This window comes from Haloactinospora alba (assembly GCF_006717075.1).
GTDB lineage: Bacteria > Actinomycetota > Actinomycetes > Streptosporangiales > Streptosporangiaceae > Haloactinospora > Haloactinospora alba.
On the sequence record NZ_VFQC01000001.1, the window covers coordinates 3,749,682 to 3,807,069 of the forward strand.

50 protein-coding genes, 1 tRNA gene, 1 pseudogene, 1 CRISPR repeat array and 1 riboswitch (2 of these 54 only partly in view) are annotated in these 57,388 nt (G+C 68.4%); of the genes and pseudogenes, 31 read left to right on the top strand and 21 right to left on the bottom strand.

Annotated features, from left to right (window positions below; translation table 11 throughout):
• On the top strand, positions 1–1,052 hold the 3' portion of the coding sequence (locus tag FHX37_RS17020; RefSeq protein WP_211351861.1) for an alcohol dehydrogenase catalytic domain-containing protein. It extends 19 nt beyond the left edge of the window; the window shows 1,052 of its 1,071 coding nt (coding positions 20–1,071); its start codon lies off the left edge, out of view; the stop codon is at positions 1,050–1,052.
• 105 nt (positions 1,053–1,157) lie between these two features.
• The gene (locus FHX37_RS17025) at positions 1,158–2,162 is read left to right on the top strand and encodes a 3-oxoacyl-ACP synthase III family protein (protein WP_141924820.1); all 1,005 of its coding nucleotides are present in this window, start codon (positions 1,158–1,160) and stop codon (positions 2,160–2,162) included.
• A 229-nt stretch (positions 2,163–2,391) separates the two neighbouring features.
• Here FHX37_RS17025 and FHX37_RS24000 read toward each other — a convergent pair whose 3' ends face one another.
• Positions 2,392–4,488 (bottom strand): SufS family cysteine desulfurase, encoded by a 2,097-nt coding sequence (locus FHX37_RS24000; RefSeq protein WP_141924821.1) that lies wholly within the window; start codon positions 4,486–4,488, stop codon positions 2,392–2,394.
• A 223-nt stretch (positions 4,489–4,711) separates the two neighbouring features.
• Between FHX37_RS24000 and FHX37_RS23710 the strand changes: the two genes are divergently transcribed.
• Positions 4,712–5,857 carry a helix-turn-helix domain-containing protein gene (locus FHX37_RS23710; RefSeq protein WP_246062331.1) on the top strand — a complete coding sequence of 382 codons (1,146 nt, stop codon included), beginning with the start codon at positions 4,712–4,714 and terminating at the stop codon, positions 5,855–5,857.
• 324 nt (positions 5,858–6,181) lie between these two features.
• Here FHX37_RS23710 and fabG read toward each other — a convergent pair.
• The 5 genes and pseudogenes from fabG to FHX37_RS17060 all read right to left on the bottom strand — a co-directional run bounded on the left by fabG (position 6,182) and on the right by FHX37_RS17060 (position 10,298).
• Positions 6,182–6,902: pseudogene (fabG, locus tag FHX37_RS23715) on the bottom strand (3-oxoacyl-ACP reductase FabG).
• Positions 6,903–6,911: 9 nt separating this feature from the next.
• Entirely contained in the window at positions 6,912–7,943 is a 1,032-nt protein-coding gene (locus tag FHX37_RS17045) for a beta-ketoacyl-ACP synthase 3 (protein ID WP_170181611.1), read from the bottom strand.
• On the bottom strand, positions 7,940–8,194 hold the full coding sequence (locus FHX37_RS17050; RefSeq protein ID WP_141924825.1) for an acyl carrier protein: 255 nt from the start codon (positions 8,192–8,194) through the stop codon (positions 7,940–7,942). The genes FHX37_RS17045 and FHX37_RS17050 overlap by 4 nt, the downstream gene beginning before the upstream one ends.
• 20 nt (positions 8,195–8,214) lie before the next feature.
• Positions 8,215–9,129: an ACP S-malonyltransferase gene (locus tag FHX37_RS17055; RefSeq protein ID WP_141924826.1), complete on the bottom strand. Its 915-nt coding sequence runs from the start codon at positions 9,127–9,129 to the stop codon at positions 8,215–8,217.
• Positions 9,129–10,298, bottom strand: a complete 1,170-nt coding sequence (locus FHX37_RS17060; RefSeq protein WP_170181612.1) for a thioester reductase domain-containing protein — start codon at positions 10,296–10,298, stop codon at positions 9,129–9,131. Before FHX37_RS17060 ends, FHX37_RS17055 begins: the two co-directional genes overlap by 1 nt.
• A gap of 528 nt (positions 10,299–10,826) precedes the next feature.
• On the opposite strand from FHX37_RS17060, the gene FHX37_RS24150 reads away from it, so the two are divergent.
• Positions 10,827–11,321, top strand: coding sequence for a DUF4440 domain-containing protein (locus FHX37_RS24150; RefSeq protein ID WP_394344507.1), 495 nt, complete (start codon positions 10,827–10,829; stop codon positions 11,319–11,321).
• Here the strand turns inward: FHX37_RS24150 and FHX37_RS17070 are convergent.
• Positions 11,221–11,616 (bottom strand): MerR family transcriptional regulator, encoded by a 396-nt coding sequence (locus tag FHX37_RS17070; protein WP_141924828.1) that lies wholly within the window; start codon positions 11,614–11,616, stop codon positions 11,221–11,223. The two genes, FHX37_RS24150 and FHX37_RS17070, sit on opposite strands and share 101 nt — an antisense overlap.
• Positions 11,617–11,680: 64 nt before the next feature.
• Between FHX37_RS17070 and FHX37_RS17075 the strand changes: the two genes are divergently transcribed.
• Positions 11,681–12,886 (top strand): MFS transporter, encoded by a 1,206-nt coding sequence (locus tag FHX37_RS17075; RefSeq protein WP_141924829.1) that lies wholly within the window; start codon positions 11,681–11,683, stop codon positions 12,884–12,886.
• Positions 12,887–12,996: 110 nt separating this feature from the next.
• On the opposite strand, the gene FHX37_RS17080 is transcribed toward FHX37_RS17075, so the two are convergent.
• Together FHX37_RS17080 and FHX37_RS17085 are read right to left on the bottom strand one after the other, a co-directional pair.
• A complete protein-coding gene (locus tag FHX37_RS17080; protein ID WP_141924830.1) occupies positions 12,997–14,367 on the bottom strand; it encodes an MFS transporter in 1,371 nt (456 codons plus the stop codon).
• Positions 14,368–14,582: 215 nt separating this feature from the next.
• Positions 14,583–15,374 (bottom strand): DeoR/GlpR family DNA-binding transcription regulator, encoded by a 792-nt coding sequence (locus tag FHX37_RS17085; protein WP_141924831.1) that lies wholly within the window; start codon positions 15,372–15,374, stop codon positions 14,583–14,585.
• Between the two features lie 189 nt (positions 15,375–15,563).
• Here FHX37_RS17085 and FHX37_RS17090 point away from each other — a divergent pair, with 189 nt between their 5' ends.
• The 15 genes from FHX37_RS17090 to FHX37_RS17160 all read left to right on the top strand — a co-directional run bounded on the left by FHX37_RS17090 (position 15,564) and on the right by FHX37_RS17160 (position 30,357).
• Entirely contained in the window at positions 15,564–16,259 is a 696-nt protein-coding gene (locus tag FHX37_RS17090; protein ID WP_141924832.1) for an HAD family hydrolase, read from the top strand.
• A complete protein-coding gene (locus tag FHX37_RS17095; protein WP_141924833.1) occupies positions 16,259–18,037 on the top strand; it encodes a dihydroxyacetone kinase family protein in 1,779 nt (592 codons plus the stop codon). Before FHX37_RS17090 ends, FHX37_RS17095 begins: the two co-directional genes overlap by 1 nt.
• A gap of 4 nt (positions 18,038–18,041) precedes the next feature.
• A complete protein-coding gene (locus tag FHX37_RS17100; RefSeq protein ID WP_141924834.1) occupies positions 18,042–18,494 on the top strand; it encodes a ribose-5-phosphate isomerase in 453 nt (150 codons plus the stop codon).
• A gap of 83 nt (positions 18,495–18,577) precedes the next feature.
• Positions 18,578–19,630, top strand: coding sequence for a 2-hydroxyacid dehydrogenase (locus FHX37_RS17105; protein ID WP_141924835.1), 1,053 nt, complete (start codon positions 18,578–18,580; stop codon positions 19,628–19,630).
• Complete coding sequence (locus tag FHX37_RS17110) at positions 19,627–21,087, top strand: FGGY-family carbohydrate kinase (RefSeq protein WP_141924836.1); 1,461 nt, start codon at positions 19,627–19,629, stop codon at positions 21,085–21,087. Before FHX37_RS17105 ends, FHX37_RS17110 begins: the two co-directional genes overlap by 4 nt.
• Positions 21,088–21,831: 744 nt before the next feature.
• Complete coding sequence (locus tag FHX37_RS17115; RefSeq protein WP_141924837.1) at positions 21,832–22,623, top strand: Scr1 family TA system antitoxin-like transcriptional regulator; 792 nt, start codon at positions 21,832–21,834, stop codon at positions 22,621–22,623.
• 79 nt (positions 22,624–22,702) lie between these two features.
• Positions 22,703–23,098 carry an ATP-binding protein gene (locus tag FHX37_RS17120; RefSeq protein ID WP_141925330.1) on the top strand — a complete coding sequence of 132 codons (396 nt, stop codon included), beginning with the start codon at positions 22,703–22,705 and terminating at the stop codon, positions 23,096–23,098.
• Positions 23,099–23,232: 134 nt separating this feature from the next.
• Positions 23,233–24,081 (top strand): RNA polymerase sigma factor sigma-70 region 4 domain-containing protein, encoded by an 849-nt coding sequence (locus FHX37_RS17125; protein ID WP_141924838.1) that lies wholly within the window; start codon positions 23,233–23,235, stop codon positions 24,079–24,081.
• Positions 24,078–24,899 carry a protein phosphatase 2C domain-containing protein gene (locus FHX37_RS17130; RefSeq protein ID WP_141924839.1) on the top strand — a complete coding sequence of 274 codons (822 nt, stop codon included), beginning with the start codon at positions 24,078–24,080 and terminating at the stop codon, positions 24,897–24,899. Before FHX37_RS17125 ends, FHX37_RS17130 begins: the two co-directional genes overlap by 4 nt.
• A 124-nt stretch (positions 24,900–25,023) precedes the next feature.
• Positions 25,024–25,443, top strand: coding sequence for a plasmid replication, integration and excision activator (locus FHX37_RS17135; RefSeq protein WP_141924103.1), 420 nt, complete (start codon positions 25,024–25,026; stop codon positions 25,441–25,443).
• 178 nt (positions 25,444–25,621) lie between these two features.
• Positions 25,622–25,825, top strand: a complete 204-nt coding sequence (locus tag FHX37_RS17140) for a hypothetical protein (protein WP_246062332.1) — start codon at positions 25,622–25,624, stop codon at positions 25,823–25,825.
• Positions 25,825–27,264 carry an FtsK/SpoIIIE domain-containing protein gene (locus FHX37_RS17145; RefSeq protein WP_141924841.1) on the top strand — a complete coding sequence of 480 codons (1,440 nt, stop codon included), beginning with the start codon at positions 25,825–25,827 and terminating at the stop codon, positions 27,262–27,264. The genes FHX37_RS17140 and FHX37_RS17145 overlap by 1 nt, the downstream gene beginning before the upstream one ends.
• Positions 27,264–28,970: a replication initiator gene (locus FHX37_RS17150; RefSeq protein WP_141924842.1), complete on the top strand. Its 1,707-nt coding sequence runs from the start codon at positions 27,264–27,266 to the stop codon at positions 28,968–28,970. The genes FHX37_RS17145 and FHX37_RS17150 overlap by 1 nt, the downstream gene beginning before the upstream one ends.
• Positions 28,970–29,194: a helix-turn-helix domain-containing protein gene (locus FHX37_RS17155; RefSeq protein WP_141924843.1), complete on the top strand. Its 225-nt coding sequence runs from the start codon at positions 28,970–28,972 to the stop codon at positions 29,192–29,194. Before FHX37_RS17150 ends, FHX37_RS17155 begins: the two co-directional genes overlap by 1 nt.
• Entirely contained in the window at positions 29,194–30,357 is a 1,164-nt protein-coding gene (locus tag FHX37_RS17160) for a tyrosine-type recombinase/integrase (RefSeq protein ID WP_141924844.1), read from the top strand. The genes FHX37_RS17155 and FHX37_RS17160 overlap by 1 nt, the downstream gene beginning before the upstream one ends.
• A gap of 96 nt (positions 30,358–30,453) precedes the next feature.
• On the opposite strand, the gene FHX37_RS17165 is transcribed toward FHX37_RS17160, so the two are convergent.
• A tRNA-Gly gene (locus tag FHX37_RS17165) sits at positions 30,454–30,527 on the bottom strand.
• A 115-nt stretch (positions 30,528–30,642) separates the two neighbouring features.
• Between FHX37_RS17165 and dcd the strand changes: the two genes are divergently transcribed.
• On the top strand, positions 30,643–31,218 hold the full coding sequence (dcd, locus tag FHX37_RS17170) for a dCTP deaminase (RefSeq protein WP_141924845.1): 576 nt from the start codon (positions 30,643–30,645) through the stop codon (positions 31,216–31,218).
• A gap of 31 nt (positions 31,219–31,249) precedes the next feature.
• On the opposite strand, the gene FHX37_RS17175 is transcribed toward dcd, so the two are convergent.
• The 3 genes from FHX37_RS17175 to FHX37_RS17185 form a co-directional block, all read right to left on the bottom strand.
• The gene (locus FHX37_RS17175) at positions 31,250–31,846 is read right to left on the bottom strand and encodes a rhomboid family intramembrane serine protease (RefSeq protein ID WP_141924846.1); all 597 of its coding nucleotides are present in this window, start codon (positions 31,844–31,846) and stop codon (positions 31,250–31,252) included.
• A gap of 182 nt (positions 31,847–32,028) precedes the next feature.
• A complete protein-coding gene (locus FHX37_RS17180) occupies positions 32,029–32,517 on the bottom strand; it encodes a hypothetical protein (protein ID WP_246062333.1) in 489 nt (162 codons plus the stop codon).
• Positions 32,518–32,843: 326 nt separating this feature from the next.
• Complete coding sequence (locus FHX37_RS17185) at positions 32,844–34,082, bottom strand: RNA-guided endonuclease InsQ/TnpB family protein (protein ID WP_141924847.1); 1,239 nt, start codon at positions 34,080–34,082, stop codon at positions 32,844–32,846.
• A 43-nt stretch (positions 34,083–34,125) separates the two neighbouring features.
• On the opposite strand from FHX37_RS17185, the gene tnpA reads away from it, so the two are divergent.
• Positions 34,126–34,554, top strand: a complete 429-nt coding sequence (tnpA, locus tag FHX37_RS17190) for an IS200/IS605 family transposase (protein WP_141924848.1) — start codon at positions 34,126–34,128, stop codon at positions 34,552–34,554.
• 51 nt (positions 34,555–34,605) lie between these two features.
• Here tnpA and FHX37_RS17195 read toward each other — a convergent pair whose 3' ends face one another.
• The 4 genes from FHX37_RS17195 to FHX37_RS17210 form a co-directional block, all read right to left on the bottom strand.
• Positions 34,606–37,365, bottom strand: a complete 2,760-nt coding sequence (locus FHX37_RS17195) for an AAA family ATPase (RefSeq protein ID WP_141924849.1) — start codon at positions 37,363–37,365, stop codon at positions 34,606–34,608.
• Between the two features lie 162 nt (positions 37,366–37,527).
• Positions 37,528–38,427, bottom strand: a complete 900-nt coding sequence (locus tag FHX37_RS17200; protein WP_141924850.1) for an alpha/beta hydrolase family protein — start codon at positions 38,425–38,427, stop codon at positions 37,528–37,530.
• Between the two features lie 301 nt (positions 38,428–38,728).
• On the bottom strand, positions 38,729–39,574 hold the full coding sequence (gene nadE, locus FHX37_RS17205; RefSeq protein ID WP_141924851.1) for an ammonia-dependent NAD(+) synthetase: 846 nt from the start codon (positions 39,572–39,574) through the stop codon (positions 38,729–38,731).
• A 233-nt stretch (positions 39,575–39,807) separates the two neighbouring features.
• Positions 39,808–40,197, bottom strand: coding sequence for a VOC family protein (locus FHX37_RS17210; protein WP_141924852.1), 390 nt, complete (start codon positions 40,195–40,197; stop codon positions 39,808–39,810).
• Positions 40,198–40,326: 129 nt separating this feature from the next.
• On the opposite strand from FHX37_RS17210, the gene FHX37_RS17215 reads away from it, so the two are divergent.
• Entirely contained in the window at positions 40,327–40,953 is a 627-nt protein-coding gene (locus FHX37_RS17215) for a Uma2 family endonuclease (protein WP_141924853.1), read from the top strand.
• Positions 40,954–41,062: 109 nt separating this feature from the next.
• Here FHX37_RS17215 and FHX37_RS17220 read toward each other — a convergent pair whose 3' ends face one another.
• Both FHX37_RS17220 and putP read right to left on the bottom strand, forming a co-directional pair.
• Positions 41,063–41,635 carry a putative glycolipid-binding domain-containing protein gene (locus FHX37_RS17220; RefSeq protein ID WP_141924854.1) on the bottom strand — a complete coding sequence of 191 codons (573 nt, stop codon included), beginning with the start codon at positions 41,633–41,635 and terminating at the stop codon, positions 41,063–41,065.
• A 92-nt stretch (positions 41,636–41,727) separates the two neighbouring features.
• Positions 41,728–43,284, bottom strand: coding sequence for a sodium/proline symporter PutP (putP, locus tag FHX37_RS17225; RefSeq protein WP_141924855.1), 1,557 nt, complete (start codon positions 43,282–43,284; stop codon positions 41,728–41,730).
• Positions 43,285–43,618: 334 nt separating this feature from the next.
• On the opposite strand from putP, the gene FHX37_RS17230 reads away from it, so the two are divergent.
• Entirely contained in the window at positions 43,619–44,323 is a 705-nt protein-coding gene (locus FHX37_RS17230) for a hypothetical protein (RefSeq protein ID WP_141924856.1), read from the top strand.
• Positions 44,324–44,384: 61 nt separating this feature from the next.
• On the opposite strand, the gene FHX37_RS17235 is transcribed toward FHX37_RS17230, so the two are convergent.
• The gene (locus FHX37_RS17235) at positions 44,385–45,458 is read right to left on the bottom strand and encodes a ribonucleotide-diphosphate reductase subunit beta (RefSeq protein ID WP_141924857.1); all 1,074 of its coding nucleotides are present in this window, start codon (positions 45,456–45,458) and stop codon (positions 44,385–44,387) included.
• Between the two features lie 61 nt (positions 45,459–45,519).
• Positions 45,520–47,964 (bottom strand): ribonucleoside-diphosphate reductase subunit alpha, encoded by a 2,445-nt coding sequence (locus FHX37_RS17240; protein WP_141924858.1) that lies wholly within the window; start codon positions 47,962–47,964, stop codon positions 45,520–45,522.
• Positions 47,965–48,105: 141 nt separating this feature from the next.
• Positions 48,106–48,319, bottom strand: a riboswitch (cobalamin riboswitch).
• Positions 48,320–48,407: 88 nt separating this feature from the next.
• Positions 48,408–48,801: direct repeats of the CRISPR family, unit length 37 nt; unit sequence CCTTCAACGGTGACGGCCTCCAAGAGGCCGTGGATAC.
• 676 nt (positions 48,802–49,477) lie between these two features.
• Here FHX37_RS17240 and FHX37_RS17245 point away from each other — a divergent pair.
• The 7 genes from FHX37_RS17245 to FHX37_RS17275 all read left to right on the top strand — a co-directional run.
• On the top strand, positions 49,478–49,999 hold the full coding sequence (locus tag FHX37_RS17245) for a flavoprotein (RefSeq protein WP_141924859.1): 522 nt from the start codon (positions 49,478–49,480) through the stop codon (positions 49,997–49,999).
• 103 nt (positions 50,000–50,102) lie between these two features.
• Positions 50,103–51,293 carry a helix-turn-helix domain-containing protein gene (locus FHX37_RS17250; protein ID WP_281288318.1) on the top strand — a complete coding sequence of 397 codons (1,191 nt, stop codon included), beginning with the start codon at positions 50,103–50,105 and terminating at the stop codon, positions 51,291–51,293.
• Positions 51,294–51,687: 394 nt separating this feature from the next.
• Entirely contained in the window at positions 51,688–51,888 is a 201-nt protein-coding gene (locus FHX37_RS17255) for a TauD/TfdA family dioxygenase (protein WP_141924861.1), read from the top strand.
• Positions 51,889–51,917: 29 nt separating this feature from the next.
• Positions 51,918–53,162 (top strand): methyltransferase, FxLD system, encoded by a 1,245-nt coding sequence (gene fxlM / locus FHX37_RS17260; protein WP_211351863.1) that lies wholly within the window; start codon positions 51,918–51,920, stop codon positions 53,160–53,162.
• A gap of 56 nt (positions 53,163–53,218) precedes the next feature.
• Complete coding sequence (locus FHX37_RS17265; RefSeq protein ID WP_141924862.1) at positions 53,219–53,362, top strand: FxLD family lanthipeptide; 144 nt, start codon at positions 53,219–53,221, stop codon at positions 53,360–53,362.
• A gap of 76 nt (positions 53,363–53,438) precedes the next feature.
• Entirely contained in the window at positions 53,439–56,510 is a 3,072-nt protein-coding gene (locus FHX37_RS17270) for a lantibiotic dehydratase (RefSeq protein ID WP_141924863.1), read from the top strand.
• On the top strand, positions 56,507–57,388 hold the 5' portion of the coding sequence (locus FHX37_RS17275; RefSeq protein ID WP_211351864.1) for a lanthionine synthetase C family protein. The gene runs 285 nt beyond the window's last position; the window shows 882 of its 1,167 coding nt (coding positions 1–882); its start codon is at positions 56,507–56,509; its stop codon lies off the right edge, out of view. The genes FHX37_RS17270 and FHX37_RS17275 overlap by 4 nt, the downstream gene beginning before the upstream one ends.

Here is a 57,388-nt window from a genome sequence, read left to right on the forward strand (position 1 = left end):
TGACGGCTCTCGTACTCGGCCACAACGACGTGTCTCTGGAACGCCGACCCGTGCCGGTACCCGGGCCGAACGACGCGGTGATCCGCACTAGCGCCTCCATGATGTGCATGTCCGACGTGCACACTCTCAGCGGCGCCATGGCCCTACCCCTGGGGCGGATTCTCGGCCACGAGAGTGTGGGCCGCGTCCATCGTCTGGGCGAGGCCGTCACCGGGTTCCGCGAGGGCGAACGCGTCGGTGCCAGCGCCATCACCCCCTGCGGCCAGTGCGCCTACTGCCAGTCCGACGCCCCGCAACAGTGCGGGGGCGGGGTGGGCGGGTGGAAGTTCACCGCCCAGCAGGACGGCTCCCTCGCCGAGTACTTCCTCGTGCCGGACGCCCGCTACAACCTCGCTCGGATACCCGACACGATCACCGACGAGCAGGCTCTCTACGCTACGGACTCCCTCAACACCGGTATCGCCGCCGCCGAACAGGCCGCCATCCGGCCCGGTGGAACCGTCGCCGTCTTCGCCCAGGGAGCCGTTGGCCTGTCCGCGACCATCGGCGCGCGCCTGCTGGGAGCCGGCCTCGTCCTTACCACGGCGACCCGGAACGAACGGGCGCGGCTCTCCCGCCTCTTCGGGGCCGATCACGTCATCAACCCCTACGAGGAGGACGCCGTCAACAGCATCCGGGACGTCGTCGGCGAGGACGGGGTGGACAGCGCCGTAGAAGCCCTGGGAACCCACGAGACGTTCGAGCAGTGCGTACGCGTCACCAAAGCGTCAGGGACCGTCGTGAACGCCGGGTACCAGGGGTGGAAGAGTACCGCCCCTCTCCCCGTCCCCATCGTCGCCTTCGGTTTCGGCCTCGGTGGGAAGAGTATCCGGTCCGTACTGTGCCCCGGGGGCGGCGAGCGTCTGACCCGGCTTTTCCGCCTGATCGGTAACGGGCGTATCGACCCCACCCCCATGACCAGTCACCGCTTCCGCTTCTCCGAAGCCGACAGAGCCTTCCGGACACTCGCCAACCGCGAGGACGGCATCCTCAAACCACTCATCACCTACTGAACCGGTCGCACACGGCGAGGCCCGATCCGTTCTCTGGTCCCGTCATGGCCAGCGTCCCGCAAGCGAACACCACACGAGCACCACGACACGTGAGGTTTACCGGATATGAGCATCACAGCGGGTGTCCTGGGAACCGGTTACTCCCTTCCGCCACAGGTCCGCCGCAATGACGACCCCGTGTACCAGGCCCTCAACACCCAGAGGAACGCGCAGGGTGTCATCGAGTCCGCGGTGTTCCGGGGGCTCGACCGTCGCCGGTTCCTCGCGCCCGGCGAGCGCATAGAGACCCATGTGGTCACCGCCGCCCAACGGGCTCTCGACCAGGCGAACACCGCCACGACGGACGTCGACCGGCTCTACGGGTACGTCACCGTCCCGGAGTACGCCACTCCCAACACCCTGTACCACGTGCACCACCTACTCAGCCTTCCCAGTGACGCCATGGTCGTGCCGGTCAACAGTGAGTACAGCAACTTCCTTCTCGGGCTCGCCCACGCCGCCGAAGCCGTCGAGTCCGGCCGCGCCGACAACAGCCTGGTCGCGTGCGGCACCGACTGGAGCCGCCACATGGACTACACCAAGGGCCACGCGGTGAGTATCGGCGACGGCGCCGGAGCCGCGCTCGTCGGTCCCGCCGACCGCTTCGTCATGATCGACCACGCCACTCGTACGCTGAGCAGCCAGTACCACGGGCTTAACCTCAGACACAGGCCTCTGCAGCTCAACGGCCTGTCCTTCCTCCCCCTCGATCCCGAGACGAACCTGCCGTCGATGACGTACGAGATGACGCAGACGGGGGTGGAGGACCTCGCCGGCGTGATCAAGGACGGTGTGCCGACCCTGGTGAACGAACTCCTCACCCGCAACAACATCCCCGCCGGGAGCATCACCCTCATGACCCACCAGGGCTCCCGCATCCTGATGGACCACTGGGAGGAACGCATCGCACCCGGCTGCTACCTCGACACACTCGCCGAGTACGGCAACATGACCGCCGCCACCTACCCGGTCAACCTGGCGCACCACTTCCGGTCCATCACCACCGACCACGTGGTCATCGTCGCCGTGGGATGCGGCCTGCACCTCACGGCGGTGGTGCTGCGAACGTGAGACCCACCGTCTCGGGACACGGCACCGGCCCCGTCCGGACCGGCACGGGCTGGTGCGGGGCCGGCCCGCCGCACAGCCCAGCGCTACGGGCGGGGGCGGAGAGGGATGCCGACTGGTACCGCCGGGACGCCGGACGGCCCCTCCCCCGCCGCCCCGGCCGAATACGGTCCCGTTCCCGTGTTCACCCCTGGGCGCCTCCGTTCACGGGCCGCTGTCCGGGAGCGTGTGCTCAGGCCCGGGCGAGGACGACACTGGCCGCGGTGTGGGAATGGATCCCCCCGGTGTCGTCCGTCGAGCTGGCGAGGTGAGCGCCCACCAGTGCCCGGAGCGCGCGCTGGAGCGCGGGTTCCAGGGCCGCGACCTCCGAGCGCACGGCGGAGAAGTCATAGACGCGACACACGTCCTCCGCCCCTCCCGGGAATGCCGTCGGCAGGCTCACCTCCTCAACGCTGACGCTCCCGAAACCGGCCTGCGTCACCAACCGCACGACCTCGTCCGATCCGACCGACCAGGGTTCACCGAACCTCTCTGCGGCGTCCTCCCCCAGGATCTCGGCGACAGCGCTGTGGAGAGCGTTGAACAGCGGGTTGCGCTCCAGGCCGAGCCAGGTGACGACCCCGATGCGCCCTCCCCTCCGCAGTACCCGCCGCATCTCGGACAGGGCGGCGCCACGGTCCGGGACGAACTGCAGGACCTGCTGCACCGTGGCCACGTCGAAAACGCCGTCCGGCAGCTCGAGTGGGGCCGCACCGCACTCGACGTACCGGACGGGCGCACCGTCCGGTCGCGGTTTCTCGGCGGCGAGCGTGAGCATCGCCTTGCTGATGTCGGTGCCCACCACCGACCCCGTGGGCCCCACGGCGGAGGCCATGATCCGGGCGACGCTTCCCGGCCCGGTACCGACGTCGAGAACGTCCTCTCCCTCCTCCGGAGCGAGACGGCCGGCGAGCAGGCATCCCCAGGGATGGAACACCGAGGGCACCAGAACGTCCTGGTAGGGACGCACCTCACTCGTGTCGACGTCCGCGAACGCGGCGCCCCACTCCGAGTCCATGGTCGCCTCCGTGCGCGTGTCCCCGCTCCCCGCCGGTGGCGACGGGCGGGGAACCAGCTCCCGCAGTTCGTTTACCAGCGCGTCGATGTCGGAGGTGCTGTTGTAGAAGTAGAGGGACGCCCGGACGGTGGAGGACTCTCCGAACCGGGAGCACGCCAGCTGCGCGCAGTGGTGCCCTGCCCGGAGAGCGATCCCGGCGTCGTCCAGTCTCGTCCGCAGCGTCCGGGAGTCCACCCCGTCGAGCACGAAGGACACCACGGGTGTGCGGTCGGTTCTCGACTCCGAGCCGATGAAGCGCAGGCCGGGTATCCCGGACAGACTGTCGAGCGTGTGGTCCAGCAGTTCCCGGTCCCGGGCGGCGATGCTGTCGATGCCGACGCGCTGGAGGTACTCGACGGCGGCACCGAGCCCCACCACCTGGGCGATCGGCGGCGTTCCGGCCTCGAACTTGGACGGCGGGGGCGAGAGGCGCATGTCCTCCTTGCTGACCCACTCGACCATCTCGCCACCGCTCAGGAACGTCGGAAGCGCCTCGAGCAGGTGCCCGCGGCCCCAGAGCACGCCGATCCCGGTCGGGCCGCACATCTTGTGCCCGGAGAAAGCGACGAAGTCCGCGCCGAGCGACCGCACATCCAATCCCACATGGGGCGCGGACTGGGCGGCGTCGACGACGAGGAGCGCCCCGACCTCGGCGGCCCGGGCGGCGACCGGTTCGATCGGGTTGATCGTGCCGAGGACGTTCGACGCTTGAGTCACCGCCACGACCTTCGTCTCCGGCGGGATGGCCTCCCGCAGGTCCGACAGGTCGAGCCGTGCGTCGTCGGTGATTCCGAGGTAACCGATGTCAGCCCCCGTGCGCTGGGCCAGTACGCGCCACGGGATGAGGTTGGAGTGGTGCTCCATCTCAGTGACGACGATCCTGTCGCCCCGTCCCACTCCGTGGGGGGCGTCGGCCCAGGCCAGGGTATGGGCGAGGAGGTTCAACGCCTCGGTGGTGTTCTTGGTGAACACCACCTCGTCCCGGCTGTGGGCCCCGATGAACGCGGCGACCGTGTCCCGGGCTCCCTCATAGCGGTCCGTCGCCTCCCGGGCCAGCGTGTACGGCCCCCGATGCACGTTGGCGTTCCCGGAGGCGTAGAAGTTCGTCATGGCGTCGATCACCGACCGCGGTTTCTGCGTGGTCGAGGCATTGTCCAGGTAGGCGATCGTTCCGCTCCCCCGATCCGATCTGAGCAGGGGGAAATCCTCACGCACGGCTTCCGGATCCAGCATTTCTCCTCCAGAGAGACTGCCCCTTCCACCTCCATTGTCCAGCTGGAATATCAGGAGCAACCAAAATTTATTGGTGCTGCGGATACACACTCCGATGGTGCGAAAAATCTTGTACGCATTGTGTGAGGATTTCTCCTGACCGGTCGCGGGGATGGGGCATCGGGGATCGGATCATTGGATGAGCACCACGCCACCGGAGAGAGCCAAGCGACAGGAGTTGACGATGGTACAGCTGCCATCAGGGAAAAGGATCGAGCATCTCCGGCGAAGCCAGGGACTGCCCAGGAGAGTTCTCGCGGAGCGCGTCGGACGCAGCGAAGAATGGCTGCGTCAGATCGAGCGGGGGAAACGGGAGCTCGACAGTATCTCGGTACTGACGAGGCTCGCCGAGATACTTCCCTTCGACAACATTTCCCAGGTCGTTGGCCCCGTTTCCGAAGCGGCACCACAGCGGGGGTCCGGCTCCTGGGCCACGGAGATCATCTTTCCGCCCTCCGACCAGCCCGGTGAGAACCCCATGACGGACAACGCTCTGCACACTGCCTGGGACGCCTGGCAGTTCTCTCCGAACCGGTACACGAACACGCGTAAGGCGCTGTCCGGCCTGCTCGGCTCGGCCGGAAGCGGCACAGCCGAGAACATGGCGGAGTCCTATCGCCTCATGTCCTCCGTGCTCCGGCACGAAGGGGCTGGGGATCTCGCTCTCCTGACGGCCGAGATGGCGTGCGAACAGGCACGAACGACGCGCCAGCCGCTTCTGGTCGCCGCGGCGCGGGGAAGCCTGGCGGAGGCTCTCGGCTCGGCCGGGCGGTCGCGAGAGGCGCGGACCGTCGCCCGCTCGACGGTCGACCTACTGAACGACGTGGACGAGAAGGATGCGGTGCGGCTCTCGGTGGTGGGAACGGCGCACCTGACGGCGGCGCTGGCCGCGGCTGCCGAGGGGGACCACAACGGTGCCGAGGCCCTCGCGGACCAGGCCTCCGCCGTCGCGGACCTCATCGGCGAGGAACGGAACGACCTGAGGACGTCGTTCGGGCCGCTGGATGTCAGCGCCCACGCGGTACGTATCGACGTGCGCCTCGGCAGGTACCGGCGAGCTCTGAGGACAGCGGACCGGACCGACATCCACAGGATGTTCTCGCGGGAGCGCCGAGCGCGGCACTTCATCGCCGTCGCCGCCGCCTACTCGTTCGAACGGGACGCGCCGGGCGGGGTGTTCGCGCTGTGCAGAGCAGAGGAGGCGTGCCCCGAGGAGCTCCGGTTCCACCCGCACGTCCCCGCCATCCTCGAACGGTTGATGGAACTCGAGTGCGCCACGGTCCGACCCGAGCTTCTGCGGATCGCCCGGCGGAGCCGGGCGGACACGTGAACCGCTCCCCTCTGTGGGCGGTACGATCACCGCGGCCATCGGGACACGCTCGTACGACCGGACGGGTAGCGGCTCGTTTCTCGGGTGCACACCCGGACCGGCCGTCTGGCCCGCGCGTAGGAGAGCACGGAACGCCTCCGGTCCCGGCGCTGCGGTCGCACCGAGCGCCGCACCGGGCAACCGGCCCGGTGTTTCCCGGCCGGTTGCCCGGCTCACCGGACGGACACGCCTCCCGCCGGGACACACGCCTTCGGCCGGAACCTCGGGCAGCGCCCACGTGCACACCGGCAGGGTACGGAACGCCCCGTAGGGCCAGGGGTGGTGTCAATGGCCCATACCGAACCCCCCCGTCCACGGGGAGGACGGCTCCGGTGACGGCTCGGGCCGATTCTGTGGTGAGAAAAGCGACCACCTGCGCAACCTCGTCGGCCTCCACGAACCTCCGCTGTGGCACGCGGTCCAGTAACCGCTCGCGCTGCCGGTCGGAGAGGTCCTCCGTCATCGCTGTCCGCACGGGCCCGGGAGCGACCACGTTGACCGTGATGTTCCGGGCACCGATCTCACGGGTGAGGGAACGTGCCATACCGAGCAGGCCCGACTTGGCCGCGGCGTAGTTGACCTGGCCGGCGCTCCCCGCGAGGGCAACGGCCGAGGAGACGAGAACGATCCTGCCGTACCCGGAGCGCAGCATCCCGGGGAGCGCGCGGCGTACCGTGTGGAACACCCCGGTCAGGTCGGTCTCGACGACGTCAGTGAAATCCTCTGGTGTCATCCGTGTGAGGAGCTGGTCACGCCGTATCCCCGCGTTGGCGACCAGTACCTCCACCGGCCCGTGCCGCTCCTCGGCGCGCTGGAACGCCGTGTCGACACAACCGGGATCGCCCACCTCGCAGGAGAGCGTCAGCATCCCCATGCGCGGTGGTGGGTCGCTGCGACAGGTCACCGCCACGCCGTGTCCGGTCTCCTCCAGCGTACGGGCCACGGCCAGGCCGATTCCCCGCGTGCCTCCGGTCACGAGAGCGGACCTGCTGCGTACGGGCTCCATGCCGTTCTCCTAAGGCAGACGCGCGACCTGAGCGGCCCAGGTGATACCGACCCCGAACCCCAGGAGCAGCGCCAGCTCGCCCGATCCGGCCCGTCCCGAGGACACGAGATCCTCCAGGGCCAACGGGATGGAGGCGGCCGAGGTGTTGCCGTCCGCCGCGATGGAGCGGGCCACGGTGACGTGGTCGGGGAGGTCCAACTCGCCGACGAACCGGTTGGTGAGCCGACCGTTCGCCTGGTGGGGAACGAAAGCGCTGATGTCGCTCCACGTCAGGTCCGCCAGTGAGAGGGCCTGCCGGGCGATCGGCACCATTCTCGACCCGAACCAGCGGGCGAGTGCGGGGCCGTCCATGCGCACGTGTGAGGGGGTGTGCCCGTCAAAACGTCGCGTGGGGTCCGGGGACAGGACGAAGAGTTCCTCCGCTGTTCCGTCGGACCCCCAGGCCACAGGGCCGAATCCGGGTTCGGCGGCCGCGCTCACCACCGCCGCTCCGGCTCCGTCCGCGAAGATGCTCGCCGTGTTGCGGTCGGTGGGGTCGATGACGTCCACCATCCGTTCCACCGCGACGACCAGGACGTTGGTCGCGCTTCCCGAGGCGATGTGCCCCACGGCGCTGGTGAGCCCCATGCCGAAACCCGCGCACGCCGCGTTGATGTCGTAGGCGCCGGCCCGGTCCGCTCCCAGCTCCCGCGCGATCGCCGGGGCGAGGGCCGGGATCTGGCGCGTGTTGGTCATGGTGGCCAGAATCAGGCAGTCGATCTCCGCGGCGCCGATGCCACGGTTGCCGAGAGCCTCGCGTGCGGCCGAGGTGCCCATACCCACGAGGGATTCGGAGGTATCGGCCTGGTGGCGGGAGGCGATGCCGGTCCGCTGCTCGATCCAGTCGGGGGCCACGCCGAGACGGGGAGCCAGCTCGGCGTTGTGTACGACCCGGGAGGGCCGGTAGGAGCCGAGAGCGGTGATGGCGCAGGGGTGCCCAGCCGCGGGCCGCCGGATGGTGGGGGCGCGCCCCGGTCCAGTGTCGGGCGTCCTTTCCCTCACTCTTCCCCTCCTCCCGCATGCCGGCGGACGTACTCGAGCGCGAGCCGAGGGGTGCGGAAGTCCTCGAACACCTCGGCCGGAACCGGAACGCCGCAGGACTCAGCGGCGCGTTCGGCCAGTTCGACCAGAGCCAGGGAGTCCACGTCGAGTTCCAGGAACGACGTGTCCAGGTCCTGTTCGGTTATTTCTATCTCCACTCCGTCGCAACTGTTGGCGATACGGTTCAATCCGGTCAGGGTGAGCTTATCCATGGAACTGCAACCTCTCTGCGCTACTCTCGCTCAGTGCTCGCACGGTCGCGTTTTATGTGCTCGACCATTCTCGTGAGCGTTTTCTCCGCTCCGATCTCGTCGAAATGTATTCCTTCCTCGAACGAGTGGGGGTCCCCCAGGTTGTCCAGCACCCACTCGACTGACTGTCGCCATAGGACCGGGTTCGTCAGATGCCCGGAGAGATGCTGCCGAAGAAGGGAGGGAATGTGCGGCCGGGCCGTCAGGTTCGCCACTACCGGAGTGTTCCCGGTGAGGAATGCGGTTTCGGAGAGGGACCTGGCGAAAGGGGAAGTGGCATCGGACATGTGGTGGGTGTGAAAGGCGCCGGTGATGGGCAGCCGGGTGGCCAGTTTCGCCCCGGCGTCGAGGAGAACGGTACGGGCCTGTTCGATCTCGGGAGCGGGGCCCGCGAGAACCGACTGGTAACGACTGTTCAGGTTGGCCGGTTCGACCCTGTTCAGCCCCGCACGGTGGAGAACCGACATGGCGCGCTCCAGGTCGACCCCGACAACGGCGAGCATCGAACCGGGCTGCCCCGCGGTCGCTTCCGCCCGCGCACGGACCAGTTCCAGCCCCGTGTCGAAGCTCAGGAAACCGGCGGCCTCGAGAGCGTTGAACTCGCCCAGGCTGTGTCCGAGGAACAGCCGCACGTCGCCGGCGCGCGGATTCTCCAGGCGGTACGTGAGGGCGTTGACGACGTAAACGGCGGGTTGGGCGAAACGCGAGTCCGCCAGTTTTCCCTCCGGGTCGGACTCGCACAACTCGGCGACGGAGTAACCGAGTATCCGGTCCGCCCGCGCCAGGAGGTCCGGGAACTCGCGGAACGCCCTTTTTCCCATTCCCCGGCGCTGCGCGCCCTGTCCGGGGAACATCAGCACCCTGGTGTTATTACGACGGTCAGCTGAGGTGTCCATCACTCCCGGGACTCCAGGTTCGCCAGCATGCCGTGGAAGTAGTCGACGTCCAAGGCGGGTACGGAATTCCTGTCCGTGTGGAACTTCCTGGCCGAATCGGAGGCGGCATGGGTGGTCACACCGTTGCGCGGGCTCGGCAGGAATCCGGGAACGGCCTCGGCGAGCCGGGTCATGGGGTCGTTCCCGCCGTAGTGGGACCGGATCCCGTCCAGCCACCGCGCGAAGGGAACGCTCCGGAGATGAGGTCGACAGGAACGTATCTTCTCGAAGTACGTGTCGAGCGGCATCGGTTCGGGATGGGTCGTGTGGAAGGTCCCGCCTCTGGACCCGTCGGTCCGCGATATGTCGGTGATACACCGCGCCGTGAAGTCAGCGCAGCTCACCGGAAGCATGAATTCGTGCTCGGGCGTCGCTCCCACTCGTAAACTGGCCAGCGTGATCTGCATGAGCCAGTCGGAGGGGCTCAACAACCGGTTGGCGCTGTCACCGAGTATGGCTCCGGGACGGTAGACGGTGGCGGGAAGTCCACGCGCTTGCGCCTGGGAAACGAGCCGCTCCGAGACCCATTTGCTCTCGTAGTAGCCTATGTTCAGCGGGAGCGGAGGGGTCGGGTCCTCCGTGACTACCCCGGTTCCCTCCCCGTAATTCCTCATCATCACACCGAGCGTGGATATGTGGTGCAGAGGGATACTCCGCCGGTGTGTGGCGAACTTCAGCACCTCGAACGTACCGTCCACATTGCTGCCCTTGAGGAAGGGATATCCGACGATGAGGTTCACCCACGCGCCGCAGTGGTAGATGGCGTCGACCGACTCGGCGAGGGAATCGTACTCGCTTTCCGAGAGGCCGAAATTCGGCTTGGCCATGTTCCCCGGAACCACCCTCAGGCGCTCGTGGGGCACCGGGGCGACTCCCCGGTTCTCCAGGGATGCGGCCAGCCGGTCGCGCGCCTCACCCTCGGACCTGCCACGCACGAGGCAGTACAGCACCGCGTCCGTGTCCTGGAGGAGTTCGGCCATGATGTACCCGCCCAGATAGCCCGTACTCCCTGTCAGCAGGATGTTTCCGGGCGGGAAGGCGGGATGGTCCCCCTTGGGAGCGACACTCTCGGGGAGAACGGCGTCCTTCCAGTAGTGGTTGGGACGGCCCTCTTCATGGGACTGTCCCACGTGATCCGTTTCTTGCATAACACCGACCTGTCCAGCAAAGGAGAGGTTGTCGTAGATTGCATGCGGAACAACTGGCACACCGGACCGATCCCCGCCGGCGCATTTGGTTCACAAACCCTGGAGCAGGGTCGCATTCCGATCATACTTACCGAAGCACCCCCTGGAACAAAAACACAAAAAACTTCCTAAAACCCGCACCGCGAAGCAAGACCAAGCAAACGGAAAAGCAACCGTGTGTGCGACATTTCCAATCCCTGAATACACACGGGAAACATGAATTCCCTCGAAGAACGACAGAAACTCCCGCAAGAATTTATGCTTCTTCAACCCAAAACTCGCGGAACGCGTCGCACCCATGCGGTTCTGGATCGAGAGCGGAACCGGTTCCGCAGCCGTACTGCTCTCCCGGCGCGGATCACCACACGAGTGGGTGGGCCGCTGTCGCGACCGTTCCGGCAGGCCCCTTCCGGATCCGGATCCCGAAAAACCGGATGACGCCGGTTCGGGAAGGTATCTACGTTCGTCCGTATGGACGAGGATCTCGACACCGTCGTCGCGGCTGAGCTGGGACTGCTCGACCCCGACGTGCGAGGCGGCGCCGAGGCGGTACGGGCGCTGCTGCACGAGGGCTTCCGGGAGTTCGGAGCGCTGGGCGCGGTGTGGGACCGCCAGTCGGTCACACTGGCGACGGCCACCGACACCGCAGAGCGCATCACCGCCCGCGACCTCCGCCCGGCCCGCCTCGGTCCGGACGCGGTCCTGCTGACCTACACGACCCGGTCGGCACACGCCGCCTCGGTGCTGGACCTCCGTGTGGCTGCGCGACAACGGCACCCGGCAACTGCTCCACCACCGGGGAACACTCCTGCCGGGACCGGGGTGAGCCAGCGTTGGCAGCGGGAGGGCTCCCCGGGCGGGCGCGTCACAGAGCGGCAGCCTCCTCGGCTTCCTCCGTGTGGTCCTCGTTGCGCACGGCCTCGAGGTACTCGGACACGGCGTCCCGGTTGCGGGTCAGGTGCTTGATGCGCTCGGTCATCCGGTCGCGTTCGTGCTCCAGGGTGGCGAGCATCTCCGGTGTCGCGTCGGAGAAGTGGATGACGCGGGGTTTGTCGAGACACGGGAGGATCTGCCGGATGATCCGGGTCGGCAGCCCCGCGTCGAGCAGCCCTCTGATCTGCATGACCCGGTCCACGAACCGCTCGTCGTAGTCCCGGTAGCCGTTCGGGGAGCGCTTGGCGGCGATCAGCCCCTGTTCCTCGTAGTAACGCAGCAGCCGCCGCGATGTCCCGGTGCGCTCCGCCAACTCTCCAATACGCATGTGACCCACCCCACGCGCTCCGTGATTGACCCTCACATCAATGTGAAGGTTCCAATCTATCGCCATGTCGATCAACAGCACACAACAACCACCCGAGAGCCGGGCCGCGAGCCACAGGCTTCCCGTAGCCGCGCTTCTGGCGCTGGCCACCGCCGTGTTCATCACCATCCTGACCGAGACTCTCCCCGCGGGTCTACTGCCCGGAATGAGCGCCGACCTCGACGTCAGTGAGTCCGCCATGGGGCAGGTCGTGACGATCTACGCCCTCGGAACCGCCCTCACCGCGATCCCCCTCGCGTCGGCCACAGCGGGCTGGCCGCGCAAAAGGCTGCTGTTGACCGCGATGGGAGGGTTCGCCGTCGCCAACACGGTCACGGCGCTGTCCACCGACTACCTCCTGATCATGGCGGCGCGCTTCGTCGCCGGGGTCGCCGCGGGGCTCGCCTGGGCGATGCTCGTCGGCTACGCGCGCCGCATGGCACCCGAGCACCTCCAGGGCAGGGCGATCGCGCTCGTCATGGCCGGAATCCCGGTCGCCCTGTCGTTGGGGGTACCGGCGGGGACCTTCATCGGCACGCTCCTCGGCTGGCGGGTGACGTTCGGGCTCATGACCCTGCTCGCCGTCCTCGTGGTCGGGTGGGTCGTCGCGCTGGCCCCGGACTATCCGGGGCAGCGCCCGGAGGGCCGGACCTCGGTCCTGCGCGCTCTGACCATTCCGGGAGTGGTGCCGATCCTGTTCGTCACCCTGGTGTTCGTCCTGGCCCACACCATCCTCTACACCTACATCGCCGCGTTCCTCGGCGGGGCCGGTATGGGAGACGCTGTCGACCTCGTGCTGCTGCTCTTCGGCGCGGCCTCCATCGTGAGCATCTGGGCCGTCGGCGCTCTCATCGACCGCAGGCTGCGGGCCCTCACTATCGCGGGTGTCCTCCTGGTCGCCGTGGCCGCCACGCTCCTGGCGGTCCTGGCCGACTCCCCCGTCCTGGTCTACGTGGCGGTGACGCTGTGGGGCCTGGGCTGGGGAGGTGTTCCCACCCTCCTGCAGACCGCCGCGACCAACACGGGTGGCGACTCCGCCCAAGCCATGCTCGTCACACTGTGGAACGGTGCCATGGCCAGCGGCGGAGTCGCCGGCGGCCTCCTTCTCGACGCGTTCGGGAGCACCGCCCTCCCCTGGAGTGTTCCCGTCCTGCTGGCACCGGTACTGCTCACCGTGCTGGCCGCCCGCGCGCACGGGTTCCCCCGGCCACGCGTCAGCGCAGCCGAATGAGCTCCCATCCCGACGCCCGCGCTGCCGCCGCTCAGGAGATCGCGGCAGCGCGGGCGTCGGGTCGGTGTCCTTCGGCGACCACCGTGGCCGGTGTCCTGGCCCGGAAGGGCTCAGGCGGCCGCCTCGGCGACGGCGGGCTCGCGTTTGCGCCCCGGGTCGCTGGGGTCGTTCAGCACCGTCGACAGCGCCGCGACCGCCAGGTACAGGCAGCTGAAGACCACGGCGACACCACCGCCGCCGACCAGGGGGTAGAACACGGTGACCACCACGGGGCCGACGAAGGCGGCGCCGCCCGCGCCGAGGTTGAGGATCGCCAGCGACGCGCCCTTGTCCTTGTGCTGGACCATCGATGGCATCAGCGCCGACAGCGGGACGAAACCGGCCAGCAGCACCCCGTAGACGCAGCCCAGCGCGAGTGCCACCGCGAAACTCTCGGAGGTGACGGCCGTGAAGTACCACAGCGGTGTGGCGACGGCGCAGCCCACGCACCCGAAGACCATGACCGTGCGGCGCCAGCCGAAGTAGTCGCCGAAGACGCCGAAGAACAGGTTGGCGGCGATGTTGGCCCCGTAGGTGGTCGCGGTCAGCGTGGCGATCTGGGCGACGGTGAGGAAGCCGTCGTTGCCTCCGGCGCTGCCGAAGGTGAACGGGAACATCGCGAAGAAGCCGTATTGCGGCGCGGTGTTGACGACGCGCACCAGCCCGCCGGCCAGGGTGCGGCGGTCGCGCCAGAGGATGTCGATGCCCTCCAGCAGCCGTCGGTAGCTGGTGGGGTTGGCCACCGACGCGTCGGCGATGGGTTTGAGGCCGTTGGGCTCGCGCACCGCGAAGGACCCCAGCGCGCCGCCCACGGCGACCAGCACCAGCGAGAGGATGAGGGTGTCGTACAGGGACATGCCCAGCGGCCCGATGACCAGTGCCGCGACGCCCGCGCCCAGGGTGGGCAGGCCGCCGGTGAAGGCGAACCAGAACCAGCCGGCCACCGAGCCGCGCATGCGCTCGGGGCTGGTGGTCTGGGCCCAGACCAGGAAGGCGAAGGCGAACAACGGGTAGGCGAAGCCGCGGATACCGTAGACGGTGACGATGAACGCGAAGTTCTGGGTGGGGATGGCGGCGAACAGGAAGACCGCCTCGAAGACGACCCACCAGGCCGCGCCCAGCCACATCACCCGGCGCGGCCCCCAGATGGCCGAGAGGGTGCCCGACAGCCAGGAGCCGACCATGACGGCGACCCCGTAGATGGTCACGGTGGCGAAGCTCGCCTGCTCGCCGTCGAGCCCGCCCCCGTCGGGCCGCTCCAGGTAGTCGGTGAGGTAGCTGATCTCCACGCCGTCGCCGATCATGTAGATCAGCACGGCGACGAATCCCCAGAACAGCGGCTTGGGGATGCCGATCCGTTCGATTCCGCGCAGCGGCGGGTCGGGCTCGGCCGGGCTGGAGGGTGGTCGCTGCGGCTGGTGGGAGGTCGCCGTCTCGTCCATGGTCTCTCCTCGCTGGGGTGGGGTTCCGGCCGCGGCGTCCCGCCCCCGCGACCGGGTCCGGCAGCGGGTCGGGGCGCGGGGCACGGGGTCGGGACCTGGACGCAGCGCGCGAGCCGCGGGGCCGCACCGGCCGTGAGGCACCGCACGTGATCCAGGCCTCACCTACATCACAGGAGAGAACATAGTTAGTGTTAAATTAACGCGCAATACGTTATTCAGTTTTCCGTCGGCGCGACGTCCACCGCCGTGCGGTCACGCAGCTCGGCGAGCAGCTCGGGGTCGACGCCGTCGTCGACGATGACGCGGTCGTAGGACTCGACGGACGCGAGGTGGTGCAGCGCGGTGCGCGGCATCTTGCTGGAGTCCATGAGCAGCACCTTGGTCGCGGCGGCGGCGAGCATCGCCCGCTTGACCACGACGATCTCCTGCTCCTGGTGGTAGGTCATCGCCGCGGTCATGGCGGAGGTGCTGATGAAGGCGGTGTCGACGCTGATCGAGGAGATGGCCTCGGTGCAGGGCAGGCCGTTGAAGGAATCGTGGGTGCGCGAGTAGTCGCCGCCCAGCGCTATCAGCCGGACGTCCTTCATGGTGCGCAGCTCGTCGATGGTGCGGCGGTAGTTGGTGACCGCGGTCAGCGGCGACAACGGCTCCAGCAGCGCGGCGAGCTGCAGCGCGGTGGTGGAGTCGTCGAGCATGATCGAGCCGCCCGGTTCCACGTGCTCCACGGCGCGGGAGGCGATCGCGCGCTTCTGCTCGACGCGCGCGTTCAGGCGGTACTCGGCGTCGCTCTCGAAGACCGTGGAGGGCTGGGCGGACACCCCGCCGCGGAACTTGCGCAGCAGGCCGCGCCGCGCGAGCTCGTCGAGGTCGCGGTGCACGGTCATCACACTGACGCCGGTGAGCTCGGCCAGCTCCACGGCCGTGGCCGACCCCTGGCTGGCGACGAACTCGGCGATGGCCTGCTGGCGGGCTTCCTGGGGACGGGCATCACCGCGTCGGGTACTCATGAGACCACTGTCCTCGAACTCCGGATCGCTGGTTGACGGGCGGGCCGCCTCACGCGGCGGCTGGCACTGCCCGTCAGACGGTATCGGAGCCGCCCCGCGCCGTTGGGGATAACACTGGGGCATGGATAAATCACGCGTCCAATGTTAATTTAACGCCATTGATGTCATGAAGGTGGATGAGAGGACGCGATGAGCAACACACTCCACGCGGTGGTGTTCGACCTCGACGGCGTGCTGGTCGAGAGCGACCACCTGTGGGAAGAGATGTGGTCCGACTACGCCGCGCGCCACGGCGCGCGGTGGAGCTCCGAGGACACCGCGACCGTCCAGGGCATGAGCTCCCGCGAGTGGGCGCGCTACCTCAACCGGCTCTCGGGCGCCGCGGAGTCCGACACCGGCACCGAACACGCGGTCGTCGACGGCATGGTCGCGGCCTTCGACCAGGGACGCGTCGAACTGCTCGACGGCGCGCGGGAGAGCGTGGCGGCCGTCAGCGCCCGGGTGCCGGTCGCCCTCGCCTCCTCCGCACCGCGCCGGCTCATCGACGCCGTGCTGCGCGGGCACGGCCTCGCCGACCACTTCACCGCGACCGTCTCCAGCGCCGAGGTCGCCCGCGGCAAACCCCACCCCGACGTCTACCTGGAGGCGGTCGCGCGGCTCGGCTTCCACGGCGGCGACTGCGCCGCCGTGGAGGACTCCTCCAACGGCATGCGGGCCGCCCACGCCGCCGGTATGACGGTGGTCGCGCTGCCGAATCCCGCCCCCGGCTACCGTCCGGCCCCCGACGCGCTGGCGCTGGCCGCGGAGGAGGCCCGCGACCTCGCCGATGTCCGCGAACGGCTGCTGCGGCTCCTCGGCCGCCCCGCCACCCAGGGGAGCAACTGATGTCCGAGGCCACCGACGCCACCACCTTCACGTCCTCCTGGGTGGAGGGCCTGGTCAGCTCCTACTCCCGTCTGGTCGCGCCCGTGCCCGACGCGTACGGCGTGATGAGCGCCCGCTCCCCCGAACCGGGCCGGGTCAGCGTCGTCATCGGCGGAGGCTGCGGCCACTACCCCGCCTTCGCGGGCCTGGTGGGTCCGGGGCTCGCCGACGCGGCCGTCATCGGCGACGTGTTCACCAGCCCCAGCGCCGAACAGGTCCACCGCACCGCGCGCGCCGTGGACGGCGGTGCCGGAGTGCTGTTCGGCTTCGGCAACTACGCCGGCGACGTGATGCACTTCGGCCTCGCCGCGCGGCGGCTCGCCGCCGAGGGCGTCGACTCCCGGACCACCCTGGTCACCGACGACGTCGCCAGCGGCCCCGCCCACGACACCGCCACGCGCCGCGGCGTCGCCGGCGGGTTCCTCGTCTACCGGATCGCCGCCGCCGCGGCCGCCCGCGGCTACGACCTGGACGGTGTCGCCCGGGTGGCGGAGCGCGCCAACGCGATGACCCGCACCTTCGGCGCGGCCTTCGACGGCTGCGCCCTGCCCGGCCAGCGGGAGCCGCTGTTCACCGTGCCGGCGGGCACCATGGAGCTGGGTCTGGGCATCCACGGGGAGGCCGGACTGCGCCGCGTCCCCGCCCAGGACCCCACCGGACTGGCCGACACGCTGGTCGACACCCTGCTGCCCGAACTGCCCGCCGGCACGAGCGGCCGCACGGCGGTGCTGCTCAACGGGCTGGGCCGGACCCCCTACGAGGACCTGTTCATCTGCTACCGCCAGGTGCACCGCCGGCTGGCCGGCGCCGGCCTCACCCCGCACCGCCCCGAGGTGGGCGAGTTCGTCACCTCCCTGGACATGGCCGGGCTGTCGCTGTCACTGCTGGTTCTGGACGACGAGCTCGCCGACCTCTACGACGAGCCGTGCCAGAGCCCCGCCTACACTCTCGCCCCGCAGGCGGCCGCCGCTCCCCCGCCGACCGACGCCGTGCCCGGGCCACGCCCCGCGCACCGTCCCGGCACGACCACCACACCGCACACCGGCGACGGGGCGGCGGGCGGCGTCGCGGCCGAGGCGCTGGCGGCGGCGCTGGCCGCCGTCGAGGCCCGGGAACAGGAGCTGGGCCGGCTCGACGCCGTCGCCGCGGACGGCGACCACGGCCGGGGCATGGTGCGCGGGCTGCGCGCGGCCGTCACCGCCGCCCAGGGGGCCCAGCCCGGGGACACCGCCGCGGCGGTCGGCCAAGCGCTGCTGCTGTCCGGTACGGCACTGGCCGACGCGGCCGGCGGCGCCTCGGGCGCGCTCTACGGCCTGCTGCTCACCGAGATCGGCGGCGGGATCCTGGACGCCGGGGACGCGCCGGTCACCACGGAGCTGCTCGCCCCGGCCGTGGACGCCGCGTTCCACGCCGTGGGAGAGCTCGGCGGCGGCGCCGTCGGAGAGAAGACCATGCTCGACGCGCTCGCGCCCTTCCGGGACGTACTGCTCGGCCACGCGGACGCCGGCACGCCGCTGGCCACCGCCTGGGCCGAGGCGGCGCGGTCGGCCACCTCCGCCGCCCGCGCCACCGCCGACATCCCCGCCAAACGCGGACGCGCCGCCCGCTTGGGCGAACGCGGCCAGGGCCACGCCGACCCCGGCGCCACTTCGCTGGCGCTGATGGCTTCCGCCGTGGCCGGTGTGCTCAACGACCACTGCCCCGCCACCGGTTCCGCACCCGTCCCCGAAAGTCGGTGAACACATGAGGATCGCCGTCGCCGCCGACAGCGCCGGAGTGGCGCTGAAGAACGAACTCCGCGACCTGCTGCGCGAGGACACGCGCACCACCGAGGTCCGCGACCTCGGCGTCCCCGACGCCGACGACGACCGCGCCTACCCCCTGCTGGGGATCGCGGCCGCCGAGGCGGTCGCCGCGGGCGAGGTCGAACGCGCCGTGCTGGTGTGCGGCACCGGCATCGGTATGTGCGTCTCGGCCAACAAGGTCCCCGGGGTGCGCGCCACGGTCGCCCACGACTCCTACTCCGCCGAACGGTCGGTGAAGTCCAACGACTGCCAGGTGCTCACCATGGGAGCGCGGGTCCTCGGCCCCGAACTGGCGAAACGGATCGTCACCGAGTGGGTCGGGCACAGCTTCGACCCCCGCTCGGCCAGCGCCGCCAAGGTCGCCCGCATCAGCGAGTACGAACAGGCCTGAACCACACGGCACTGCCTCCTCCGAGAACCCGGACAACCCCCCGGCAGGGGCTTGGATAGACGCGAACGTGAACAGGAGCCGACATGCGCGTACTGGCCGCGGGCGACCACTTCGTCAGCCCTGACCTGATGGCGACCGCCCTGGAGGAGGAGGTCCGAGCCGACCACCTGCCGCCGCCGGAGACCACCCGGCTGCGGCTGCCCTGGCCCGTCGAGCCGTTCGGCCCCGTCGGCGGGGTCGAGGAGGCCAGCGGCACCGAGGAGGAGGTCATCGAACAGCTGCGCGGCGCCGAGGTCTGTATGACTCAGATGGCCCCGGTGACCGCGACCGTCCTGGAGGACTGCCCCGACCTGCGCCTGGTGTCGGTGTGCCGGGGCGGTCCCGTCAACGTCGACCTGAAGGCGGCCACCCGCGCCGGCGTCGCGGTCACCTACGCGCCCGGCCGCAACGCCACCGCGGCCGCCGAGTACGCCATCGCGATGATCCTCGCCGCCCTGCGCCGGGTTCCCGGCGCCGACGCCGAACTGCACGCGGGCCGCTGGCGCGGCGACTACTACGCCTACGACCAGGCCGGGGTCGAGCTGCGCGGCACCACGGTCGGGTTGGTCGGCTACGGCGCCATCGGGCGGATGGTCGCCCGCATCCTGCGCGCCTTCGACGCCGACGTTCTCGTCAGCGACCCTTACACCGAGGCGTCCACCGCCGCCGAGGACGGGGTGCGCCTCGTCGAACTGGAGGAGCTGCTGTCCCGGTGCACCGTGGTCAGCCTGCACGCCCGGCTGACCGAGCAGACCCGCAACCTGATCAGCGCGCAGCGCCTCGCGCTGCTGCCGCGCGGCGCGGTGCTGGTGAACACGGCACGGGGCGGCCTGCTCGACCACGAACCCCTGCCGGAGGCGCTGCGCAGCGGGCGCCTGGGCGCGCTCGCGCTGGACGTCCACGACGTCGAGCCGCCGCCCGACGACTGGCCGCTGCGCGGCCTGCCCAACGTGGTGACCACCCCGCACCTGGCGGGGGCCACCCGCCAGACCGCCGAACGCGCCGCGCGTATCGTCGCCGCGGAGGTGGGGCGCTACCAGCGCGGCGAACAGCCCCGCCACCTGGCCAACCCCGAGGTGCGGGAGGTGCGCGCATGATCATCGGCGTCGACGTGGGCACGACGGTGACCAAGGCCGCCGTCTTCGACCGCGACGGCCGCGCGCTCGCCGAGGCCGACGAGCCCACCACCCTCCACCGCCCGGGCGGCGCCCGGGTCGAACAGGACCTGGACGAGGTGCTGGCCACCGTCTCCTCGGTGGTGCGCAGAGTCGCGGCGACCCAGGCGGAACCGGTCACCGCCGTCGCCCTGACCGGCCAGGGCGACGGCCTGTGGCTGCGCGACGCCGACGGCCGGCCCAGCCGGCGCGCCATCTCCTGGCTGGACGGGCGCGCCGGGCCGCTGGTGCGGCAGTGGTACGAGGACGGCACCATGGCGCGGGTGCACAAGACGACCGGTCAGGGCATGTTCCCCGGCGCGCACGGGCCGCTCCTGGCGGCCCTGGACCGGGAGGAGCCCGAGACGCTGCGGCGTTCCGCGGTGGCCGGGTACTGCGTGGACGCGATCGTGCAGCGCCTCACCGGGGAGGTCACCGTGGACGCCTCGGACGCGTCCCTGCCCTTCCTGGACGTGCGCGACCGCACCTACAGCACCGACGCGCTCGCCGAGTGCGGCGTCTCCCGGTGGCGCGGGCTGCTGCCCGAACCCGCCGCGCCGAACAGCCTGTTCTCCCTGGGCCGCGAGGGGGCGCGGCTGCTGGACCTCCCGGAGGGCACCCCGGTGACCGGCGGACCGTTCGACCTGCCCTCCTGCCTGCTGGGCAGCGGCCTGACCGAGGTGGGCGACGGTCTGCTGACCGTGGGCACCACCTTGGCCTGCCAGGTCGTCGCCGACGAGGTGCGTGTGGACTCCTCGGGCGAACCCGCGGGGATGTGGCTGTGCACCGACCTCCCCGACCGGTTCTCCCGCGCGATGCCGGCCATGGTCGGCACGGCCAGCCTGGACTGGCTGCTGGACCTGCTGGGGATCGGCATCGGCGAGGTGGAACCGCTGCTGGAGGCCAGCCCGCCCGGCGCCCGCGGGGTGTCGGCGCTGCCGTTCCTGTCCGAGTCGGGTGAGCGCGCCCCCTTCGTGGACCCACGGGCGCGCGGCCAGCTCACCGGCGTCAGCCTCGGGACCGAACGCGCCGACATCGTCCGGGCGGTCTGCGAGAGCATCGCCTACGCCGCCCGCCACTGCCTGGAGACAGCCGGACTCACGGGACGTCTGGCCGCCTGCGGCGGCGGCAGCCGGTCCCGGGCCTGGATGCAGGTCTTCGCCGACGTGCTGGGCCGGCCGGTGGTCCTGCCCTCCGACGACGCCATGGGGGTACGCGGCGCCACCGCCGCCGCCTGGCGGGCGCTGGGTGACCCGGTCGACACCTCCCGCTGGCTGGGCCAGGGAACCCGGGTCAACCCGCGCCCGCACCTGCGGGACCAGTACGAGGAGGGCTACGCCCGCTACCGCGCCCAACTGGACAGCGCTCGCGCCCTGTGGAGCTCCGACGCCCCGGCGTAGGGGTGCGGCAGGAAGGCCCCGCACACGACGAAGGGCCAGGCTCCGGATTCTCCCGGATGACCTGGCCCTTCGCTGTTCTGAGCGGATGACGGGGATCGAACCCGCGTTATCAGCTTGGGAAGTCGCTGACCTACGAAGCGGCCGAGCTGGCACAGCGCTGAGCTGGGCCACGGCATGGACGGTGCCGCTGTTTCCCCGTGGTTTCCCTTCAGGCGCAGTCGCGCCGGGCACGTAGCGGGCACAGTACACGGCGGGTCCGGGCCATGGGCACCCCTGCTTGTCTCAGCAACGGGCTGTCGGACTGAGCTCCCCGCCCCTTCCCCCTTTTTGTTCGCCCTGTTGTTGCCGTGAGCACGCCGTAAGCGGCACGGGCGGTCAAGGATGACGCGTAGCGTCACCGCGTAGCGGCGCGAACAGCGTCCTTGACGGCCCGTGCCGCGTCGGCATGATGGATGGCGGCAACAGGGGAACGCCGCCCTGGCGCGTTCGTTGGTGCTGGCAGCACCGGGCGGTGTGTCACTCTTGCCATAGGCCGGTGCTGGGGGCCGGTCGGGACCGGGCGGCAGCCCGCAGCTCGACCGGCCCCCACCTGTAGGTCAGCGGCGGCGCGAAGCGCCGCCGCCTTGATCCTATAGAGCCCAATTCGGCAACGATGTGGGGATTTCTGGTTGATCAGACTGTGTTCCTGCGTTCCCCGCTCTGGTGTGGGGACTGCCTCTGGAGAATCGGGTAGAACCGTCAACCATGGGCGATGAACAGCTACGCGCGATCGGGGAAGAGTTGCGGGCGCACCGTAGGGATGCGGGATGGTCCGGACGTGTACTGGCCCGACACGCCGAGGTCGGACAGGCTACGGTCTCGCGAGTGGAGAACGGGCGCCGCGCAGAAAGCGCGCACACTGTTGAGCGGATCATCGCAGCTCTTCCCGTTTCCACTGGTGTGGCTGATGATCTTCGCGCTCGGGTGCGTGATGCCTATGCCGACTCAGCGGAGCCTCGGGTGGATGCGGGGGTCTCCCTGGTTGCGGATACTGCCTACAGGCTGGAGCGGGGAACTTTGCCGGTGCGAAGCTTCCAATCGGCGATAGTGCCTCGGGGACTGCGGACGGTGGAGTATGCCCAAGCGGCGGGGTTTGGGGCTGTGGAAACTTCGCTGCTTGATGATGAGGAACGGGATGTCGGGTTCGTGGTGACTGAGGGAGCGTTGCGGACTTGGCCGGGGGACGGTTCGGTAATGCCAGATCAACTCGATCAGTTGGTGGAGTTCTCGAAGCGAACAAACATGTGGCTGGGGGTAGTGCCGTGGTCGGTGCCGCTGCCTCTGGCCCCGCCGCACGGGTTCGCTGTCTTCGGTGCACAGGCGGTGACGGTGGAGACGTTTACGACTCAGATGACCATCACAGATCCTGCCGACGTAGCGGCCTATGGGGATGCGTTCTCTCAACTTGAGCGGGTGGCAGCTGTCGGAGAAGAGGCACGGGTGTTGCTCGGGAGGATCAGGCGCGATTCCACGAAGCTTCCACGCTTGATTCAGTAAGCTTATTGAATCAAAACCACTTCCTGGCTTAAGCTGCGTTCTGTTGCGGTGTATAGCCCTCTAGACGATGGTGGTTGCAATGAATCGCTGGTCTCGGGTATTTCCCGGTCATCCCGCAGAGGTGGCTCAGGCACGCGCGTTTACGCGTGCGGTTCTCGATAGGCATTCCGTGGTGGAAGCCGCTGTATTGGTAGTGAGTGAGTTCGCGACCAACGCGGTGGTGCACTCGCTGAGCGGGCTATGGTGCGGGTCGTTCGTCGTGATCGTGGAGTCCGAAGCTTCCTGGGTGCGTGTGAGCGTGGTCGATCTGGGGGCTGAGACAGTGCCGCGACTGACTCCAGGTGATATCGATCCGGAGCAAGAGAGTGGACGTGGGTTGGCGCTCGTGACATCCCTGGTCAAGGGATGGGGTTTCGAACCGGTGTCCGTCGGCCTACGGGTCTGGGCAGAGCTGGTTACCGACACAGCCGTATGAGTGGTCCGCGCATGCCCCGTAGACGTCGGTTGTTCACCGCGACCAGTTCCTTATCGGGTGAATCCATCGATCCTGTCATGTCTAGGGGCCTAAACTGTGGGGTGGAATCTGGGATCCATGCTGGAAGAGGGACGATGGGCAGCGAGTATGAGCGCATAGCGGGGATCGAGGATCCGTTCGCTCTACTCCGCGCGGCAACCGATCGTCTCAGTGAAGCCCAGCAAGAGGTCACCGACTTGTCTCGACTGCGGCGCCGTACGATTCAGGACCTGCATGCTCAAGGGCTGTCCTATGCCCAGATCGCGGCACAGGCTGGCCTGACACGTGGCCGTATCCATCAGATCCGTCGCACTGGTCCCGCTCCGGAGGGAGCGTTCTTCGGATCGGGAACAGTAACGATCGTCACACCACTGCGCTGGGAACCGGGCAAAGACCGGGTAGCGGTCTCCCTCGATGACCTCAACACCGGAAAGCGGCTGGAAAACCTGGTCCGTACTTACGACCTGACGGTGCAGGACGACCACGTGGGAATCGACGGATCGGTGGATCTCAACCGGCCTGGCCTAGTAGTCGTGTGCGGTCCGCGCATGTCCGAAGCGATGTCCGCAACCTATGCCAAGGATCCCGTGTTCGTCTGGGAACGCGATGAGGGTCAGCCATGGCGCATCCGTGATGCCCGTACCGGTGAGGTCCATTACGCAGGTTCCGACGGGTCATCGCCTTCACCCAGCGATATCGGATATCTCGGCCGTCTTCCCCGACCTGACGGTGCGGGCTCGTTATTGGCAATCGCGGGAATCCATCCGGCGGGCTCGTTGGGCGTAGCGCAGTGGTTGACCACCGACATCGCCACTTTGTGGGGCCAGATCGGTGAACAGGACTTCTCTGTCCTTATTCGGACCGAGTACGACTCGGAGACCAACGAACCAGTCAAGACCGAAATGGCGACACCGCTGTATCGACATGACGAGGACGAAGTGTGAGCTTCCAGCTTGCCACCGACCCCGCCAAACTCGATCGACCCAATGAGGACTTCGCCGCTGTAGGCAGCAACGCGGCCGTCTTGCTGGATGGTGCTGGTACCCCGCCTGGCGCCGAGTCCGGGTGTGTGCATGGCGTCTCCTGGTATGCGCGCACTCTCGGTGGGCTGCTACTCAGCGCTCTCAGCCCTGGCGCTTCCCTCACTGGGGCATTAGCCAGCTCCATCGAGTATGTAAACCGGCTACACGTTGGCACCTGCGACCTCAAGCATGCTGAGACTCCCTCAGCCACAGTGGTCGCCCTTCGCTGGGGTGATACCGATTGCGAATACCTGGTCCTCGCGGACTCTGTACTGGTACTCGACCGGTTTGGCGAGGCTCCCGATGTGATCAGCGACAACCGGGAAGCCATCGTCGGCCGCGAGCTACGTAAACCTATGGACGCGCTTCCTACGGGTACCACGGAGCATTCCCAAGCGTTACGGGAATACGTGGCTGCCTTGGCCAACCATCGCAATCGTCCCGGCGGCTTCTGGATCGCCAATACGGAACCAGCAGCCGCAGAACAGGCGATAACGGGACGCGTTCATCTCGACGAGGTAACCGCCTTCACGCTACTTAGCGACGGTGCCACTCGTCTGGTTGACCGATTCGGCCTGACCACGTGGCGCAATACGCTCGATACCGTTGCCACAGACGGAGCAGCCGCTCTGATTAAGCAGATTCGCCAGGCCGAGTACAGCGATCCTGACGGCCGAGTTTGGCCGCGAGGCAAAGCCCATGATGACGCCACTGTCGTCTATGGACATCCCAACGGTTGAATACCCCCCTAGACAATCACTTGGGTGTTGCGTTACGTTCTGTCCATCCCCCTAGACAGGAGCTGCTTTCAGAAATCTTCTGTGCTGTATAGGGGGATGGACAGAGAAGTGGAAGGAGTATCTGATGGCTATTCAGGGTGCGTTGCCGGTGGAGTTCGGAACGGTGTTCCCGCACGGGGCCTACGCCCTGGGGGTGGAAGCGATCACCGACTTTGAGACCAAGCGCCAACAGACCGACAAGACCTCGGGGCTGCCGCTGTGGGCGGTGGAGGTCATCGACGCCGACCCGGAGGCCCGGGGCAAGGCCAAGAGCGTGAAAGTCAAGGTCGCCGCTGAGGTGTGCCCGACCCTGCCGGACGAGGTTCCGGGGTTGCCGTTCCGTCCGGCCGAGTTCGAACAGATGTCGGTGATGCCCTATGTGGACGAGTCGGGCCGGCGCCCTCGGGTGGCCTACTCGCTGCGGGCACGCGGAGTGAAAGCCCCCAACGCCTCGGGGCGCAAGGCTGCCTCAGCCAACGCGGGCGCTGCCAAGGACGCCGCCTGAGAACACACGCGGGGCGGCCTGGTGCGCCAACACCAACGGCCGCCCCTACCTCTCCCCGTTGCACTGCTCATACATGTAGAAGAGGTGTCTCTAGCTTATGTCGCACTCTCAGGGTTCACACGCGCGTGAGATCTCGCGGTTCCTGGAGGAACTGCGATCGCGCTCTCAGCGTCCGGTCATGGCCCCACACCAGGACAACTCGGACCTGCTGGCCTGGAAGACCAACCTGTTGGAGCGCATCGCTGATGCCAGCGAGGACCCGCACACGCACGTGGTGGCGGCCTCGGCTCGGGCGGATCTGGCCGCCTACCGGGCGCGCAACGCGGCGCTACGGGCCGAGTACCAAGCCTGGCTGTTCGAGGTGCTGGGGGGTGACTCGTGATGCTGCGCGACCGCAGTGCCGGAAGTGCCCAAGTACAGCCCACCACCCCTCTTCCCGCGCACGGGGTACGGTTCACGACCCCGGTGGTGGAAACGCCGGGCATCGTCATCGTGTCCCGGTGGGTCTATCGGCTCCTGCGCCTGGTGGTGCTCACCCCCGTCCGGTTCCCGATCGCAACCGCCCTGCTGAGTACCGGTGCCATGGTCGTTTCCGTCTGGGGCTGGATCCCGCTCGCTGCGGGGATACTTCTCGCTGGCGTGGGATTGGGGGTGTGGTGGTGGTACTGGCCCGCCGTGTTCCACCGCCTGGTCGTGCTGCGCAGCCTGGCGTGCTGGCGCTGGCTGTGGGTGTACCGGCGTCACTGGCAACCCGTGCTCGTGGTGGCCGGACTGGCCGAGTCGTATCAGGAACGCCACTACCTGCCCCGCATCAAAACCGTGTCCTGCACCGCCTGGGCGGACCGGGTGCGCATCACCCTGGTACAGGGCACCACTCCCAGAGACCTCGAAGACCGGGTGACCGAGCTCGCCCACGGGTTCCAAGCGCCCTCGTGCCGGGTCTACACGCGCGGGCCGCGCGACGTGGTGTTGGAGTTTCCCCGCCGCGACCTGTTGGCCAACCCCCTGCCGGCACGCCCCGTCCCGGATCAGGTCGACATGGCCGCTCTCGAGGTGGGCCTGTGTGAAGACGGGACCCCGTGGGACCTGCGGCTGCACGGCACCCACGTACTCACGGTCGGAGTGACAGGTTCGGGCAAAGGCTCGGTGCTCTGGTCGGCCATCCGCGCCCTGCTGCCCGCCATTGGCGAGGGCACTGCCCAGGTGTGGGCGATCGATCCCAAACGCATGGAACTGTCCTACGGCCGGAGCCTGTTCGCCCGCTACGCCGACACCGCTGAGGCGGCCGTGGACGTGTTGGAGGCGGCCGTGTCCGAGATGCACGCCCGGGCGGATCGCTACGCCGGAATCCGGCGCAACCACACTCCCACGGTTGAGGACCCCTTCATCGTGATCATGGTCGATGAGGTCGCCTTCCTCACCGCCTACCACCCCGAGAAAGACATCCGCCGCCGGGCCGAGAACGCCATCGCCACCCTCACAAGCCAGGGGCGTGCGGTGGGGGTGTGCGTGCTGGCCGCACTCCAGGACCCGCGCAAAGAGGTCATGAACCTGCGCAACCTGTTTCCCGACAAGATCGCCCTACGGCTGGACGAAGCGTCTCAGGTTGACATGGTGCTCGGCGATGACGCCCGCGAACGCGGCGCCAACGCCCATCTCATCGACCCCGATGTTCCCGGGGTGGCGTTCGTCCGCCTGGAGGGCTCCCCGCTACCGGTGCGTGTGCGGGCCGCCTTCGTCAATGATGACGACATCACGGCCATGGCGAACGAGTACGGAACTCGTTCTCTGCAGCCGGTGGCGGATGTGGAGGTGGCCTGATGCCGACTCCGACCGGCAAAACCACACGGGCCGAGCGCCAAGCCCAACCCCTGGCCAAAGACGTCGCCGAACAGGTCGCCACCGACAACGGGGTGTGCATCCGTCCGGTCTCACTGCGGCGCACCAACCTGGACACCGGGGCCTCAGAGATCGTGGATGTGCCGTGCGGCTCCACGTTGGACAGCCAGTGCCCGGCCTGTGCGGCTCGTAAGCGTTCCCTGCGGCGCAGCCAGTGCGAAGAGGGCTGGCACCTGGACGAGGAACCCACACCCACTCCGGATGATCCCTCGCAGGTGCAACGCTGGTGGGTCGAACACCGCGCTCGGGCCACGGCTCGCCGTGACGATCTCGCCGCGTCCCAAGCGACCACCTCTGACGAGCTGGCCGAGCTGGACGAGGCCATGACCGCCATGGATGAGGAGATCACCGCCACCGGCCTGCGCGGGTCGGTCTCACGGGGTTCCTCCTCCTCGGGTGGTTCCTCCCCACGGCGTACACGCTCGACGAAACGCCGCAGCGACGTGCCCGACCTGCCCAAACGCCCCATGGCTCGCAGAACCGTGGGCCGTAGTTTCCAGGACAGCGCCACAGGCACGACGTTTCGCCCGTCCCTGTTCCTCACCCTGACCCTGGATTCCTACGGGCGGGTGCGCTCGGACGGCACCCCGGTGGATCCCGACACCTACGACTATCAACGCTGCGCGCGCGACACGCTTCACTTCTCCAAGCTCATCGACCGGTTCGTGCAGAACCTCCGTAGGGTGGCCGGGTTCGACGTGCAGTACTTCGCCACCGTGGAACCCCAGAAACGCCTCGCCCCGCACCTACACATGGCGATCCGGGGCACCCTGCCCCGGGCCGAACTGCGCCAGATCGCCGCGGCGACCTACCACCAAGTCTGGTGGCCCCACGCTGAACAGGTCGTCTACGACAACGATCACCTGCCCCTCTTCGACGAGGACACCGGAAACTATGTCGATCCGGATACCGGGGAGGTGCTGGCCACTTGGGAACAGGCCCTGGACGTGCTGGACACGGATCCGGAGGCCGAACCCATGCACGTGTGTCGGCTGGGTCCCCAAGTGGACGCCAAAGGCGTGGTGGCCGGCAGTGGTGATGCCAACCGGTGCGTGCGCTACCTGGCGAAATACCTGACCAAGGACATCGCCGAGTGCCACCCGGTGACCACCGCCGCCCAACAGCGCCACGTGGACCGCTTCATGGACGCCTTGCGGTTCGAACCCTGCTCACCTCGGTGTGCGAACTGGTTGCGCTACGGCATCCAACCCCAGAACCCCACAGCGGGCATGCGCCCCGGCTTCTGCCGGTCCAAAGCCCACAAACGCCAACACCTGGGCTATGCCGGACGTCGGGTGCTGGTCTCGCGCAAATGGTCGAACAAGACCCTGGCCGACCACAAAGCCGACCGGCTGACCTGGGTGCTGCAAACCCTCGGTGTGGATCCCACCAACCCCGACCCCGACGACGGCACCGGCTCCGAGACGACCTCGCACCCGGGTGCTCCGGTTCTCTCGGCAACCGCCACCAACGAACGCTGCGTGTGGGAACTCGCCAAACCCACCGATCCGGACGTGGCCCCTCGCGAGCACCGATTACTCCGGGCCGTGGGCGAGCGGCTCAACCGCCGCGCCCACCTGGACACCGTTCGGCAACACCACCATTCGGCAACTGGAAAGGCAGCGTGATGGCGAAGACGAATACGCGTGTTACGGGTCGGCTGCTGACGGTCGCGGAAGCGGCTGAACGGCTCAACACTAGCCAGCGGTATCCGCGTCGGCTGATCGAGGAGCGCCGGATCACCTTCGTCCGGATCGGTCGGCACGTTCGGATTCCGGAATCCGCGCTGGACGAGTTCATCGCCACTGGCGTTGTCGAACCGCTCCGTCTGGACATGGGAAGGGTTGCCTGATGGTGAAGAAGCGTCGTTTCGGCAGGGTTCGCAAGCTTCCCTCGGGGCGGTATCAGGCGCGTTACCAGGGTCCGGACAGAGTCGACCGCCCGGCGCCGTTCACGTTCGCCACGAAGAAAGAGGCGGACCGGTGGCTGACCTTGAAGGAAGCCGAGATCAACCGTGACGGTTGGTGGGATCCCAATGCCGGTGATGTGCGGTTTCGGGACTATGCCGCAGAGTGGATGACTACTCGCGAGCTGACGCCCAAGACGGAACAGACGTATGAGGGCCTGCTCCGGCTGCACTTGAATCCCACCTTCGGTGATATGAAACTGAAGGACATTCAAGAGGCGGACATCCGGAAGTGGCGTGCAACACGGCGCAAGGCAAAGAGGGGAAAAGGGCAGGTTCCTAAGGCATATCGGCTGCTTCGCGCCATCCTGAACACGGCCGTACGTGACAGGCTGATCCGCGAAAACCCGTGCCAGATCGAGGGGGCGGGCCAGGAGAACAGCGAGGAACGGCCCGTGTTGTCCGTCTCTGAGGTGTTCAAACTGGCTGACGCCATTAAGCCCCGATACCGTGCGCTCGTCCTGCTCGCGACGTTCGGCAGCCTTCGGTGGGGCGAGCTGGCCGGGCTACGTCGGCGTCATCTCGATGTCGACAAGGGGACCGTGACCGTTCGCGAGACCGTGCACGACGTCGGCGAACTGGTTAAGGGAACGCCCAAGTCCCGGGCGGGATATCGGACGGTGCAACTGCCCGACCTGATCAAGGATGACCTATGGCGACACCTGAACGAGTTCGCCGCTCCGGGGCCGTCCGGGCTCGTGTTCGTTGGGGTAAAAGGGAACCAGCTCCGGCGAAGCAATTTCTCGAAGTACTGGGCCGAGGCGTGTGCGGCGGTGGGGCTGGAAGGCATCCATCTGCACGACCTTCGGCACACGGGCAACACCTACGCTGCTGAAGCCGGGGCGTCGCTGCGCGAACTCATGACCAGGATGGGCCATTCCAGTACCCGGGCAGCACTCGTCTACCTGCACGCACGGGACGACCGTGCTCGAGAGCTGGCCGACCGGTTGGGGAAGCGTGCCGCTGAGGAGCTGAAGAAGGCGGACGATGACCAGGACGAGAACACTGGAGACGACGACCCTCCGCCCATCGTCGGTCCCCCGGTCTGAGCATCGGGCACGTAGCGGGCACGCGGACCGCTGACGGGAATGCACAGAAAAAGGACCAGGCTCTGGATTCTTCCGGATGACCTGGTCCTTCGTACCTGGAGCGGATGACGGGGATCGAACCCGCGTTATCAGCTTGGGAAGCTGAAGTTCTGCCATTGAACTACATCCGCGTGATGGCCCCGCTTGGCGGCTGCCAACGGGTCCTACTGTACCTGAACCGCGCCGGGAAGCGGTAACGCGGCCGGACGACCGGCACAGGGGTCGCCAGCGGGTAGTTTCTGGGACGTGCTGCTCTCCGATCGCGATATCAGGTCCGAAGTCGAGACCGGGCGGGTGCGGATCGACCCCTACGACCCGGAGCTCCTGCAACCCTCGAGTGTCGACATCCGGTTGGACCGCTACTTCCGGGTGTTCGAGAACCACAAGTACCCCCACATCGACCCGTCGGTGGAACAGCCCGACCTGACACGGCTCATCGAGGGGGACGAGGAGGAGCCGTTCATCCTGCACCCCGGGGAGTTCGTGCTGGCCTCCACCTACGAGGTCGTCACCCTGCCGGACGACATCGCCAGCAGGCTCGAGGGCAAGAGCTCGCTGGGCCGGCTGGGGCTGCTCACCCACTCCACGGCCGGGTTCATCGACCCCGGCTTCTCGGGCCACGTCACGCTGGAGCTGTCCAACGTCGCCACCCTGCCGATGATGCTGTACCCGGGGATGAAGATCGGGCAGCTGTGCATGTTCCGGCTCACCTCGCCCGCGGAGGAGCCCTACGGGTCCGCGCGGTACGGGTCGCGGTACCAGAACCAGCGCGGCCCCACACCGTCGCGCTCCTACCTGAACTTCTCCCGCACCCGGCTGTGACCGCCGGCCGGACCGTCACCGGCGCGCCGCCTCACCCGAGGTAGGGACTGTACCCCCGGTTGACCGGCCGCTGTTCGCCGCGTTTGGGCAGCAGGTAGGCGGCCAGCAGCCCGCCGAGGAAACCGAACAGGTGGGCCTGCCAGGAGATGCCCTGCTGCTGCGGCAGCACACCCCAGATCATCGTCCCGTAGAAGATGACCACGCAGATCATGATGACGATGTCGACCGTCTTGCGTTCGACGAGGCCGCGCATCACGGTGTAGCCGAAGTAGCCGAACACGAGGCCGCTGGAGCCGACCGTGAGCGTGTCCGGGGTGGAGAACAGCCACACTCCCGCCCCGCTGACGAGCGCCACGATGGCCGTGGTCCAGAGGAACCGGCTGAGGCCGCTGAACGCGACGAGGGCCCCCAGCACCAGGAACGGCACCGTGTTGCTGATCAGGTGCGCGAAACTGCCGTGCATGAACGGGGCGGTGAGGATCGTCCACGGCGCGTCCAGCTCCCAGGCGTGCATCCCGAACGTCCGGTCGAGCGCGCCGCCGAGCATGGTGTCGAACAGCTCGAACGCCCACATCGCGACGGTCATCGCCGCGACGGTGATGATGGCGACTATCCGTGAGTGCGTCACGCTCCCGACTGTAGGCGACCACCCGCCGCTACGGCAGGGGGTCGCGGGGTGGTGTTGACCGCTCCGCCGGGCTGGCGCGGCACACGCGCCACGGCGGCCCCCGGCCGCGGCCGGGAGTCCGCGGCGAACCCCCGACCACCAGGTGTGATGTGAATCACATGCCGTGTTCCCGGCGGGTGGGGCTACCGCGCGCTCGTTCCCGACGTCAGGGAACGGTCCCGGGGCGGCACCCCGGCACTGGCCATGAACGCCTCGACCTTCGCCGAGGACCGCACCCCGGTGAGGGGGAGGTACGGGCGGGTGGCGCGGCGGCCTTCGACCGAGGGGAACGTGTAGGGCTGGCCGACCGGGTCGCACAGTCCCAGGGAACGGGCCCGCCCGGCGAGGACGTAGTAGGAACCGAGCCGGGAGCACGGGACCCGCACGATGTAGCGGCCGCGCCGGTAGCGGAACTCGCCGTCGGAGACCTCCAGCACCGGCACCGCGATACGCGCCCCGTGCCAGAGCAGCGCCGCGCCGGCGAGGACACACGCGATTCCCGCCCCCACGACCGCCCAGGAGGTGGGAGCGGCCACGACGGCGCCGAGGCCGGCCAGGCAGCCGGCGGCCCCGGCGGCCAGCTCCCCGTACTTGCGGCTCATGGGACACACCAGGCGAACCGGTTCGGACACGGGTATGCCTCTTTCCGTGTTTGGCGGGGATGGTTTGGGCCTGTTCGACGGACGCGCGCGCGACACTCGGCGCCGCGCCGGCGGTGTTCCCGTGGGTCGGCAGAGGGGTCGCTCTGCCTCCCTCCTCGGCCTGCCGACACGGCCGCAACGCCGCGCCGCTCGTGACGAACAGTGTCCGCCGGAACAGGCTCTGACGCCGATGGAACCATATCGAGTGCGGCCACAGTGCGGAAATCCACACGTTGGGGTGTTGTCGCCACAGGTCCGGCGCCTGGCGCTTTCCGTTGACGTGCTCCCCGCCGTGAACGGCGGGGATTCCGACGCGGCTACGCCGCGCTGGCGGTGTTCCCTCGCGGGATCCCGCTGCTTCCTGCTTCCACGCCAACCGCCCGCGTAGCAGGTCTTATGTCGGCTCCACAGGCGTTTAACCTCTCCACCCGTCCGGCGGCGAGGATGTTCAACGCGGCGTTGCGGTCGCGATCCAACACGAGGCCGCAGGGGCACCGGTATACCCGCTCCGACAGCGGCATGTCCTGCACGGCCCCACAGGAGGAGCACAGTTTCGTGCTGGGGTGGAACCGGTCGATGCGCACCAGGGTGCGCCCATACCGGGCCGCTTTGTACTCCAACAGGGCCAGAAACCGGCCCCAGGACGCGTCGTGCACGCTTTTGGCCATACGGGTGCGGGACAGGCCTTTCACGCTGAGGTCCTCGACGTAGATCGTTTGGTTCTCACGCACCACGTCGGTGGTGACCTTGTGCAGCCAGTCCGCCCGGGTGTCGGCCACCTTGGCGTGGAGCCGGGCGACGCGGGCACCTGCCTTGGCCCGGTTGGTGGAGCCCCGCTGTTTGCGGGACAGCGCCCGCTGGGCTTTCTTCAACCGCCGTTCCGCTCGGCGCAGCACGCGCGGGTTAGTGATGGTGTGGCCGTGTTGGTCGGTGGCGAAGGCGTTCAACCCGAGGTCGAGGGCGAGTTCGGCCTCCTCGCCGGTGTCGTCGACCACCGGGTCCAGATGTTCGCCGTGGCCGTCGGGGTCGGTCTCCACCACGAACGACGCGAAATACCGACCGCAGGCGGTCTTGATGATGGTGACCGACGTGGGCGCACTGGGCAGATCCCGCGACCACGCCACCCGCACATCCCCGACCTTGGCCAGGTTCAACCGGCCGTTTTCGCGGATGCGGAACCCGCCGGTGTGCAGCCGGATGACTTGCCGCTGGTCGCGCTTGGACTTGAACCGGGGAGCGCCCATACGTCGCCCGGCGCGCTTGCCCTTCATCGAGTTGAAGAAGTTCGTGTAGGCGGCATCCGCGTCGCGGATGGCTTGCTGGAGCACGATGTTGGAGCACTCCGCGAGCCAACCGCGTTCGTCGGTGCGTTTCGCGTTGGTGATCAGTTGCTTTTGCAGCTGAGTTCCGGTCGGGAACTTCTCCCCGGCCTGGTACGCGTCCTGGCGGGCGCGCACCGCGTCGTTGTAGACCACGCGGGCGTTGCCGAACGCTTGCGCCAGCGCCTGGCGTTGCTGCTCGGTGGGGTAGAGCCGGTAACGGTACCGCAACTGCACGACTGATCACCTCCCTTCGGAAACCACTGTATCATGTTGGTCTATGGCTGACACTGAGGACTATCGCACTGGCAGACACTGCGTTTTCGGTATGCACGTTCATTTGGTCTTTGTGACGAAGTATCGACGGGACGTACTCACCAGCGAACACTTGGACTTTCTGAAGTCGGTGTTCAGCAAGGTGTGCGCCGACTTCGACGCAGACTTAATCGAGTTCAACGGCGAGGATGACCACGTGCACCTACTGGTCGAATATCCACCGCAGGTGGCGGTGTCGCGACTGGTGAACAGCCTGAAGGGCGTGTCCTCGCGGCGACTGAAACAGCAGTTTCGAGTGCGTACCCGGGGTGGCAAGCTCTGGTCTCCGAGCTACTTCGCTGCTTCGTGCGGTGGGGCACCACTGAGCATCATCCGGCAGTACGTGGAGAACCAGCGACGCCCTACGCAGCGAACCGACCATAACCACTCCTGATCGGCTATCTCCGGCCTGAAGGCCGGAGCTTGCGCCGATTAAAGCCCCCGGTCACGGGAGGAAGCGCGCCAGCTCCACCCGCGAGCGTATGTTGAGTTTACGGAAGATCACCCGCAGGTGGTGTTCGACCGTGCGCGGGCTGAGGAACAGGTGCGCCGCCGTCTCCCGGTTCGTCGCCCCCTGAGCCACGAGCAGCGCGATCTGGTGCTGCTGGGGTGTCAGCTCCGTCGCCGCCTGCGGTGCGCCGTCCGGTTCCGTCTCCCCGGCCGCGCGCAGTTCCGCGCGCGCCTGTTCCGCCCACAGCCGCGCGCCGATCCGGTCGAACGTCTCCAGCGCCTCCCGCAGGTGGCCGCGTGCCCGGCCCGGTTCCCGGTTCCGGCGCAGGGATGTGCCGTACAGGAGGGCGGTGCGGGCGCGCTCCACACTGTCGTCGGCGCTGTCCCGGTGCAGACGCAGCGCCTCCTCGAAGCACGGTGCCGCCTCCTCCGGCGCGGCGAGCAGCCCGCGGCACCGTGCCGCCAGCGCCAGCACGCTGGGGCTGGCGGTCGCCTCGGCCCACTGCTCGTACCGGCGCAGGACCTGCCGTGCCCACCGGTTCTCCCCCGTACGCACGGCGGACTCCACGAACAGCGGCGCCGTCAGCAGCCGCATGGTGGGGTGGCCGTAGCCGGGGTCGGCGCGCGCCAGAACCCGCAGCCGGGCGAACGCCCCGGGCGCGTCACCGCGCGCCAGGTCCAGCACGGCCAGCGCCCACGAGCTCAGCGCGGCCGGCAGGCCGAGGTTGTGGCGGCTGGCGTGCGCGGTGACGGAGCGGGCGCGCGCCTGGCACGTGTCGGTGTCCCCCTGGATCGCGGCGAGGAGCGCCAGGGACGCCAGGAGGTGGGTGGCGCAGTTGGGTTGGCCGGTGTCGCGGGCCGCGCGCAGCCCGGCCGCACCGCTTCCGAGGGCCGAGGGGAACCTGCCGGTCCAGAACTCGGCGTGGACGAGGATCTCGCGCGCGTGCACGGCGCTGGCGTGCTCCCCGCGCTGCCGGGCGACGGTCAGCGCCCGGGTGGCCAGTTCGCGCACCCGCGGCGTGTCCCCCAGCCGCAGGGCGGCGATGCCGCCCCAGACCAGCTCGTCGGGTTCACCGATGTCGTCGGCCAGCGCCACGGCCCGGCGCAGCGGACCCACCGAGGCGGCGTAGTCGCCCGCGAACGACGCGGTGCACCCGTCCAGGAACGCGCGCCCCAGCTCGACGACCGGCGGGTCGTCGTCCCGTTCCGCGGGCGCCAGCCGCTGGGCTTGGGCGTGCCGGTGCGGGTCCCCCGCCAGGGACGCCGCGTCGGCGGCCCGCATCAGCGCCCGCGTGGCGAACGCGCGGTCGTGGGGCAGCAGCTTCCGGGCGGCGGCGAGGAGCGCGTCGGCGGCGTCGAACGCGTTGCCGACGCGCATGCCGATGGCGGCCCGGGCCAGGTCGGCGCTTCCGGCCGCCTTCCCGCCGGACGCCAGCGCCCGGGCGTCGGTGAGCAGGGCGGTGGCGCGGTCGCGGTCGCCGGACTGCCAGGCGTCGTACGCGGCGGAGGAGAGGCGGCAGGAGCGTTCTCCCGCGTGGGGGGTGAGGTCGGCGGCGTGTTCGAAGACCTCCGAGCTGGCCGCGCGCCCCTCCAGTGTGCGGGCGGTGTGCGCGGCGGTGGTGAGGGCGGCGGCCGTTCCCGCGTCGGGTGCGTCGGCCGCGGCGGCGCTGTGCCGGGCGTAGCGGGTGGGGTCGCGCCGGGGGTCGAGGGTGTCCGCGAGCCGGAGGTGCGCGGCGCGGCGGTGGGAGAAGGGGGCGTTCTGGTAGACCGCCGCGGGGACGAGCCGGTTGGGGAAGTGCAGCCGCCCGTTCACGGTGCGCACGATCCCGGCCTCCTCCGCGGGATCCAGGGCCGCGGAGGAGGTCCTCGGGTGGCGGGCGGCGCGCAGGACGGTGCCGGTGTCCGTCCCCGGCGCGCAGGAGGCGAGCAGTACCAGTTCCCGGGTGGCCTCTGGCAGGGCGTCGACGGGGGCGGTGAGGTCATCCCGGAGGTTCTGGTCCAGCGGAAGGACCTCGGGAAGCGGGTCGGTGCCGTCGAGTTGGCGCGCGGTGAGCAGGGCGGTGAAACCGGCGGCGGCCCGCGGGTTGCCGTGGGCCGCCCGCGCCAGCCGCGCGCGCACCGGTGCCGCGAGCGCCGGTTCCTCCTCGTCCAGCAGGGCGCGGATGTCCCGTTCGTTCAGCTGGGCGAGCGGGAGGCGGGCGAGGTCGGCGAGTGCGGAGGGGGTGTGTCCGTCGCCGGTGGCGAACACCAGCGCGGCGGGGGCGGTGTCCAGCCGACGCGCGGCGAACGCCAGCACCTCCAGGGACGGCGGGTCGAGCAGGTGGGCGTCGTCCACACAGCACACGAGCGGGGTGTTGTGTCCCGCGCCGGTGAGCAGGTCCCGGCATCCGGTGGCCAGGGTGAACCAGCCCTCCTCCGGGACGGCGCCGGTCCGCAGGGTGTGCCGCAGGGCCGCCGCCTGCTCCGGGGAGAGGCCGTCGACACGTCCGGACAGGGGTTGCAGCAGCCGCTGCAGCCCGGCGAGGGCGAGGTCCGACTCCGCGCGCACGCCGCGTGTGCGCAGCACCGCGCATCCCGCTGCCGCCGCGTGCAGGTGGTCCAGCAGGCTGCTTCTCCCGCTTCCGGGGGCTCCCGTGAGGAGGAGGGCCGTTCCGCGGCCCGATCTGGCCGTGTCCGCCGCCGAGGCGAGCTCCCGCTTCTCGCGTTCCCGGCCGTGTAGTTTCCTGTGGGTTCCGTGGGGGTTTCCGGTAGCCACACCAGAACGTTACCCGCGAGTTGTCACCGGTAACAGAGCGGAAACACGAAACCGGTGATTTCCCGGATGGCGGTGCTCCGCAGCGGTGGGCCGCACCGGCCGTGTGCACGGCTGGTGCGGCCCGTCCTCACCGGAACGCCCCCGGCGGGCACCGGTCGGGTCCTAGTGCGGGCAGGTGTCCCGGTACTCCTCGATGTCGCTGTCGAAGGCGGGAGGCGGGCAGAGGAACTGTTCGTAGCGGGTGTCGTCGTCGACGAAGCGTTTCAGCCAGGAGATGCTGTACTTCGCGATGGTGGTGTTGGACATGTTCGGCGCGAAGTGGTTGGCGCCGTCGAGCTCCAGGTAGGCCTTGTCCAGCGAACCCGGAAGGCTCTCGTAGAAGGGCTCGGAGTGGGTGGTGACGGAGGCGATGCTGTCGCGCTCGGCTCCGACGACCATGGTGGGGACCTGCACCCCGGACCAGTCCTTCTGGGTGTGCCAGCCGGTCAGCGGGATGGCCGCCTCCAGTTCGGGGCGGTCCTCGGCGGCGGCGAGCGTCCCGCCCCCGCCCATGGAGTGGCCCATCACGGCGAGCCGGTCCCCGTCGACGCGGTCGGTGACGTCGCTGTCCTCCACCAGGTAGTCGAGAGCGGACTCGAGTTGCCTCCCCCGGCTGTTGGGCTGGTCCACGGTCGTGTTGGTGTCGATGGTGAACACCACGAAACCCTGGGAGGCCAGCCGCGGACCCAGCCACGACATGGAGGACTCGGTGGCGGTGTAGCCGGGGGCGACGGCGACCGCGCCGAAGTCGCCCTCGCTGGTGTCGGTCGGGTAGTAGATGGTTCCGCCGCCGAAACCGCTCACGAGTCCGGAGACGGACTCCTCGTCGACGTCGAAGTGGCCGCGGGGCGCCTCGACGCTGGACTCGGTGGGGTCGGGTCCGCGCTCGTGGGGGTTGTCGTCGGCGTGTACCGGGGCGGCGGCTCCGACACCCGCCACGGCGGTGGCCGCGGCGGCCACCGCCGTCGCGCCGAGCTGCGCGGCGCGGCGGTAGGGACTGGGGGTGGGCGTACCTGTTCGCATGGGGGATTTCCTTCGCTGTCGCGAGGTAGGGGATCGGGTCGTACGCACCCGGTCCGGGGGGTCGGACCCGCCCGCGCCCACCGGTAGGGGAAGCGGAGGAAACGGTCAGCGGGGGCGTGCCCGTTCCCGTCCCGGGTGGCTTCCCATCATCCGGGGCGCGCGGCCGCCGCGCATCGGTGAAACCACCAGTGTTCGCCGCACCTCCGCGCGGACGGGTCGTCGCCCCGCTCCCCCGAGCAGCCCGCCCTGGGGCCTGTTGTGTGGACGCTGTTCCTCGCGAGCGTCGCCCGCGGAACGGGCACTAACCGGTCGTGTCCCAGGGTGTGGTCGGCAGCTCGCGTTTGTGTGCGGTGGTGCGGTAGCGGCGCACCAGCCAGCGCGCGACGTCCTCGGAGACGGGCCGCCCCTCCAGGAAGTCGTCGATCTCGGCGTAGGTCACCCCGAGCGCCTCCTCGTCGGGTTTCTGGGGGGCGAGGCTCTCCAGGTCGGCCGTGGCGGTCTTGTGCACCAGGTCGTCGGGGGCGCCCAGTGCCGCGGCGACCTCCCGCACGCGGCGCTTGGTCAGCCCTGCCAGCGGGACGACGTCGGCGGCGCCGTCCCCGAACTTGGTGAAGAAGCCGGTGATCGCCTCGGCGGCGTGGTCGGTGCCGACGACGAGGCCGCCCTCGCCGCCCGCCACCGCGTACTGGGCGATCATGCGTTCCCGCGCCTTGATGTTGCCCAGCACGAAGTCCTTCGCCTGACGGTCGGGGAAGTCCATCCCGGCCTCGGTGAGGGAGCGCGCCATCGCGTCGGCGGCGGGCTGGACGTCCACGGTGAGACAGCGGTCCGCCCCCGTGACCTCCACCGCCCGGTCGGCGTCCTCGGCGTCGCGCTGTGTCCCGTACGGCAGGCGCATCGCGACGAACTCGGCGGTTCCGCCGTTCTCCCGCACCCGGTCCACCGCGAGCCGGCACAGGCGCCCCGCGGTCATCGAGTCGACGCCGCCGCTGATGCCCAGCACGAGGGCGGTGGTGCCGCTGGTCTCCAGCCGTTCGGCGAGGAAGGCCGTCCGCCGCTCGATCTCCCGGCTCGGGTCGAACTCCTCGGCCACCCCCAGCTCGCGGATGATGTCCTGGCGCGCGTCCTGCAGGTCGGTCTCCGTCATCCCACTCCCCTATCCGATGGTTCCGCGGCGTTGCCGGGCGGAATTATCGCGCGCCGTCCACCCCCTGGTCACACGGGTACTGCCCGCGCGGGACGGCGGGACCGTCGCGGTCTCCGCACGGCGCCGACGGTGCCGCCAACCGTACTCCCGCTCTGTTTCGCGGGCGTTAACCCGAGAGCGCGTGCGCGGGGTCGCCTCCGGGGCGCCGGTCGCGTCCGTATCGGGGACAGCGGTCAGGTGCCGAGCCGGCGGAGGTCCCACCGGTTGCCGTAGGGGTCGCGGAAGACGGCGACGCTGCCGTAGCTCTCGTGCCGGGGCGGACCCTCGAACACCACACCGGCGGCGAGCATCCGGTGGTAGTCCCGCCAGAAGTCGTCGGTGTCCAGGAACAGGGCGACCCGGCCGCCGGTCTGGTCGCCGACGCGGGCCCGCTGTTCGGGTGTGGCGGCGCGGGCCAGCAACACGCCGGCCTCCCGGGACCCGGGCAGTGCCACCACCACCCAGCGTTTCCCGCCGCCCAGCGGGGTGTCCTCGCGGAGCTCGAAACCGAGAACGCGCGTGTAGTAGGCGACGGCGGTGTCGTAGTCGTCGACGACGAGGGTCACGAGTCCGAGGCGGGCCATGGCTCCATTCTGGACTTCCAGGGCTGCGTTCCCCTCCGCTGCGGACCGGACATCCGCGTTTTCCCCTCGCCACTGGGTAGCCTTCCGATAGGCTCGGCGTGCCAACGGCAAGGTAGGAGGCACCGAGCGATGTCGATCCCGTCAAAGGAGCCGACAGTGTCCTCGTCGTCACCCGCCCAACCGTTGCCCGACTGGTTCCTCCCACCGCCCGGCGGCTGGACGGCCGACGACCTCGATCGGCTCCCGCCCGAGGCGCCGCGCCACCTCGAGTTGATCGACGGAGCCCTCATCGTGATGTCGCCCCACCGGTCCTTCCGTGCCCGTGTCATGATGCGCATGGGTTACGAACTGGACCAGCAGGCGCCGGACGGTGTCGGCGTGGAGATCGAGATGTCGGTCAAACTCGGGCAGCGTCAACGCCCGGAGCCTGACATCGTCGCCTTCCGCGAACCGCAGGAACCCGACCTCGACCGTACGTACCACTCGCCGGCGGATGTGCTCCTCGTCGTGGAGATCGTCTCAGAGGAGTCCGCGGAACGCGATCGGAAAACCAAGCCGTTGAAATACGCCGAGGCGGGCATACGACATTTCTGGCGTGTCGAGGAGGAGTCGGGCTCTCCTGTCGTCTACGTCTACGAACGTGACGATGTGACCGGGAGTTACGCTCCCGTCACCGTCGCCCGGGAACGTCTCGCGGTTAGCGCGCCGTTCGCCGTCGACCTGAACGTACGGGGGCTCCTTCCCCGCTCTGGATGAAGTCAGCGCGGTCCCCGCCCTCGGTGCTCGCAGCAGTCCCGGAACCAGCTCCGGTCCGGGTGCCGGGGGATTCGGGCGGGTGAACGGGGTGGGGTGAGGGCCGCCGGCCTCACCGGAGACGTTTGGCCAGCCCCTCGTAGTCCAGGACCATGCCCTCCCGGTCGACGGTGATCTCGTGGGTGCCGAAGCGGTTGCCGCGGCACTCGTAACGTTGCGGCCCGGTACTGCTGTGCAACCTGGTGTAGCGTTGCGCGACCCGACACACCCGCAGGCTGGGAACCTCGACGCGCGCGACCGCGATGTCGCGGAACTCCCCGGGCCCCAGCCCCAGGCGCCGGATCGGCAGGGTGTTGGTCAGCGGGGTGGCGGCGACGTCCACGTCCACGCAGCCGTCGAGTTCGGGGGCGTGGTTCCCGTTGACCGTCCAGCGGCCGCCGCTGCCGGACAGTTCGACCACGTGGGCGCCCTCGGGCGACAGCGTCTCCACCCGGGCGTTGCGGGTGACCCACGCCAGGTCGGTGTGGACGGTGAACCGGCAGGAGAACCGCTCTTGCGCCCCGGCGACGGTCTCGTTGGCCTCCAGCGTGAAGCCGCACGGTTCGGCGATGAGCGTACCCAGTCCCAACCCTTCCGCGACGTCGGTCCGGGTCCAGGCGGCGGGCAGGTCGTGCGTGAGGGGCATGGGCCCGTTTCTACCGGTAGCTCGGGCCGCACGCCAGAAGGTGCGGGGAGGTCCGCCGGTGCCCGGCGAACCTCCCCGGTCACAGGCGTCGCTCAGACGCCGGCCTCGTGCTTCTCCCGCTGGAACTCCTCGTCCACGCGGTTGAAGTCGTCAGCCATCTGCTGGGTGGTCCGGCCCAGCATGTTGAAGAGGAAGATACCGGCGAAGCTCACGACGACGGCGGGCACCATCGAGTACAGGCCGGTCTCCAGCGGCCCCACGGTGAGGGGTCCGAGCGCCAGCCCGCTGGTGTCGACGATGTCCCACACGATGGCGACGACACCGCCGCCCAGCATCCCGGCGAGCGCTCCGACGCGGTTCATGTTCCGCCAGTACAGCGACGTCAGGATCACGGGCCCGAACCCGGCGCCGAACCCGGCCCAGGCGTATCCGACCAGCTCCATGACGCTGCTGTTGCCGGACAGGGCGATGCCGGCGGCGACGAGCGCGACGCCGATGACGGCACCGCGGCTGATCCACACGAGCGACATGGGAGAGGCGTCGCGTTTCACGAACGCCCGGTAGCCGTCCTCGGTCAGGGCCGAGGAGGCGACCAGCAGCTGGGAGTCGGCGGTGCTCATGACCGCGGCCAGGATGGCCGCCAGCAGGAACCCGGCGACCCAGGGGTTCATCAGGGCCTGGATCAGGTTGGGGAAGATCTGCTCCGAGTTCTCGACCGGCTCGGAGAAGTAGACGACACCGGTGAAGGCGACGGCGACCGCCATGATCATCGCGGTGATCTGCCAGCCGACGCTGATGATCCCGGCCTGGCGCACCTCCCCCGCGGAGCGGATACCCATGAACCGCGCGAGGATGTGCGGTTGGCCGAAGTAGCCGAACGCCCAGGCCAGACCCGAGATGATCACCATCGGCGCCAGGGCGTCGCCCAGGGTTCCCTCCACGCCGCTCAGGACGGAGTCGAAGTCGCCCTCCACACCCGTGACGGGGTCGGCGGTGATCACGAGGATTCCCACGACGGGCACGATGAGCAGGGCGATCCACATCATCACCGCCTGCAGCACGTCGGTGTAGCTCACCGCGAGGAAACCGCCGAGGAAGGTGTAGAGCACGACGATGAGCACACCGGCGAGGATCGCCACCTCCGCCGGCATGCCGAAGACCTGCGCGAACAGGTCGCCGATGGCGACGAGGCCGGAGGCGACGTAGAAGACGTAGAAGACCAGGATCAGGATGGCGGAGACGGCCCGCAGCAGGCCGCTTCGGTCGCCGAACCGGTTCTCCAGGTAGGAGGACAGCGTGAGCGAGTCCGAGTCACCACCGCTGCGGGCGTCGGTGGCGCGTTCGGTGTAGACGCGCAGCCGGCCGGCCATCAGGATCCAGCTTCCGATGAGACCCAGTGCCAGACCGACGGGGATCCACGTCTCGCCGAGGCCGGAGAGGTAGACGGCGCCGGGCAGACCCAGCAGCAGCCAGCCGCTGAAGTCACTGGCGTTGGCGCTCAGACCGGCCACCCAACTGTTCAGCCGGCGGCCGCCGAGCACGAAGTCGGACAGTGACACGGTCCGCTTGTAGACCCAGAGGCCGATCGCCACCATCACCACGAAATACGCGACGAAGGTGGCAGTCGATGCCACGGTGGAACTATTCACACGGTCCCTTTCTTTTCCTCACGTAACGGACGTAACAAGACGAACGCGATACTGGCGTTCGTTCGGCAGCTGAGGCAATGACCGATATGAAGTTGCCCACCTCATCGCAATCTCACCGATGCCTTCATCATTCAGGCTTGTCCTCTCGTCCATAGGTCACCGGTCCGGCTTGTCGGATCGGATATATGGCCAATCTCGCACCGCGGGCACCGCCCTGCGTTCCGGCGGCACGTCCGGCCCACCCCGTCGCACGGAGGCGGCCCACCGGGAACCAGTACCCACGTGTGGGGCGTCCGAGGCTGGCCGGGAAGCCGTGACCGTCGGGAGAGAACGCATGGAGCAGTTGCCGCAGCCGAGGAAACCGGGCCAGCTGTGGCCGGAGTCCGACGCCGTGTTCCTGAACCTCGGGCGCAGCGCGCGCAAGCTCCGGCTCGCCATCCTCGCCGGGGTGCTGTTCTTCACGTGCACCAGCGCGGCCGGGGCGATCTGGCCGGAGCGCTTCCTGGACGACGGTTCCGGAACGGCGGAACGGGTGATCTCCGCGGTGTTCGCCGTGTTCCTAGCGCTGGTGAGCCTGGTCATCGCGCTGATGCTCGTCCCCACCCTGTTCACGCACGGACTGGCCGTCGACCGGCGGGGAGTGTGGTTCCTCCTCTCCGGACGGGCCGAGCCCGTCTACTGGCACCAGATCCGCGCGATCGGGGGAAGCTGGAAGGAGTACAAGCGCACCTTCAAGGCCGGCCTCGGGTCACGGCTGGGCCAGGAACTCGCGCGGTCGATCGTCAGCGAGAACGGCAAACACATGTTCGCTCTGGAGGTCTACCCGCACGACCCCGACGCGTTCACCGAACGGGAACCCTTCAGCATCCACCTGCGCCAGACCGCCCGGGAGGAACCGCCGGTGGCCGGTTTGCCCAACGCCCGGCTGCGGTTCCCGGTGCCGGGCAACAGCGACTACCGGGAGATGGCCTGGCACCTCTACCGCACGGCCCCGCACCTGTGGATCGGGGAGCACCAGCGCGACTCGGTCGTGTGGTGAGGACGCGGGGGCCGGGGCAACCGCCGCCGGCACCCCCGCGCCCCGGCGACCCGCCGCCGGCTCAGTCCCACTCCAGGCCGCCTCCCGTCTGGTACTCGGTCACCCGGGTCTCGAAGAAGTTCTTCTCCTTGGCCAGGTCCATCACCTCCGACATCCACGGGAAGGGGTTGCGGGTCTCCCCGAAGATCGGCGCGAGGCCGAGCTGTTCCGCGCGCCGGTCGGTGATGAAGTGCATGTACTGCTCGCACAGCTCGGCGTTGAGCCCCAGGACACCGCGCGGCATCGTCTCGCGCCCGTAGGCGACCTCCAGCTCGCACGCCTCGGTGAGCATGGACCGGATCTCCTCCTGGAAGCCCGGGCTCCACAGGTGCGGGTTCTCCGCCTTGATCTGGTTGATGACGTCGATCCCGAAATTCAGGTGAATCGATTCGTCCCGCAGAATGTACTGGTACTGCTCGGCGATTCCCACCATCTTGTTCCGCCGCCCCAGCGAGAGTATCTGCGCGAAACCGGTGTAGAACCACATTCCCTCGAACACGACGTAGAACGCCACCAGGTCCCGCAGGAACGCCTGGTCCGTCTCCGGGGTCCCGGTGGCGAATTCCGGGTCCTCCAGATTCCGGGTGTAGCGCAGCGCCCAGGAGTCCTTCTCCGTTATGGAGGGGATCTCCCGGTACATGTTGAACAGTTCTCCCTCGTCCAGCCCGAGGCTCTCGCAGATGTAGCAGAACGCGTGCCCGTGCACCGCCTCCTCGAACGCCTGGCGCAGCAGGTACTGGCGGCACTCCGGGTTGGTGAGGTGGCGGTAGACGGCCAGCACGACGTTGTTGGCCACCAGGGACTCCGCCGTGGCGAAGAATCCGAGGTTGCGTTTGAGCATGAACCGCTCGTCCCCGGTGAGTCCGTCGTCGGACTTCCACAGCGCGATGTCGGCCTGCATGGCGACCTCGGTCGGCATCCAGTGGTTGCTGCATCCCGCGAGGTACTTCTCCCACGCCCAGTGGTACTTCAGCGGCAGCAGCTGGTTCACGTCGGCGCGGGCGTTGATCATCGCCTTCTCGTCCACGGCGACACGTCCCGCGTCCCGGTGGATCTCGCCGAGGCCGGTCGTGTCGGTGTCGAACGCGTGTGTCATGGGTGGGTTCCGGTTCCTTCCCGTCTGGGGGTTCGGTCGCGGGCGGGCGCGGCGCCCGCGGTCACTGGCAGGCTTCGCAGTCCGGCTCGTCGGCGGGGCAGGTGTCGCCGTGCCGGGCGGCCGCCCCCGGCGCGGGGTCCGGGACCGCCGCGACGGCGTTGAGGGCACCGTCCACCCCGGCCAGGGTGCTCTTCTCCACCCGCGTGGCCCCCTGCGAGCGCAGGTAGTAGGTCGTCTTCACCCCGCCGCGCCACGCGCGGCGGTACAGCGCGTCGAGTTTCCGGCCGCTGGGTTCGGCCAGGTACAGGTTCAGCGACTGCGCCTGGTCGAGCCACTTCTGCCGCCGCGCGGCCGCGTCGACCAGCCAGGACGGGTCGATCTCGAACGCGGTCGCGTACAGTTCCCGCAGCTGTCGGGGGACCCGGTCGATGGCGCCCAGGCTGCCGTCGTGCGTCTTCAGCCGCGCCACCATGTCCGCGTCCCACAGCCCGCGCTGTTTCAGGTCGTGCACCAGGTAGGGGTTGACCACGGTGAAGTCGCCGGACATGTTCGACTTCACGTACAGGTTGCGGTAGATGGGTTCGATCGACTGGCCGACACCGGTGATGTTGGCGATGGTGGCGGTGGGGGCCAGGGCCAGCACGTTGGAGTTGCGCATCCCCACGGTGCGCACCCGCCGCCGCAGCGGTTCCCAGTCCAGCCGGGCCGTGGTGTCGACGTCGAGGTCGCCGCCGCGGGCCGAGGAGAGACGCGCGAGCGAGTCGATCGGCAGCTCCCCGCGGCTCCACAGCGACCCGGGGAAGCTGTCGTAGCTGCCGCGTTCCTCGGCCAGGTCGGTGGAGGCGGCGATGGCGTGGTAGCTGACCAGTTCCGTGCTCGTGTCGGCGAACTCCACCGCCTCCCGGGAGGCCATCGGTGTCCGCAGCCGGAACAGCGCGTCCTGCACGCCCATGACGCCCAGTCCGACCGGCCGGTGCCGCCTGTTGGCCCGCTCCGCCTCGGGGACGGTGTAGAAATTCGCGTCGATCACGTTGTCCAGCATCCGCACGGCGGTACGCACGGTGCGGCGCAGTCGCTGGGTGTCGATCCCGTCGGCGGTCACGTGCCGGGCCAGGTTGACCGACCCGAGGTTGCACACCGCCACCTCGTCGGCGCTGGTGTTCAGGGTGATCTCGGTGCACAGGTTGGAGGAGTGCACCACCCCGGTGTGCTGCTGCGGCGAGCGCAGGTTGGCGGGGTCCTTGAACGTGATCCACGGGTGTCCGGTCTCGTACAGCGCGGTGAGCATCCGCCGCCACAGGTCCACGGCGCTCACCCGCCGCCACACCGCGATCCGCCCCTCGTCGGCCGCCCGCTCGTGGGCGGTGTAGGCCGCGGCGAACTCCTCCCCGTAGAGGTCGTGCAGGTCGCTGACCTCGTCCGGCGAGAACAGCGTCCACTGCGCGTCGGCCTCCACCCGCTGCAGGAACAGGTCCGGGACCCAGTTGGCGGTGTTCATGTCGTGGGTGCGGCGGCGGTCGTCGCCGGTGTTCCTCCGCAGGTCGAGGAACTCCTCGATGTCGATGTGCCAGGTCTCCAGGTACCCGCACACGGCGCCTTTGCGCCGCCCGCCCTGGTTGACCGCCACCGCCGTGTCGTTGGCGATCTTCAGGAACGGGACCACGCCCTGGCTCTTGCCGTTGGTGCCGCGGATGTGCGCCCCGATGCCGCGGACGGGCGTCCAGTCGTTGCCCAGCCCGCCGGAGTACTTGGACAGCAGGGCGTTGTTGCTCAGCCCGTGGAAGATGGAGCCGAGGTCGTCGGAGACGGTGGTGAGGAAGCAGGAGGACAGCTGGGGGCGCGGCGTTCCGGAGTTGAACAGGGTGGGGGTGGAGCACATGAAGTCGAACGAGGAGAGCAGCTCGTAGAACTCGACGGCGCGCCCCTCCGGGTCGTCCTCGTCGCGGGCGAGCCCCATGGCCACCCGCATGAAGAACGCCTGCGGGAGCTCGTAGCGGGTCCCGCCGGTCTGCAGCAGGTAGCGGTCGTAGAGGGTCTGCAGACCGAGGAGGGTGAAGTCCAGGTCGCGTTCGGGCCGCAGCGCGGCGCCGAGCCGGTCGAGGTCGAACGCGGCCAGGCGGGGGTCGATCTGGCCTACCTCCACCCCGCGGGTGACGTAGTCGGCGAAGTAGGCGGGGTAGCGCTCCGCCATCCGTTCCTGGTCGGCCTCCTCGGCGCGGCCGGTCAGGAACGTCAGGGCCTCGCGGCGCAGCGCGTCCAGCAGCAGGCGCGCGGCGACGTGCGAGTAGTCCGGGTCGGTCTCGACGAACGCGCGGGCCGCCATGATCAGCGCGAGTTCCTGCTCGCCGGGGGTGATTCCGGGATAGATGTTGCGGCGGGCTTCGGCGAGGACCGCTGCGGCGTCCACCCCGGGCAGGTCCGCGCAGGCCTGCGCCACCCGGTGTTCGATCGAGTGCGCGGCGGCGGTGTCCGGTTCCGCGGCTACGGTGCCGGTGTCGACGGCCATGGTGCTGGCTCCAACCAGAGAGACGGTGACTGGCTGGGGATGAGGTCGGGCCGTAACCGGACCGAGCCACGGGTCGCCCAGTGGCAGCGTCTCCTGATCGCGGCGCGGCGGCCCTCCCTCGAGGCCCCGTACGGTGCAGGACGTTCCTGCACACCGGTGGCAGGTTTTCGGGCTCGCGGGCGTGGGAGGGGTCCTCCCGTCCTAGGCCGCGGCTTCCCGGGCGCTGCGCGCCCAGTGCCTGTTCGGCGGCCGTCGTTCCCGCTTACCGCTGCGGGGCAGCCCCGGATTCACACCGGGTTCCCTGTCGCCTCGCCAGGAGCGTCACCCCTGGCGAACCACCAGCACGAGCGATACTACATCTGGTGTCGACTGCAAGCGAACGACGCAAGATGAGCGTGTCAGGAAAAACGATGAGCGGAACGCACCTGGTGTGACAGGACGGGGCTTTAACGGTGACGGCCTTCAACGGGCCGTGGATACCAGGGTCTTGTCGGAGAATTCGTAAGCGGTCCAGGTCCTTCAACGGTGACGGCCTCCAAGAGGCCGTGGATACCGTCCGGGGTCTCCCAGCCACTGATGATCCCCCGCGCCTTCAACGGTGACGGCCTCCAAGAGGCCGTGGATACGGTTTTCGTGCCGCGGGACGCGTCAGGAGGTGGATCCTTCAACGGTGACGGCCTCCAAGAGGCCGTGGATACATGACCGTCGATCGGGCGGTCAACGGCATAGACCTTCAACGGTGACGGCCTCCAAGAGGCCGTGGATACCAGCCGCACGTGTACTGGGCCATGGACGGCGGTCCTTCAACGGTGACGGCCTCCAAGAGGCCGTGGATACGGCAGATGACCAGGGGAAATGCATAGAAGAAATCGAAAGATAGCTCCTGAACCCCACGTCTCTGACCGTTTTGCCCCAGATTATGCTTGGGAACCTCCCCGGGAATCGATGACCACTCCCGGTTCGCGGTACTGCCACACCCCCATCATCCGCAACAGACCACCACCATACTCACACCACCCACACCGGCGCAGGCACCAGCGAACTGCGCTGGTAACACGGTCCGCCGCTCGGAGCCGAAGTGGGATTCATCGCTGGGAGTGTGACATCCAAGTCGCGATCGAGTGTTTGTGGCCCTCAGGCATGGCGAGATTGGTGACCTCAGCGACGGGAATCAGAGCAGCTCCCTTGTGTTCGTGAGAAACCGCAAAGGCGAGCTCGTAATGGCCATCCCCATCGATAGCAGGAACCAACCTGGAAGCTGGTACTTCCGCGTTCTGTCCGGACCCCACTGGCCTGGACATCTTGCCACTGACCTTCAAGACGCTCCATTGCCCTCGGAGCAAACGAGTTTAGGCACGATGGGGACACCTGCTCGGGGCCCGTTCGTCTGGGCCGACTTGTACACCCGTCTTGCTAACGCTTCCCAACGTTGGAACATGGTCCGCTCATCCCTGAGTGGGATGCGGTGAACCACCGCATAGCACAGTAAGAGGTTCTCGCTACGCTGCGACCCATGCTGTATCTCGTGACCTCCGGAGCTCCGTCCCCCCAAGAACCAGTTGCTGACCTTGTACGGCAGTTGCACCAGCGCGGTTGGGAGGTGGCTGTCCTGTCCACCCCGATGGGGCAGCGATTCCATGACCTGGAAGCGATAGAGCGTACTACGGGTGCATCGACATGGGTGGAGTGGCGCCGCCCCGGCACGGGAACGGCGTTGCCACCACCACAGGTGATACTGGCCTGCCCGCTCACGTTCACTACCCTTAACAAGGTTGCCGCAGGAATCGGTGACACTATGGCGGCTGCGGTGATGTGCGAAATGCTGGGGGCTGGTGTCCCCACGGTTGTGGCCCCTCAGATCAACGCCAAGCTCTCCGGCCATATCGCCTGTGAAACCAGTATCTCAGCGGTGCGGTCTATGGGCGCTCGCGTCGTCCATGACATGGAAGAGGCAGCGGGTTACCGCCTTCCCGCGTGGTCCACAGTGGTCTCCACGGTGGAAGAGGTGGCAGATAATCCCACAACAGAGACATAACCTCACATACCTCGTGGGTGACGTTCGGAACGCCGTCCAGTGTTTCTCCTCGCGAGAGAGAACCGTGATGTACAAGCGAGACCGCGGAGATGCCACCGCTGGGATGCGGTTGGCCACCCTGCGCCGGTGGCGCGGTATGACCCAGGCACAACTCGCTGGCCTAAGCGGGGTAACCACCAGTTATATCTCTATGCTGGAGAACGGCAGGAGATTGTTGGATCGGCGCAGTCACATTTCGTCTCTTGCCGCCGCTCTGGAAGTGTCTGAGACGGATCTGGTGGGAGGCCCACACCTCACCCCTGATGCCGAACAGGCCCGCCCCCATACGGTGATACCGCCGCTGGAGACCGCACTGACGACCAATCGGTTGCACGATGCCGTCGTCGTGGAGGCACGGCCATTGGGGGAGCTGGCCCGCCTGGTGCGGGAGACGACAACACTGCAGCGCCAAGCAAACTACATCGCACTGGTCGACTCCCTACCGAACTTGCTCGACGAACTCCATTTCCACGTCTCTCACGGACGGGAACATGAGCAGCGTCAGGCGCTGGATCTGTTGATCGAAACGTGTTCCACAGCCACTATGACCGCCAAACATTTGGGTTATCCCCAGTTGGCGCACATCGCTGCCACTCGTGCGGTTGAGGCCGCGCATGTGCTGGATACACCCGTATACCGGGCGCGCGCAGATTATCTGCGGATACAGACCTTGACACACGGTCGCCACGGGTGGGAACGCAACCTGCACGTGGCGAGCCAAACCGCCGACCGACTGCAGGAGCTGCGTAGGGGCGATGCGATGTCGCTGTGCCCACTGGGAATGGTGACCCTGACAGCAGGGCTCGCGGCGGCTTCAGCGTTGCGGGAGCAGGAAGCCTACAACTGGCTGGAGGAGGCCGAGGCTCTCGCCCGTCACGTACCCAACTCCCCCAAGTCGAACTGGGGATCGTTCTCAATGGAGAACGTCAGAATTTGGAGAGTAGCCATCCAGGTGGAGCTGCAGACTCCGCCGAAACAGGTGCGGTCATCGGCCTATGAGGTTGATATCGACAGATTCTGGAACTCCCGGATAGCAGCGCTACACGCTGATGTGGGACGGGCGCTGGCCCGCGATCCCAGCACAGGAGACGATGCGGTGCCGTGGCTGTCGCAGGCGGAACGGTACGCGCCGCAAGCCATCCGCAACAACGCACGGGTACACGAGGCGGTGTCAGTGTTAACTGAACGCGCCCGGCGGAATGCCAGTGGACGCGCTCTGCGGGGAATGGCTGCCCGCATGGGAGTTCCACACTAGCACTGAGGCTTCCCTAATTTCACAGTTGTGAAATCCGTGGGTCGAGGGTTTGCAACGATCTCCGCCATGAGCGATCCCCGACCGTTGCGAGCGCGTACCTCATTCCTTGAAGGCTGCGCGGAATATGAAATTCGGCGTACCTACCCCCGGACAACAGTGGCGCGCCGCCCCATAGTTGCTGATGTTGGTGCGCCCCTATCCCGGTTGACGGCCACGACGTCCTCACCGAGCTGGCCGTGCACACGTTGAGCCAGCGCGGAGCAGCCTACTTCAGAGGTGCGCATGGGCACGCCGCGCCGGCGTTCGAAGATGTGGTTCCGGAGCGCTGGTCCATCCGGATGCGACTGGATGAGCGGGTGCGCTTCTCTCTCCGCGCGCATCCTCATCTGGGGCAATCACGCCAGACGGTCCGAGCAACGCCCACGATCTCCACCTGGAAACGGGAGAGGGCGTCATCGTGGACAACACCCGTTGGCTGCACGGCCGCCGCGGCTTCTCGGGTGAACGCGTCATGCTTCGTGCTCTGGGAACCCACCGCACCGATATGGCCGTGTCCTCAGAGTTCTTCTCCACCTGGGCGCTTCCGACCGAATAATCACCACGACACTCACGAGGACGGATCACGTGGACACGGAGACAACTGGCTCTGACCGCGCCGCGCCCCTGCGCGAGGCGATGATCGAGGAGCTGCGCGGGCTGAACGCGGTGCGCACCGAGGCAGTCGCGGCAGCGCTGCACCGGGTTCCCCGTCATCTTTTCCTGCCGGAGGAGAGCACGGAGCACGCCTATGCCGCCGAGCGGGCGTTGGTGACCAAACGCAACGAGCAGGGGGTGTCGCTGAGTTCGGTCAGTGCCGCCCGGATCCAAGCATTCATGCTGGAACAGGCCGACCTTCGTTCCGGGATGCGTGTGCTGGAAATCGGCTCGGGTGGATACAACGCTGCCCTGATTTCTGAGCTGGTTGGCCCTGAGGGCGAGGTCACCAGCATCGACATCGATCCTGATGTAGTTAGTCGGGCCCGTCGCCTGCTTCCTGCAGCCGGATACGACCAGGTACGCACGTGTGTGACCGACGGCGCCCACGGTGTTCCCCAGTACGCTCCTTTCGACCGCGTCCTGGTCACCGTTGAGACGGCCGATATCGCACCAGCGTGGGTGGACCAACTCACCGCCTCCGGGCGAATCGTCGTTCCACTACGGTTGCGAGGGTTGACCCGGTCGGTGTCGTTCGAACGCGTCTCCGACCAGTTGGTCTCCCGTGACTATGAAGTGTGCGGTTTCGTTCCGATGCGCGGCGCTGCCGCGCATCAGGAGCAGCTGGTGGTGCTGCATGAGGACGAGGACGCCCATGTGGGGATGCGGCTGGACGGCTGGCACGTGGAGAGATCCGAACCGTTGCGGCAGGCACTGCCGGAGGCGGGTGTGCAGGCGTGGTCGCAGGTCACCATGGGTCGCGGGTTGCCCTACGACGACCTCGACCTGTGGCTGGCCACCGTTCTGGACAATTACGCGCTGCTGGTGGCCAGCCGGGCGGCACGTGACCGGGGGCTGGTCACCTCCGCCTCGCCGATGGGGATCTCCGCTCTCATAGATGATGAGGGCACCTCGTTTGCCTACCTGACGATGCGCCCGACGGACCAGCAGCGCACGGTGTTCGAGTTCGGAGCCACGGCCCATGGACCCCGTGCTGAGCAGACCGCCCAGCGTCTGGTGGCCCGTGTCCAGGCCTGGGATCGCCAGGTTCGGGGACAGCGGGCGCACCTGCGGGCCCATCCCTCCAACGCGCCCGAAACGGCCATGCCAAGGGGACGTGTCATAGAACGTCCCACTCATCGCTTCACGATCTCCTGGCCCGCTTCACAGTACTGAGCCCTGTGGGCGGGACAGGGAGCTGTGTACATCCGTTTTCAGATTGGAGAAACGACATGGACTCCCCGGACTTTCGTGACCTCGACCTGGACGTGACCTTCCTGGAGCAGAGCGTGGCCGCCGTCGAGCTGATGAACCAGACCAGTGACAACTGTGGCAGCTCCAACGAAAGCGCCTGTGTGGGCTGCTTCACCGAATGACCGAACGGTTCGGGTGGCCAGGCGCACACGACGGAACGCCTGGCCACCCGAACCAACAAGGAGAGAGTGAGCGTCGGTGTACCGTTTCGTTGACGCCGCCCTGTTGCGCACGGCCGCCTATCCCAGCACGCTGGCTCTTCCCCCAGCGCCAGGCCCGGTGGATGCTCCAGAGTATCTCGAGGAGTGGAAAGTATGGATCAACCAGGTGTGGTCCCAGCCGTTCGTGGCTGAGGCTGTCGAGCTCGCCAGCCCCGGCCTCGCTCGTCAGCTCGATTCGTTGCGCGCTGGGGAAGAGCACCTACCCAAGTCAGTGCGACGCGCGGCCGCCAGCTTGTACCGCTACGTGCTGCGCCTGAGGCACCGGGCCACCCCGTTTGGGATGTTCGCTGGAATCGCCTCCACCGAGTTCGGACCACGCATGTCGTTGCGCTGGGGGGAGGAGCACCGACTTACTGCGGGAGCGGAGGCGCACTGGCTCGCTGCGATGATCGCCCGTCTGGAGTCCTGCCGAGAACTGTTGATGCGCCTGCCCGTGGTGGTCGATTCCACCTGCTTCGTCCGGGGAGAGCGGTTGGTGCTGCCGTGCGCGCGGGCGTCACACGAGAGCCGACTTGTTCCGGGCGAGGTCAGTGTACGCCACACTCCCGCAGTGCGACGTGTGGTGGCTAGCGCGGCCTCTCCCGTCACCGCCGGAGATGTGGTCGAAACGCTCGCCGTTGACTATCCCGCCCTTCCCGCAGGAGCCATAGAAGAGCTGCTGGAGAACCTGGTCGCTCACGGCATGCTGGTCACCAGTCTGCACCCGCCCATGACCAAGGACGACGCACTTGGTCACGTTCTGGATCAGCTTGACGCCATCCAGGCGCACGACATTCCCAGTGCGGAACCGCACGTCAAGCTCCTGCGGCATGTGCAGGCGATGCTAGCCGCCCATGATGAGGCTTCGCCGTCACAGCAGCGGATGCTACGGGCCGATCTGGGCCAGTCGATGCGCTCCCACGGTTCCACCGCCCCTCTCGTTACTTGTGACCTGCGGTTGGACTGCACGTTGACCCTGCCCACAACGGTGGCGCGTGAGGCCGAGCGAACCGCTGGTGTCCTGGCGCGTCTGAGCCCGTACCCCTCGGGCCCGCCCGCCTGGCGGGAATACCACGCCCGGTTCCTCACCCATTACGGCCCAGGAGCGATGGTGCCTCTGCGGGATGTGACCGACCCCAACCGTGGCCTGGGGCTTCCCGGAGGATACCGTGGCTCGCTTCACGAGCGTCCCACCCGCAGTCTGACACGTCGCGACGAACAGTTGTTGGCCCTGGCGCAACGGGCTGCGTGTGAGGGCAACCGTGAGGTCGTTCTCACTGACGACATGGTCGCCGACCTCGAATCCCACGATGCCGACCGCCCTCCGTCCCACATCGACCTGCGCTTCTGTCTGCACGCTTCCAGCAGTGATGCGCTGGACAACGGCGACTTCACACTCGTTGCCAGTGGTATGGCACCGGCGGCCGGAGCCACCGCAGGCCGGTTCCTTCCCCTCCTCGCCCCGCACGACCGCGGCCGTATGGCCGCTGCCTATGCCCGCCTTCCCACCCTGAGTGAGTCCGCGGTCCAAGCTCAGCTCTCCAGCCCACCGCTCCACCCACACACCGACAACGTCAGTCGTGCCCCTGCTGTGTGGCCCACCGTGGTTTCCCTCAGCGAACACCGCGAGGATCCCGACCCCGCGCTCGGGCTGGAGGATCTGGCCGTCACCGCCGATGACACCGGCCTGTACCTCGTCGTGCTGGAGACTGGACGGATCGTCGAACCCGCCGCGTTGACCACGGTGGACTTCGCTACCTTCACTCACCCACTGGCCCGGTTTCTGTGCGAACTCCCCCGCGCACGTACCGCCGCCGTAGGACCGTTCACCTGGGGCGCTGCCGCACGGCTGCCGTTCGTTCCGCGTATTCGCTATCACCGCAGCATCCTCACCCCGGCCACCTGGACCATCACCGCAGAGGATCTGGCTCCCTCCAGCGCCGCGTTCGCCCACTGGCACGAAAGCCTACGGCGATGGCGCGAACGCTTCGGTGCTCCAGCGACCGTCCATCTCGGTGATGACGACCGGCGGCTACGACTGTTCCTGGACGATCCTGCTGATGCATCCCTGCTACGCACCGAACTCAACCGCACCGGTCACGCACGGATACGCGAGGCACCCGAGCCGGGTGCCTCCGAATGGTTCGATGATCGCCCCCACGAGATCACCCTCGCCCTCGCCACCACTCTTCCTCCGACCCCTGCCAACACCCATGCACCGACGCACCAGGTGGCTCCCCTCTCCCCCGACCACGAGCATGTACCGGGTGTTTCCCCATGGGCCTGCCTCACGCTCCACTGCCACCCCCAGCACATGTCCGAAGTCCTCACCCGCCTACAGGAGGCCGTCGAAGTCTGGCCCGTCTCCCCTTCGTGGTGGTTCGTGCGCCAGAGCGACCAGCTGCACCTCCGGTTCCACCTGCCCCGCCCCCACGACTTCGCCTCACTGGCCCAACAGGCAGGCATGTGGGCAACCGAGCTGCGGCAGCACGGACTGGCCGGTCGCATGCGGTGGGACACCGACGTCCCAGAGACCGGACGCTACGGCCAGGGGGACACCCTGCACGCCGCCTATGACGTCTTCATCGCCGACTCCACCGCCGCGCTGGCCCAAATCGCCCTCAGCAGCACCGGAACAGTCCATCCCCAGGTTCTGGCCGCAGCCAGCCTCGTCGACATGGCGATCAGTCTCACCGGCGGCACCGCCACCGGCACGCGATGGTTCATCGACCATCCCCCCAACCCCGCAACAGCCCGGACCCCGCGCCAGCTGCACCACGAGGCCAGGAAACTGGCCGACCCCAACGACACCTTCGCAGCACTGAGACACCTTCCCGGCAGTGACCGGGTCACCGCAGCCTGGCGCGAACGCCGCCACACGTTGGGGGTATACCGCGACCTGCTCATTCCGAAGCACGAGCTTGGACCGCGCAGCGTGCTGCCCTCCCTCCTGCACGCACACCATCTCCGCGCTCTCGGCGTCGATGAGGACGGCGAGAAGCTCTGCTACCAGCTCGCGCGTTCCGCCGCTCTGACCTGGGCAGCACGAAACGAAGGAGCGCACTCGTGACCGTGGTCTCCGCCGGTACTGCCGAAGCGTCCCCACCACACATCCGTGCCCAGTGCCTCGCCAGTGGCACCGCTGGCGAGGCACTCCTGCACATCGCCCATGCCCGGACGGGATTCGGATCCACGTGGCAGGCGCACCAAGTCCTGGCCACCTGCGCCTGTGACCTCATCGCCGATGAGCATGCCTCGCTCTACCTCGGTGCTCCCGCCGCTGCCTTCGCCCTGCACACCGCAGCATCCAGCATCGGCGGCTACGAGAACGCTCTACGGCTACTCGACGACACGGTCGTTCGCATCACCCAACGCCGTCTTGAGGCCGCCCACGCCCGTATCGACCGCCGCCAACGGCCGGACCTGAACGAATACGACCTTTTCTACGGGCTGACCGGACTCGGAGCTTACTTGTTGTGCCGCGACGCGGACTCCCCAACACTCAAAGCGGTCCTGGCGTATCTGGTTCGTCTCACCCGCCCTTTACCACGCGATGACCAACGACTGCCCGGGTGGTGGAGCCGACAGGGCCCCTCCGGACGGATCACTGAACGGTTCCCCCGGGGCCACGCGAACCTCGGCATGGCTCACGGCGTCGCTGGCCCCTTGGCCCTCCTCTCCCTGGCCGCTCGGCGCGGCACGCTCGTCGATGCCCAGCGTGATGCTATCGAGCACATCTGCGCCTGGCTCGATACTGTCCGCACAGATACGCAGAGCGGAACGCGCTGGCCCTACTGGATCACCACCCCCACGGAAAAAGCCAAGGAAGAAACAAGACGCGCGCATCGGCCACGGCCCAGCTGGTGCTATGGCACGCCAGGGCTGGCTCGCGCCCAACAACTCGCGGGTATAGCACTGGACGATCCGGAACGCCAGCGCCTGGCTGAG

Excerpts from the sequence above, each read along its gene's own strand:
- FHX37_RS17215 (WP_141924853.1), top strand. The coding sequence starts at position 40,327 with ATGTCGATCCCGTCAAAGGAGCCGACAGTGTCCTCGTCGTCACCCGCC.
- FHX37_RS17075 (WP_141924829.1), top strand. The coding sequence starts at position 11,681 with ATGTCGATCAACAGCACACAACAACCACCCGAGAGCCGGGCCGCGAGC.
- FHX37_RS17125 (WP_141924838.1), top strand. The coding sequence starts at position 23,233 with ATGGGCAGCGAGTATGAGCGCATAGCGGGGATCGAGGATCCGTTCGCT.
- FHX37_RS23710 (WP_246062331.1), top strand. The coding sequence starts at position 4,712 with ATGGTACAGCTGCCATCAGGGAAAAGGATCGAGCATCTCCGGCGAAGC.
- FHX37_RS17100 (WP_141924834.1), top strand. The coding sequence starts at position 18,042 with ATGAGGATCGCCGTCGCCGCCGACAGCGCCGGAGTGGCGCTGAAGAAC.
- FHX37_RS17160 (WP_141924844.1), top strand. The coding sequence starts at position 29,194 with ATGGTGAAGAAGCGTCGTTTCGGCAGGGTTCGCAAGCTTCCCTCGGGG.
- FHX37_RS17110 (WP_141924836.1), top strand. The coding sequence starts at position 19,627 with ATGATCATCGGCGTCGACGTGGGCACGACGGTGACCAAGGCCGCCGTC.
- FHX37_RS17050 (WP_141924825.1), bottom strand. The coding sequence starts at position 8,194 with ATGGATAAGCTCACCCTGACCGGATTGAACCGTATCGCCAACAGTTGC.
- FHX37_RS17055 (WP_141924826.1), bottom strand. The coding sequence starts at position 9,129 with ATGGACACCTCAGCTGACCGTCGTAATAACACCAGGGTGCTGATGTTC.
- FHX37_RS17210 (WP_141924852.1), bottom strand. The coding sequence starts at position 40,197 with ATGGCCCGCCTCGGACTCGTGACCCTCGTCGTCGACGACTACGACACC.
- FHX37_RS17025 (WP_141924820.1), top strand. The coding sequence starts at position 1,158 with ATGAGCATCACAGCGGGTGTCCTGGGAACCGGTTACTCCCTTCCGCCA.
- nadE (WP_141924851.1), bottom strand. The coding sequence starts at position 39,574 with ATGACGGAGACCGACCTGCAGGACGCGCGCCAGGACATCATCCGCGAG.
- FHX37_RS17230 (WP_141924856.1), top strand. The coding sequence starts at position 43,619 with ATGGAGCAGTTGCCGCAGCCGAGGAAACCGGGCCAGCTGTGGCCGGAG.
- FHX37_RS17095 (WP_141924833.1), top strand. The coding sequence starts at position 16,259 with ATGTCCGAGGCCACCGACGCCACCACCTTCACGTCCTCCTGGGTGGAG.
- FHX37_RS24000 (WP_141924821.1), bottom strand. The coding sequence starts at position 4,488 with ATGCTGGATCCGGAAGCCGTGCGTGAGGATTTCCCCCTGCTCAGATCG.
- FHX37_RS17135 (WP_141924103.1), top strand. The coding sequence starts at position 25,024 with ATGGCTATTCAGGGTGCGTTGCCGGTGGAGTTCGGAACGGTGTTCCCG.
- FHX37_RS17085 (WP_141924831.1), bottom strand. The coding sequence starts at position 15,374 with ATGAGTACCCGACGCGGTGATGCCCGTCCCCAGGAAGCCCGCCAGCAG.
- FHX37_RS17245 (WP_141924859.1), top strand. The coding sequence starts at position 49,478 with ATGCTGTATCTCGTGACCTCCGGAGCTCCGTCCCCCCAAGAACCAGTT.
- tnpA (WP_141924848.1), top strand. The coding sequence starts at position 34,126 with ATGGCTGACACTGAGGACTATCGCACTGGCAGACACTGCGTTTTCGGT.
- FHX37_RS24150 (WP_394344507.1), top strand. The coding sequence starts at position 10,827 with ATGGACGAGGATCTCGACACCGTCGTCGCGGCTGAGCTGGGACTGCTC.
- FHX37_RS17235 (WP_141924857.1), bottom strand. The coding sequence starts at position 45,458 with ATGACACACGCGTTCGACACCGACACGACCGGCCTCGGCGAGATCCAC.
- FHX37_RS17115 (WP_141924837.1), top strand. The coding sequence starts at position 21,832 with ATGGGCGATGAACAGCTACGCGCGATCGGGGAAGAGTTGCGGGCGCAC.
- FHX37_RS17220 (WP_141924854.1), bottom strand. The coding sequence starts at position 41,635 with ATGCCCCTCACGCACGACCTGCCCGCCGCCTGGACCCGGACCGACGTC.
- FHX37_RS17250 (WP_281288318.1), top strand. The coding sequence starts at position 50,103 with ATGCGGTTGGCCACCCTGCGCCGGTGGCGCGGTATGACCCAGGCACAA.
- FHX37_RS17150 (WP_141924842.1), top strand. The coding sequence starts at position 27,264 with ATGCCGACTCCGACCGGCAAAACCACACGGGCCGAGCGCCAAGCCCAA.
- FHX37_RS17105 (WP_141924835.1), top strand. The coding sequence starts at position 18,578 with ATGCGCGTACTGGCCGCGGGCGACCACTTCGTCAGCCCTGACCTGATG.
- FHX37_RS17265 (WP_141924862.1), top strand. The coding sequence starts at position 53,219 with ATGGACTCCCCGGACTTTCGTGACCTCGACCTGGACGTGACCTTCCTG.
- FHX37_RS17140 (WP_246062332.1), top strand. The coding sequence starts at position 25,622 with ATGGCCCCACACCAGGACAACTCGGACCTGCTGGCCTGGAAGACCAAC.
- FHX37_RS17240 (WP_141924858.1), bottom strand. The coding sequence starts at position 47,964 with ATGGCCGTCGACACCGGCACCGTAGCCGCGGAACCGGACACCGCCGCC.
- FHX37_RS17120 (WP_141925330.1), top strand. The coding sequence starts at position 22,703 with ATGAATCGCTGGTCTCGGGTATTTCCCGGTCATCCCGCAGAGGTGGCT.
- FHX37_RS17200 (WP_141924850.1), bottom strand. The coding sequence starts at position 38,427 with ATGCGAACAGGTACGCCCACCCCCAGTCCCTACCGCCGCGCCGCGCAG.
- FHX37_RS17080 (WP_141924830.1), bottom strand. The coding sequence starts at position 14,367 with ATGGACGAGACGGCGACCTCCCACCAGCCGCAGCGACCACCCTCCAGC.
- FHX37_RS17070 (WP_141924828.1), bottom strand. The coding sequence starts at position 11,616 with ATGCGTATTGGAGAGTTGGCGGAGCGCACCGGGACATCGCGGCGGCTG.
- FHX37_RS17155 (WP_141924843.1), top strand. The coding sequence starts at position 28,970 with ATGGCGAAGACGAATACGCGTGTTACGGGTCGGCTGCTGACGGTCGCG.
- FHX37_RS17145 (WP_141924841.1), top strand. The coding sequence starts at position 25,825 with ATGCTGCGCGACCGCAGTGCCGGAAGTGCCCAAGTACAGCCCACCACC.
- FHX37_RS17090 (WP_141924832.1), top strand. The coding sequence starts at position 15,564 with ATGAGCAACACACTCCACGCGGTGGTGTTCGACCTCGACGGCGTGCTG.